Below are 57546 nucleotides of genomic sequence, written 5' to 3'. Positions count from 1 at the left end.
TCAGTGCGCTTCGCCAGGCTCCCCTGCCTTCTCGTTCTTCTCTTCGAAGAACGCCTGCACCACTTCGATCTCCCGCGTCCGCTTGAATGGCGGCAGGCTTTGCCAGATACGTCGTCCATACGGTTTGTCGACGAGTCGGGTGTCGCAGATCATCAACACGCCGCGGTCGGTTTCCGCCCGGATTAGTCGCCCCGCGCCCTGTTTGAGCGTGATCACCGCCTGCGGGAGCTGATGGACGGCGAACGGGCTAAGACCTTTCTTCGCCAGCGCATCAAGGCGCGCCGCCAGCACGGGATCGTCGGGCGGTGCGAACGGCAGCTTGTCGATGACCACGAGCGAGAGCGCATCGCCGCGCACGTCCACTCCTTCCCAGAAGCTCTGGCTGCCCACGAGGATCGCATTGCCATAGGCGCGAAAGCGCTCGAGCAGTTCCGTGCGGCTCGCGTCGCCCTGCACGAGCAGCGGCGTGTTCCAGCCGCGCGCCTCGATCGTGTCGCGCAGCTTCTGGGCAATACGGTCGACGGCACGCAACGTCGTGCATAGCATGAAGACACCGCCGCCCGACGCCTCGATCGCCGGCAACGCCGCATCGAACACCGCGTCGGTGAACTGCGGCGACGACGGCTGCGGCATGTTGCGCGGCACGTAAAGCAGCCCTTGCGTGGGATAGTCGAACGGGCTCGGCAGCGTCATAGAGCGGCGCGAACTGAGGCCCATTTGCGCCGCGTAGTGCGTAAAGTCGCCACGCACCGAAAGCGTGGCCGACGTGAAGACCCACGTGCGCGGCACACCGGCGCGCTGCTTGGCGAAGATCGGCGCTACCGAGAGCGGGGTTTCGTGCAACTGCACCGTGTGCGAGAACACCTCGACCCAGCGGACTTTCTCGTCTGCGTCGTCCGGCGCGTCAGCCTTTTCGTTCTGCCCGTCCGCGTCGGCCTCGCGCGTTTCGCGCGCCGGCGCGGCGCCCTGCGGCGCGGTCCAACCCGCGAGGATGCCCTGCAGCTCGCGCGCGCGGCGCAGGCACGCGCCAATCGATTCGGCACGCTCGGCCTGCCCCGCGAGTGCCGTGGCAAGCGCGCCCAGCTCGGTCTGCAGCGCGTCGAGTGCATCGAAGAGCGGGTGATCCTCGGGCAACTGCGTGATCGAAAGCCGCAGCGAGTCTTCCTTGAACGCGAGCCGTACGTCGCGCGCAGCGCGCTCCAGCGCCGCACCGAGCTTGACCCACTCCACCGCGTCGCGCGCGTGGCTCAGACCTTCGGCCACGCAATCGCGCGCGAGTTCGAGGAACTGTGCAGTCGAGAGCGTTTCGCCGAAAAAGAGCGTTGCCGTTTCGGGCAGCTGATGGGCTTCGTCGAAGATGATCGTATTCGCGCTCGGCAGCAGTTCGGCCATGCCGGTGTCGCGCAGCATGATGTCGGCGAAGAACAGATGGTGATTCACCACCACGATGTCGGCCTGCTGCGCCTCGCGGCGCGCCTGCATCACGAAGCAGTCCTTGTAATGCGGGCACTCCTGGCCCAGACAGTTATCGCGCGTCGATGTGACCATCGACCAGACGGCCGCCGTCTCGGGCACGCTCGCGAGCTCGGCCTTGTCGCCCGAGCGCGTGATCTTCGCGAAGCGCACGATTTCCTGCAGATACGCGGTTTCCTGGCGCGACGGCAGCCGGCCGTTGTCGGCCGTGCGCTGCAGGTAGTAGTGGCACAGATAGTTGGCGCGGCCCTTGAGCATCGCCACGCTCACGGGCACTGCCAAGGCGTCGCGCACGGTAGGAATGTCGCGCGCGAAGAGCTGGTCCTGCAAATGCTTCGTGCCCGTCGAGACGACCACCTTGCCGCCCCACAGCATGGCCGGCACGAGGTACGCATAGGTCTTGCCCGTGCCCGTGCCCGCCTCGACGATCAGCGTGTTGTCGCCGTTCCCGGCTGCGGCGCGCGCCGCTTCCTCGGCGGCGGGCTGCGCCGGCGCACCACGCTCGACCCGCCGCGCCGGGCGCGACTGGAGTTCGAACGCCGCGGGGTCGGGCAGGGATTGCGCGGCAGCTTCCATCGCGGCCGCGACCGCGCGCGCCATTTCGATCTGCGCAGCGCGTGGCCGATAGCCGTCGATCTCGCGGGCGAGCAACCCGTCGGCCGCAAAGAGCTCCTCGAGCTCGGCGGCGCGGCGTGCGCTCAACGTGGGTGCAGCGGTTGTTTGCGCCGCGCGCGCGTCGGCCTCCGGCGCGCCGCCTTCGCGCGCGGGCCGGGAACGGGAAACGGTCGTTGAATTCAAGGCAAGCGGTTCCTGCTCGGTCCGGAACGGCGCAACGCGCCGACTGCCGCGCCCCGGCGCCTGCCAGGACCCGGAATCAGGCGTGCCCGTCCGAAGTCTTCGTTGAATCGGGGTCCAGCTGCAGTTGCAGCAGGAGGATGTTGTCCTTGACCTTGAGCTTGCGCTTCTTCAGCCTCTGCAGTTCGAGATCGTCATAGTCCGGGGTGTCGGACATCCTGTCTATCAGGCGGTCCAGATCGCCATGTTCCGATTCCAGTTGCAGAATGCGGTCACGAAGGACCTCGGTCTTGACTTCACGATGCTCGCGCATGCTCGCCTCCTCGACATATGCGGCGCGCGCTTGCGAAGGACGACGCGCCTGAGGTTGCAGTCCGGCTGAAAAATCGTGCTACTGGTCCTGCTGTTCTTCCTGCTGCTGCTTTTCCTGTTGCTTCTGCTGTTCTTCTTGTTGCTGCTTTTGCTGCGCCTTCTCGGCCGCCTGTTTCTGACGCTCTGTGACATCGGCCTTGTGCTTCGCCGCGTCTTCCTGCTTCTGCTGGTAGCGCTGGGCCTTGTCGGCGCGTTCCTGAGCCTTTTGCTCGCCCTGGCGGCGCGCTTCGTCGAGCTGGTTCTGGTAGTTCGCCTGCTTCTGGTCGTACGCCGCCTGGTTCGCGTTGCGCTGCGATTGCTCGCCCTGGCGCTGTGCCTGAGCCAGCGCATGCTGCCTCTGCTTTTCCTGATACGCCTGCTCGTTCGCCGCACGCTGCGGCGCCTCGGCCTCGCGCTGCGCCTGATCGAGCGCGTGTTGCTGCTGCTTCTGTTCGAACGCCTGCGCGCTGGCCGCTTCGTTGGCAGCGCGCTGCGGCGCATTGGCTGCGTCCTGCGCGCGTTGCAATGCGGCCTGCTGGTCGCGCTGCTGTGCATGCGCGGCACGTTTTTCGTCGTCGAGCGCCAGTTGCTCGCGACGGATATCGGCCTGCACGACACGCATCTTGTCGCGCGCCTTGCCGACGCAATGATTCACGAAGAACGTGCTGTAGCAGTTGTGCTGCGCGACTGCAAACTGGTAGTCGTTCTCCGCGGTACGACGGTCCAGCACCTGCTGCCGCGCGTCGAAATCACTCTGCTGCGACTGTAGCGTGCCAGCACCCCCAGCCGCATCAGACGCCGCGAGCGGCGCGTTGCCCGAAACCGCCGGCTGCAACGGCGCGGTTGCCGCGCCTCGCTGCTGCAGCGGCCCTGACACCCCGACGGCCTGCGCGAGGGCCGGAACGCTCGCACCAAGGCTCAACGCGACGGCACAAATTGCCCCAAGAGCGGGGAACCGCCGAGTGACGCCATGAGGCGTGCGAAACCGGGCAAGGGGCAAATCAGGCGAGAAGCGGGAGGTCGTCAACGTCTTCTGTGGGCAGCGGAACATGGGGGAAATTCTAACACCCCCCGGGTTGAGCGCTCGGCCATTTATGGCAAAATGCCCCGCTCCACCGGCCGGCGGACGCGCCCGGCAAGGTGCCTTTTCAGGACACTGGGCGCCCCGGGCGCTCGAGCCCGCACCGGCCGCCGGACCGCAAACCCGGACCCGCAATCCGATCCTCGCAGGAATATCCAGACCCTATGACGGAAACCGTAGCACTCAAGATCGTCCAGCGTATCGCCACTGAACTGAGCGTGCAGCCGCGCCAGGTCGCAGCCGCCGTGCAGCTTCTCGACGAAGGCTCGACCGTTCCGTTCATCGCCCGTTACCGCAAGGAAGTCACGGGCAATCTCGACGATACGCAACTGCGTACGCTCGAAGAGCGCCTGCTCTATCTGCGCGAACTCGAGGACCGCCGCGCGGCGATCCTCGCGAGCATCGAGGAACAAGGCAAACTCACCGACGAATTGCGCAGCGCCATCGAAGCGGCCGACAGCAAGCAGGTTCTCGAAGACCTCTATCTGCCCTACAAGCCCAAGCGCCGCACGCGCGCGCAGATCGCGCGCGAAGCCGGGCTGCAGCCGCTCGCCGACGCGCTGCTTGCGAACCCCCTGCTCGACCCGCAAACGCAAGCCGCGCAGTACGTGGACGCCGAGAAGGGTGTCGCCGACGTCAAGGCGGCGCTCGACGGCGCACGCGACATCCTCTCCGAACAGTTCGGCGAAACGGCCGAGCTGCTGGGGAAGCTACGTGACTGGCTGCACAACCAGGGCGTGGTGATGTCGAGCGTGGTCGAGGGCAAGGAAAACGAGGAAGGCGAGAAGTTCCGCGACTACTACGACTATTCCGAGACCATCAAGACCGTGCCGTCGCACCGCGCGCTCGCGCTGTTCCGCGGCCGCAACGCCGGCGTGCTGATGGTCAAGCTCGGCCTTGGCGGCGAGCTGGACACGCAGGTGCCGCATCCGGGCGAAGCGATGATCGCGCGCCACTTCGGCATTGCGAACCAGAATCGCCCGGCCGACAAATGGCTCTCCGATGTCTGCCGCTGGTGCTGGCGCGTGAAGGTGCAGCCTCACATCGAAAACGAGCTGCTCACCAACCTGCGCGAGCAGGCGGAGAACGAAGCGATCCGCGTGTTCGCGCGCAATCTCAAGGATCTGCTGCTTGCCGCGCCGGCCGGCCCCAAGGCCGTAATCGGCCTCGACCCGGGCCTGCGCACGGGCGTGAAGGTCGCCGTGGTCGACCGCACGGGCAAGCTGCTCGCCACCGACACGATCTACCCACACGAGCCGCGCCGCGACTGGGACGGCTCGCTCGCGAAGCTCGCGCGCATCGCCGCGCAGACGCAAGCGGAACTCATCAGCATCGGCAACGGCACGGCCTCGCGGGAAACCGACAAGCTCGCGAGCGAGCTGATCTCGAAGCATCCCGAACTGAAGCTGCAGAAGATCGTGGTTTCCGAAGCCGGCGCGTCCGTTTATTCGGCGTCCGAACTGGCTGCGAAGGAATTTCCCGAGCTCGACGTGTCGCTGCGCGGCGCCGTTTCCATCGCGCGCCGTCTGCAGGACCCGCTCGCCGAACTCGTGAAGATCGAGCCGAAAGCGATCGGCGTGGGCCAGTACCAGCACGACGTGAACCAGCGCGAACTCGCGCGTTCGCTCGACGCCGTGGTCGAGGACTGCGTGAACGCGGTGGGCGTCGATGCGAACACGGCCTCCGTCGCCCTGCTCGCGCGCGTGTCGGGTCTGAACTCGACGCTCGCGCGCAACATCGTCGATTTCCGCGATGCGAACGGCCCGTTCCCCTCGCGCGAGCATCTGAAGAAGGTGCCGCGTCTGGGGGACAAGACCTTCGAGCAGGCCGCCGGCTTCCTGCGCATCAACGGCGGCGACAACCCGCTCGATCGCTCGTCGGTGCACCCGGAAGCGTACCCCGTCGTCGAGCGCATGCTCGCGAAGATCAAGCGTACGATCGGCGAGGTGCTCGGTAGCCGCGAAGCGCTCTCGGGCCTGGCGCCCACCGAGTTCGTGGATGAACGTTTCGGTCTGCCGACGGTGCGCGACATCCTGAGCGAACTGGAAAAGCCGGGCCGCGATCCGCGCCCCGAGTTCAAGACGGCGACGTTCCGCGATGGCGTCGAGAAAGTGTCCGACCTCGTGCCGGGCATGCTGCTCGAAGGCGTCGTGACGAACGTGGCCGCGTTCGGCGCATTCATCGACGTGGGCGTGCATCAGGACGGACTCGTGCACGTCTCGGCCATGTCGACGAAGTTCATCAAGGACCCGCACGAAGTCGTCAAGGCCGGCCAGGTCGTGAAGGTGAAGGTGCTAGACGTCGACATGAAGCGTCAGCGCATTGCGCTCACGATGCGTCTGGACGACGACCCCGCGAGCGCCGGCGCGACGCGCAGCGGCGGCGCGGGTCAGTCGGGCAACCGCGACAATCGCGACAACCGCGGCGGTGGCAATCGCGACAACCGCGGCGGCCAGCGTTCGCGCGATGCGGAACCGGGGGGCGCGATGGCGGCGGCGTTCGCGAAGCTCAAGCAACGCTGATGCCCGCATGACGCGACGCGGGCCGCAACGGCTCACGTTGCGCGTGCAACAAAAAAGGCACCCTGGAGGTGCCTTTCTTACTGGTCGAAACGACGCAATCAGATCTCGATCTTCGTCCCGAGTTCGACCACGCGGTTTGCGGGAATGCTAAAGAAGTCGGTGGGCTTCGCGGCGTTCTGATGCATCCACGCGAACACGCGTTCGCGGAAAATCGACATACCCGGAAGCTGCGTCGGCACAACCGTCTCGCGCGCGAGGAAGAACGACGTGTCCATCATCTCGAACGTCATGTTGTGGGTACGCGAAATGTCGTCGAGCACCGCCTGCACATCGGGCGTTTCGTTGAAGCCGTAATCGGCCTGCACGAGATAGAGCCCGCCGCCGACATCCTTCACCGTCACGCGCTCCGCATCCACCACATACGGAATGTCGCGAATCACGAACGTGAGGAAGATCGTGCGTTCGTGCAGGACCTTGTTGTGCTTGAGGTTGTGCAGCAGGCTAACCGGCACGAGCGATTCGCTCCCCGTGAGATAGATCGCCGTGCCCGAAACGCGGTGCGGCGGGTGCGCGAGCAGCCCCTGCAGGAAGGGCATGAGCGGAATGCCGTCGGCGGCCGTGCGCTCCTTCACGATCATGCGGCCCTTGAACCAGGTCATCAGCAGGAAGAACAGCAGCGCACCGATGCCGAGCGGCAGCCAGCCACCCTCCTCGACCTTCAGCAGGTTCGCGCCGAAGAAGCCCAGATCGACGGCCAGCAGCACAGTGATGATGCAGGTGACGAGCGCCTTGTTCCACTTCCACACCTTCGTCATCACGACGGCGACGAGCACCGTGGTGATCACCATCGTCGCGGTCACGGCGATACCGTATGCGGCGGCCAGATTGTCCGAACTCTTGAAGGCGACCACGATGCACAGAATGATGAAAAGCAGCATCCAGTTCACGACCGGCACGTAGATCTGGCCGATGGCGAGGTCCGACGTGTGCAGCACCTTCATGCGCGGGACGTAGCCAAGTAGGATAGCCTGGCTCGTGAGCGAGTACGCACCCGAGATGACGGCCTGCGAAGCGATCACGGTCGCCACCGTGGAAAGCACGACGAGCGGCAGCAACGCCCACTCTGGCGCGAGCAGGAAGAACGGATTTTCGATCGCGCGATGGTCCTGCATCAGCAGCGCGCCCTGCCCGAAGTAGTTGAGCACGAGCGAGGGCATCACGAGCACGTACCAGGCGTAGCGGATCGGCTGCGCGCCGAAGTGACCCATGTCGGCGTAGAGCGCTTCCGCGCCGGTCAGCACCAGCACGACCGAGCCGAGCACCACGTAGGCCTGCAGCATATGCGCGCCCATGAAGGCGACCGCATAGTACGGATTGAGCGCAGCGATGACACCCGGCGCCTGCACGATGCGCGAAACGCCAAGCACGCCGATGGTGATGAACCACAGCACCATGATCGGCCCGAACAGGCGCCCGACGAGCGCCGTACCGTGACGCTGGATCCAGAACAGTGCGACCAGGATCACCATGGTGAGTGGCAGCACGAGGTGCGCGAGCTTCGGCGCGGCGATCTCGAGGCCCTCCACCGCCGATATCACCGAGATGGCTGGCGTGATGACCGCGTCGCCGTAAAACATGCACGCGCCGAAGATGCCGAGCGCCGTGAGCAGCGCGGCAGCCTTGCTCTTGCGATTGAACGAGCGCATGGCGAGCGCCATGAGCGCGAGCACGCCGCCCTCGCCGTTGTTGTCGGCACGCATCACAAAAAGGACATATTTGACGCTCACGACGATCACGATCGCCCAGAACAGCAGCGAGATGACGCCGAGGATGGACGTCTCGTTGAGCGGAATGCCGTGCGCCGGACTGAACGCCTCTTTCAGCGAATACAGCGGGCTCGTGCCGATGTCGCCGAACACCACGCCGATGGCCGCTACGGCGAGAGAAGGTAGCGGCTGCTTGGCCACGTGTGTGCTAGTTGTCATATACGCGGTAATCCGTTGCGAGGCGGAAAAAACGAGCGCTATTCTAAACCGGGCTGCGGCGGAAACCGAGCGGTCGTCGCGGCACTGCGACATCCCGCTGTCCCCGCGCAGTTTAGCACTGGCCCCAGATGTCGTCTGCCTGCCTGCGCCGCCGCCGGCGAATCGGTGGGCGACTCACAAAAAAAACGGAGCCATGAAGGCTCCGTTGCTGGATCTGGCCACGGCGGGATGTGGGAACACCGGCGGCGGCACTGCCCCTTCGTTACTTCTGCGCGTCTTGCGCTCGCTGCAGACCACGTTTGATCCACGCACTGAGATTGTGCGGGCGCACCGTATCCCATTCCTCGAACGGCTGGTGGATCCACGGATTGGTCGGCAGATGCTGGACGAAATAGTCCGGCGTCACCTTCGAGCAGCCCTTGTACCAGAGCACCGCCGAGCGCACGCCGGTCACGGCCGGGTAACGCTCCTTGAGATGCTCCTGCACGCGTGCGAGCGTGACGCCCGAGTCGACGAGATCGTCGACGAGCAGCACGTTGCCTTCCAGGTGACCGCGCGTCATCGTGATGTACTGCGCGATGTCGAGCTCGCCCTGCTCCGTGCCGGCGGCTTCGCGATACGAGCTGGTTGCGAGGATCGCCAGCGGCAGGTCATAGATGCGCGAGAGCTGGTCGCCCACGCGCAGACCGCCGCGTGCGAGGCACAGGATCTGGTCGAACTTCCAGCGCGACTCGTGCACCTTGAGCGCGAGCAGTTCGATCAGCCGGTGATACTCGTCCCAGCCGACCCACAGATTCTTTTCGTCGTTGCGCGGGTCCATCATTTGAATCATTTTTGCTTCTGCCTTCTTGCTACTTAGACCTTGAACGGATGACGCAGCAGGATCGTTTCGTCGCGATCCGGGCCGGTCGAAACCATGTCGATCGGCACACCGGCGACTTCCTGCACGCGCGTGAGGTACGCCTGCGCGCTCTTGGGCAGCGCGTCGAACTGCGTGACGCCGATGGTGCTTTCGTTCCAGCCTTCGAACGTCTCGTAGACCGGTTCGCACGCGGCCACTTGCGAAGCGCCGCGCGGGAGAATGTCCACGTCCTGGCCAGCCACCTTGTAGCCGACGCAGAGCTTCACTTCGTCGAGACCGTCGAGCACGTCGAGCTTCGTAATGCACAGACCCGTCACGCCATTGATCTGGATCGAGCGGCGCAGCGCGGCGGCGTCGAGCCAGCCGGTGCGACGCGGACGGCCGGTGACCGAACCGAATTCCTTGCCGACCTTCGCGAGCGTGAGGCCCACTTCTTCCTGGCGATCGGCGTTGTCGGCGTCGTACAGCTCGCTCGGGAACGGGCCCGAACCGACGCGCGTGCAGTACGCCTTGGTGATGCCGAGCACGTAGTTGAGCTTTTGCGGACCCACGCCCGCGCCAGCCGACGCTGCGCCCGCGACGCAGTTGCTCGACGTGACGAACGGATAGGTGCCGTGGTCGATGTCGAGCAGCGTGCCTTGCGCGCCTTCGAACAGGAGGTTGCCGCCTTCGTGGTTCACGTCATACAGACGACGCGAAACGTCCGTGACCATCGGCTTCAGACGATCGGCGTACGAGAGCATCGTGTCGAGCGTTTGCTGATAGTCGACGGCCGGCGCGCCCAGGTACTGCGTAAGCACGAAGTTGTGATAGTCGAGGTTCTCGCGCAGGCGCTCGGCGAAGGTTTCCGGCTCGAACAGGTCCTGCACGCGCAGGCCGCGGCGCGCCACCTTGTCTTCGTAGGCCGGACCGATGCCGCGACCCGTCGTACCGATCTTCGCGGCGCCGCGCTTGGCTTCGCGCGCCTGGTCGATGGCGATGTGGTACGGCAGGATGAGCGTGGTGGCTTCGGAGATGAACAGACGCTTCTGGACGTCGATGCCCGCTTCTTCGAGCTCGCCGATTTCCTTGAAGAGCGCTTCGGGGGAAAGCACCACGCCGTTGCCGATGTAGCAGGCGACGCCGGCGCGCATGATGCCCGACGGGATCAGCCGGAGAATGGTCTTCTTGCCGCCGATGATGAGCGTATGGCCGGCGTTGTGACCGCCCTGGAAACGCACCACGCCTTGAGCGTGGTCCGTCAGCCAGTCGACGATCTTGCCCTTGCCCTCATCGCCCCATTGGGTGCCCACGACGACGACATTGCGCCCCGGGGTTACATTCACTGCGCTGGCAGACATGGTGTTTCGTTAGCTGGTTAAAAACGTATTCTACCTGGGTTCAGCGGCAAGGCCGCCTTTTTTTCCCGAAATTCGGGGAATTTCCTTTTGCACTCAACGGCATGCGCGATGTGAAGCGTGCTTTGGCGCCCTCGCGCGCAGGCTTGCCGGGCGGCGCGAATGGCCGCCCGAGTGCGGTATCAGGCGCGCTTTTCGACGACCCAGACGCCGTCGCGCTCGACCAGCACGCGGTCGCACGCGAACTCGTCCATGTCGTGTTCGTGGCCTGGCAGCGCCTGAATCACGACCTCGCCCGCATCGCGCAGCGCGGCGACCGCGGTGCGCAGCGCTTCGTCATGGCGCCACGGCGCGAGGATCGCGCTGCTGCGTGCTTCGACCGGCGAAATACGCGCCACTTCGCGCAAATCGAGCGAGAAGCCGGTTGCCGCGCGGGCACGCCCGTAAGCCTGACCCACCTTGTCGTAACGGCCGCCGCGGGCCACGGCGTTCGGCACGCCGTCCACGTAGGCGGAGAACATCACGCCGCTGTGATACGCGTAGCCGCCGAGATCCGCGAGGTCGATCATGAGTTCCGCACCCTCGATCTCGCGCACGAGGAACGCGAGGTCGTCGAGCGCGCGAGCAATGCCCGGTAGCGCCGGCAGACGCGTACGCGCCTCGTCGATCACGCTCGCGTCGCCGTAGAGCGACGGCAGCGCGCGCAAGGCATCGCGCGTGGCGGCTCCAAGGTTTTGCGTGAGTTCCGCGAGACGCGGCACGTCCTTGCCAGCGAGCGCTTCGTACAAAGCATCGCCAAGAGCGGCCGCAGCCGGATCTGCTTCGAAGATCGCCGCGAGCACACCTGCGTGCGACAGGTCGAGGCGCACCTTCGCGAGGCCCGCGAGGCGCAGCGCATCGAGCATCAGCTGCTGGATTTCGAGGTCCGCTTCGAGGCCCGCATGACCGTAGATTTCCGCACCGGTCTGGATCTGTTCGCGCGTGGCGTGCAGACCGCGCGGCAGCGTGTGCAGCACGTTGCCCGCGTAGCACAGGCGCGTCACGCCCTGACGGTTCAGGAGGTGCGCGTCGATGCGCGCAACCTGCGGCGTCATGTCGGCGCGCAGGCCAAGCGTGCGCCCCGAGAGCTGATCGACGAGCTTGAACGTGCGCAGGTTCAGGTCGCGCCCGCTGCCCACCAGCAGCGACTCGAGATACTCGAGCAGCGGCGGCATGACCATTTCGTAGCCATAGGTGCGGAATCGGTCCAGCAGGCGGCGGCGCAGCTCTTCGATCTTGCGCGCTTCGGACGGCAGCACGTCCGCAATATTCTCGGGGAGTAACCAGGTCGACATCGATTGAGTCCTACCACAATGAGGGCCGCGCGCGGCCGAACACCACGCGGCCCGATAATTCGGAATCCGTCAAAAACGCCAATCGCACACCGCATCTGAGGGCGACTGCGGCACGAGGCCGTCAGGTCGCCAGCATCAGCAGGACGAGGCCGAGCCCCATCACGATGAGCCCGCCGATCCTGATGTGATGCGGCGGCCGTTCCGCGATTTTACGGAATGTGTCACGCCACGCCGTCGGAAAGACGAACGGGAACATGCCCTCGATAATCAGCATTAGCGCGATCGCGAGCAAGAGGGAGCCAGCTATGTCCATGCGAAGAAATACGCCGCGCAGTGCGCGGCGCGTATGTCTCGTTTTGTCTAGTGTTTGCGCGCGGTGGCGGAAGCGGAAGCATTATCTGCGCTAGTCGCGCCGCCGTTCGGACCACGCATGAAGCGGAAGAAGTCGCTCGACGAATCGACCACGATGACGTCGCCGGGCCGGAAGCTCTCGCGGTACGCGAGCATGCTCTGATAGAACCGGTAGAAGTCCGGGTCGCGCCCGAACGCCTCGGCGGCAATCGCGGCGGCCCGGCCGTCGCCCTCGCCCTTGATCGCTTGCGTCTGGGCGTAGGCGTCAGCCAGCACGCCCTGCTGCTTGCGCTGCGCGTCGTCCTTGATCTGCTGGGCTTCGGCCGCGCCCTTTTCGCGAATCTCGGCAGCGGCCTGCTCACGCGCGGCGCTCATGCGCTTGAAGACCGTCTGCGCCAGCTCCGGCGGGTAATCGACGCGCGTGAGTTCGATGGCGATCACGTCGATGCCGAGCGGCGCCGCCGTTTGCCTCAGAGCGTCGCGCGCGCCATTGGCGATCGCTTCCTGCTGCGCGAGCGCCTCGGTGAGCGTGACCTTCGAGATCGCGTCGCCGAGCGCGTCGCGCGACAGCGAGGCGAGACGATCGGAAAGCGTCTGCGCATCGCCCTTGGTCGCCGCGAAGAGCTTAAGCGGATCGGAAATGCGATAGCGCACGACCGGGTTCACGAGCAGCTCGGTCTTGTCCGAGGTCGTATAGCGGTCGGCTTCGGGCGCATCGAACGCCTGAATGCGCGTGTCGATGAACGTGACGGTCTGGAACGGCGGCGGCAGCTTCACATGCAGCCCGGGCCCGGCGAGCGCGGCATTGGCCCCGCCCGACGAAGAAATGATGGCGACGTGGCGCGGATCGACCATGAAGACGGCCGACGACGCAACCAGCACGACAACCACGACGGCAACGACGAGCGCAATGATCTTGTTCATATCGGCGCGCCCCTTATTGCACGTCGCTTTCGCGCCCGCGCGAGCGGAACGCATCGCGCGAACGGAAGGCGTCGCTCGCGGCGGCTACCGCGTCGCTGGCCGTGGTTGCGGGAGCCGCGCCTTGCTGCTGCGAGCCCTGCTGCTGTGCGCCCGGTTGGGCCCCCGGCTGTACGCCCGACTGCGCGCCCTGCTGCGAGTCGCTGCCCGCTGCCGGCGCGGAAGCGGCGTTGGCGTCCGAAGCCGCGGCTGCCGCTGCCGCACCGGCACCCGAGGACGCAGCCGCGCCCGTTGCGCCCGCCGCTACGGCGGCGCGCTGACGCGTCGTATCGACGAGCTTGTCGAGCGGCAGATAAATCACGTTGTTGCCCGACTTGCTGTCGACGAACACCTTCGTCGCGTTCGAATAGATGTGTTGCATCGTCTCGAGATACATGCGCTCGCGAATCACAGCCGGCGCCTTCGCATATTGTTCGTAGACCTGCGTGAAGCGCTGCGCGTCGCCCTGCGCCTGCGAAACCACGCGTTCGCTGTACGCCCTGGCTTCGTCGACGAGACGCGCCGCCTCGGTCTGCGCGCGCGGCAGCAGCTGGTCGGCATAGGCCTGCGCGTCGCGCTTCGCGCGATCGCGGTCCTGGCGCGCCTTGGCTTCGTCGTCGAGTGCGGCCTGCACCTGATCGGGTGCCGAGACGCTCTGGATCGCGACGCCGGTCACGCCGAGGCCCGTCTTGTACTCGTCGAGCGAGTGCTGGATCGTGTCCGCAAGCTGGGCGCGAATCGGCTCGCGGTCCGCGTACAGCATGTCGTTCGTGCTGCGCGCGCCCACCACGGTGCGCACCGCCGCCTGGGCGGCCTGTGTCACGGTGAGGTCGGGATCGACGCTGCGGAACAGATAGTCGGTCGGCTGCTTGACCTGGTACTGCACGGTCAGGCGCACGTTGAGAATGTCGCCGTCATGCGTGATGACCGCGGCGTCCTTCACATTTGCCGGACGCACGAGGTTGCTGCGGCCGATCTCGACGGTGCGGATCTGACCGATATTGACGATTTCGTGAGTCTGGAACGGATACGGCATGCGCCAGTGCACGCCCTGGCCAACCGTGTGGCGATACTGGCCGAACTGCAGCACGACGCCGGCCTGGCCTTCCTGAACGACGAACACGCCGCTGCCCACGTAGATCGCGATGAGCACGCCAAGCACGATGCCCACGCCGATACGGGCGCCATGGCCATTGTCCGGGCGCGTTCCGAAGCCGCCCGGGCCCTTGCCCTTGCGGCCGAAGAACGCGGACACGCGGCGGTTGAAGTCGCGCCACATTTCGTCAAGGTCCGGCGGACCGTCGCCCTTGTCGCCGTTGCCACCCTTGTTGCCGTTATTGCCCGGCGGGCGGCGCCCGTCGTCAGAACGCTGACCATTGCCGTCGCCTCGCCCCCAACGCGGGTCGTTCAGCGAGAAAATGGCGCGCGCGCGCTGCCAGCCAGTCCGCTTGTTGTAATCGTTCACCTGTGTTCGTTCACCAGAGTAGACAGCGGGTCAATTGCGTGCGGATTCCATCGGAGCCGCTGGGCCGGCCTTGCGTGCAAGACACTGCCGGGCGCGCCTTTAGCGCCCGTGTTCGGGTTCCCAGCGAGGTTCTTCCTGCACCGCGCTCCAGTCTGCGGCCAGGGACTGCGGCGCATCGGCAAGCGGCTCGGCAGTCGCGATTTCGGCGATGGCGGAGCGCAGCGCATCCAGTCCGACACCTGTGCGGGCGCTCAAAAAGACGCGCGAAATATTACCATATTCATCACGCTCGACCGTTCCGCCGCGGGCCGCCAGTTCCGGCACGGCGTCGATCTTGTTGAAGACGAGCACCTGGCGGATCGTGTCCGCGCCGATATCGTGCAGCACCCCGTTCACCTGATCGATTTGATCGAGGCGCACGGCGCTCGACGCGTCCACCACGTGCAGCAGCAGGTCGGCCTGCACCGTTTCCTGCAGCGTCGCGCGAAACGCAGCGACGAGCTGGTGAGGCAGTTCGCGGATGAACCCGACCGTATCGGACAGGACGATCTGCCCCACTTCGTCGCCGAGCCAGACGCGCCGCGAGGTCGTGTCGAGCGTCGCGAACAGCTGGTCGGCGGCGTAGGCCTGCGCTTTCGTGAGCGCGTTGAAGAGCGTGGACTTGCCCGCGTTCGTATAGCCCACCAGCGACACCGACATCGTGCGGTTGCGCTCGCGCTGACGCCGCTGCGTGCCGTGCTGGCGACGCAGCTTCGCAAGCTTGCCTTGCAGCATCTTGATGCGCTCGCCGATGAGCCGGCGGTCGGTTTCGAGCTGCGTTTCACCCGGGCCGCGCAGGCCGATACCGCCCTTCTGGCGCTCGAGGTGAGTCCAGGCGCGCACGAGGCGCGTGGCGAGGTATTGGAGCTGCGCGAGTTCGACCTGCAGTTTGCCTTCGTGGCTGCGGGCACGCTGGGCGAAGATGTCGAGGATGAGGCTCGTGCGGTCGACCACGCGGCGATTGAGCGCGCGCTCCAGATTACGTTGCTGGGCGGGCGACAGCGCGTGATTGAAAATGACGATTTCGATGTCGTTCGCCTCACAGGCGAGACGCAGTTCCTCGGCCTTGCCGCTGCCGATGAACATGGCGGCGTCGGGGCTGGAGCGTCGCCCGGTGAGCGTGACAGCAGGAGTGGCGCCCGCGCTTTTGGCGAGCAGGGCGAGTTCTTCGAGACTGGCTTCGAACTCGGTCTTGCCGAAGTCGATGCCGACGAGCGCGGCGTTGATCAAATTAGAGGATGTCAAAATGAAAGCGGCCGGACCAGAGCAGCCTGCGAGGCGCCCCGGGCCGGCCGCGTCATGGGTCAGGACGCTTCCGTATCCGGGTGGAAGTTCACCGGACGGGCCGGAACCACCGTGGAGATGGCGTGCTTGTAAACCATTTGCGTAACCGTATTACGGAGCAACACGACGTACTGGTCGAACGATTCGATGTTCCCTTGAAGCTTGATGCCGTTGACCAGATAGATCGAAACAGGCACGTGCTCCTTGCGCAGCGCGTTCAGAAACGGGTCTTGTAACAATTGCCCTTTGTTGCTCATAGCAAACTCCGTATTTTTTTGCAGGTTTAACTTATATTGGGGTGAAGAAAAAGAAATCCACCACCAATCGCTACACTATAGCTGATTCTCGTTCCCCCGCGCGGTTCCTGGCGGTTCGGCCAGGAGGCCTTTGCGGGGTAGCGAACGCTATTCAGCAACAGCCTAGTTTTTCTCTGTATAGGGATTCGTCGAGGAGCGAAACTCTATGCGCAATGGAGTGCCAGTGAGCGAGAAAGTTTCCCGGAAGCGGTTCTCCAGATAGCGCTTGTAGGTCTCCGTCACGGCGTCGAGTGCGTTGCCGTGAATGACGATGATGGGCGGGTTCTGTCCCCCTTGGTGCGCGTAGCGCAGCTTCGGACGCACCGGGCCGCGGCGGCGCGGCTGCTGGAACTCCACAGCTTCGATGAGCGCGCGCGTGAGCTTCGGCGTCGGCAGCTTCGCCATGGCGGCGGCGTACGCGTCGTCCACCGAGCGCATCAGCGGACCGATGCCGAACTTTTCAGTCGCCGAGATGAAGCGCATTTCCGCGAAGTCGAGGAACTTCAGCTTGCGCTGAAGGTGGTGCTTGGTGCGCTCGCGCGCGTGGTCGTCCATGCCGTCCCACTTGTTCACGCCCACCACGAGCGCGCGGCCTTGTTCCACCACGAAGCCCGCTATATGCGCGTCCTGGTCCGAGATTTCCTGCTGCGCATCGAGCAGCAGAATCACCACGTTGGCATCGGCGATCGACTGCAGCGTCTTCACCACCGAGAACTTCTCGATCGCTTCGAATACCTTGCCGCGGCGGCGCAGACCCGCCGTGTCGATCAGCGTGTACTTCTTGCCGTTACGCTCGAAATCCACATAGATCGAATCGCGCGTCGTGCCGGGCATGTCGAACGCGATCACGCGGTCTTCGCCGATCAGCGTGTTGACGAGCGTCGACTTGCCCACGTTCGGGCGGCCGACGATTGCGATCTTGATGCCGTGCTTTGCGGCGTCCTCTTCGCTCTCCTCGGGCTGGTCGGCGTACGCCTTTTCAAGCGCCTCGTTGATCATTTCCGTCACGCCGTCGCCGTGCGCCGCGGAAATCGCGCGCGGGTCGCCGAGACCGAGTTCGTAGAAGTCGGCGGCCACGGCGCTGTACTTCATGCCTTCGGCCTTGTTGACGACGAGGAAGATCGGCCGGCCGGTCTTGCGCAGGTAGTCGGCGATGTGCTTGTCCTGCGGCGCGAGGCCATTGCGGCCGTCGCAAATGAACACGACGATATCGGCCTCTTCCACGGCCTGGCGCGTCTGGCGCGCCATCTCGTGCAGGATGCCGTCCTTGGCGACCGGCTCGAAGCCGCCGGTGTCGACCACGAGATACGGGCGATCGCCCGTGCGCCCTTCACCGTAGTGACGGTCGCGCGTGAGGCCCGGCAGGTCGGCCACCAGCGCATCGCGCGAACGCGTGAGCCGGTTGAACAGCGTGGATTTCCCCACATTGGGGCGCCCGACGAGGGCGATTACGGGTTTCATCTGATCTTTTCTACAGTAAGGCGCAGCGCCGGAGAGTCCGGCGCGCTGCGCGGCACGCCCCGCGCCTGCGGGGCTGCATCAGTTGCAAATTATCACGAAATTCACGGGCCGGGCCGCGGCCCAGAGCCGAAAGCGCGGCGCGACCGGGGCTGGACGCCGCGCAACCGCCGGGCGGCGGCAACGGTACACGGCGGGGTCGTGCACGCCGCCATCCCAAAATGCGCATGGCCGGCTTGAGCCGGCCAGCGGTCGACGCATCGGAACCTGCGGGTTCCAGCGCCTCCTGCACCTGCATCCATCAGAGCGCCGCTCGTAAGGCGGCGCCGCAAACGACGTTTAATGCGGACGCAGACCGTACAGGTCGCCGTCCTTCGTCTGTACGACCAGTGTGTTGCCAGCGAGCACCGGCGCGGCCGTGATCGGGCTGCCGTCGGTCTTCACGCGCGAGACGAAGCTGCCGTCGTCGAGCGAGAGGAAATGCACGTAGCCCTGAAAGTCGCCGAGCACGACCGCGTGGCCCAGCACGGCGGGCACGCTCACGTCGCGGCTCTTGAGCTTCTCGTTCGTCCAGGTCGGCTCGCCCGTCGAAACGCTGAAGGCCTTCACGACCGACCAGTCGTCGCCGCCCACCACCGTGGTTTCATCCTGCGCGATGCCGCTCGTGCTCGAGAACGGCTTTTGCCACATCGGACGGCCGGAATTGGCGTCGAAGCAGCCAAGCTGACCCTGGAACGTGACCGCGCAGGTCGTCGCGCCTACCAGCGTCGGCGGACCGCTCACGTCGTTGATGCGCTCGACTTCCGTCACACCCTTCGGGTACGAAACCGGCGTTTCCCAGAAAGCGTCGCCGCTTTGCAGGTTGATCGCCGCGAACGAGCCGCCCGGGAAACCGGCCAGCACGGCCTGTTCGCCCGCGAACGTCATGCCCGCCGAAACGCGCAGGTTCAGCGGCACGGCGCGGTTGCGGTAGATCCACTTCTGTTCGCCCGTCTGACCGCTGAAGGCGACGATCTGACCGTCGATCGTGCGCACGATCACGAGCCCGTTGCCGACGAGCGGCGGCGAGATGATCTCGCCCGGCGCCTTGGCCTGCCACGAGAGCTTGCCGTTCGAGTCGAGCACGTAGACGTCGCCCTTCAGGCCGCCGACCGCCGTGAGATTGCCGTCGCTGCCCACGCCTGCCGAGAGGTCGTCCTTGAGCTTGGTGCGCCAGACGTCCTTGCCCGATGCGGCGTCGATCTTCGCGATAGAGCCGTTTTCGCCGGCCGCGTAGACGGCGTCGCCCACGGCGACCGGCGCGAACAGATAGCGGCCCGACTTGCCGACACTCGACTTCCACACCTGCTGGACGTCCAGCGCCGGCTTGAATTCGGTCAGCGGCACCGGCACGCGGCGCACGTCTTTCGTCGATGAGCAGGCTGCGAGAGCCAGGACGGTCATCGCGAGAGCGACGGGCACAACGGTTCGTTTCAGCAGATTCATCGGTGAACGACGCATGAATGAAGTTGGTTTGAATGGTTTCGCAATGCTGCGCTCACGCCCGGCACGCTGCGCAATCCAGCCGGCCACTTAGCCGCCGAGCGCATCCAGCTTGAACTGGATCAGCTGACGCTCGGAAGCGTCGCTCTTCGGCAGGCTGTCGAGGGCCAGCTTGTAGGCCGCGCGCGCGTCGTCGCGCTTGCCGGCCGCGGCCAGCAGATCGCCGCGACCGTCGGCTACGATGCCCTTGAACGGACCCGAATCGGGTTGCGGAATCAGCGCGAGGCCCTGATCGTAGGCCTTTTCGTCGAGCAGGAGCGAAGCGAGACGCAGCTTCGCGATCTGGCGGAATTCGTCGTCCTTCGCGTGGTCGGCAGCCCATTGCAGCTGCGCCTTCGCGCCGGCCGTGTCGCCCGCCATATAGAGCGCCTTGGCCACGCCGAGCGCTGTCATTTGCGCGTACGCCGTGCCGCCGAAGCGATCTTCCATGTCGGACGCCACTCTCGTGAGCATGGCCTTGTCGCTGCTGTTCGCGGCCTGCTGCACCTGGTCGTACAGCACGGCGGCTTCGGCCGCCTGGCGGCGCTGCCAGAAGTTCCAGCCGTTCCACGCTGCCAGCGCGAGCAGAACGATCAGCACGACCCACGTAGCGGCGTTACCCCACTGCCCCCACCATGCCTTGAAGCTCTCGATCGATTCCTGTTCGTCGTGGTAACTCATCGCGTAGCGATTCCTCGTTTATTCTGAAGCCTGTTTTCGAATGCGCAGCGACCTGGGCAGCCCCACCGGGGCGGCCCCATTAGTCGTCGCCGTCTTCGGCGGATGCAACCATCGCATTGATCAGATATTCGGTCAAGTCCTCAAGCGCTACCGTTTGTTGCTCGCTGCGGGCCTCAGCGGCCGTGCCGCGCAGCGCCTTCACACCGGCCTCACCCCGCGCGACTTCGTCCTCGCCAAGTACCACGGCAAAGGCCGCGCCGCTGGCATCCGCGCGCTTCATCTGCGACTTGAAGCTCGCGCTCTGACCGTCGGCGCTGCAATGCAAGATAACGTCGAGGCCCGTATCGCGCAGACGCTCCGCCACGATGAACGCCTTCTCGCGCGCGGCTTCGCCCTGGTGGACAACGTAGACGTCGCAACCATCTTCTTCGGGCACGAGGTCTTCTTCCTTGAGCAGTTCGAGAATGCGCTCGATGCCCATGGCCCAGCCGCACGCTGCCGTCGGCTTGCCGCCCAGTTGCTCGATAAGCGGATCGTAACGGCCGCCGGCCGCGACGGTGCCCTGCGCGCCGAGCTTGTCGGTCACCCACTCGAACACGGTCAGATTGTAGTAATCGAGACCGCGCACGAGACGCGGGTTGATCTTGAACGGAATGTTGTTCGACTTGAGAATGCGCTGCAGCCCTTCGAAGTGCGCGAGCGAAGCCTCGCCGAGGAAGTCGATCAGCTTCGGCGCCTTGTCCGCGATCTCCTGCAGCGCGGGATTCTTCGTGTCGAGCACGCGCAGCGGATTCGTGTAGAGACGGCGCTTGCCGTCTTCGTCGAGCAGATCGACGTGCTGCTCGAGATACTTGATCAGCTCGACGCGATGCGCCGCACGCTCTTCGGCCACGCCGAGCGAGTTGATCTCGAGCTTGATGCCGGTGAGGCCGAGATCGTCCCAGAGGCGTTGGCACATCAGGATGATTTCAGCGTCCGCATCGGGGCCCGCGAAACCGAGCGCCTCGACGCCCACCTGATGGAACTGGCGATAGCGGCCGCGCTGCGGACGCTCGTGACGGAACATCGGGCCGATGTACCAAAGGCGCTTCGGACCGTCGTAGAGCATGTTGTGCTCGATCGACGCGCGCACGGCAGCCGCCGTGCCTTCCGGGCGCAGCGTGAGATTCTCGCCGTTGAGCGCGTCGGTGAAGCTGTACATCTCCTTCTCGACGATGTCGGTCACCTCGCCGATGCCGCGCGTGAACAGTTGCGTATGCTCGACGATCGGCGTGCGGATATTTTGATAGCCGTACGAACGAAGCAGCGACTTCACCGTGGTTTCGAAGAACTCCCACAGCCCTGCCTCCTGCGGCAGGATGTCGTTCATGCCCTTCACGCCCGAGAGCTTTTCGGGCTTGCGTTTTTGTTCAGTCATTGCGTTGCGAATTGGCTTTATGCGGTTGTGCGTATCGAGCTGGAAGCGAACTACAAACGGATCGACCCGCTTGCTCAGTTCGTCGCCTCGGCCTTGCCGTACTTGCGCGCGACGTAGTCGCTCACGATCTGCTGGAATTCTTCGGCGATGCGCTCGCCGCGCAGCGTCTTCACCTTCTCGCCGTCGATGAAGACCGGCGCCGCGGGGTTTTCGCCCGAGCCCGGCAGGCTGATGCCGATGTTCGCGTGCTTCGACTCGCCCGGACCGTTCACGATGCAGCCCATCACGGCGACGTTCATCGTCTCGACGCCCGGATACTCGTCGCGCCACAGCGGCATCTGCGCGCGCAAATAGCTCTGGATCTGCGAAGCCAGCTCCTGGAACAGCGTGCTGGTCGTGCGGCCGCAGCCGGGACACGCGATGACCATCGGCGTGAACGAGCGCAGGCCCATGGTCTGCAGGATTTCCTGGCCGACCACGACTTCGCCCGTGCGCGCGCCGCCCGGTTCCGGCGTGAGCGAGATGCGGATGGTGTCGCCGATCCCCTGCTGCAGCAGCACGGAAAGCGCCGCCGTCGAAGCGACGATGCCCTTCGAGCCCATGCCCGCTTCCGTGAGGCCCAGGTGCAGCGCGAAATCGCAACGCTTCGCGAGTTCCTGGTAGACGGCGATCAGGTCCTGCACGCCGCTCACCTTGCACGACAGGATGATCTTGTCGCGACCGAGACCGAGTTCGACCGCGCGTTCCGCCGAGCCGATGGCCGACTGGATGAGCGCTTCGTACATCACGCTTTGCGCTTCCCACGGCTCCTTGCGCGCGCCGTTCTCGTCCATCATGCGCGCGAGCAGGTCCTGGTCGAGGCTGCCCCAGTTCACGCCGATACGCACCGGCTTGTCGTACTTGATGGCCGCTTCGATCATCTGCGCGTACTGCGTGTCGCGCTTCGCGCCCTGGCCCACGTTGCCCGGGTTGATGCGGTACTTCGACAGCGACTCTGCGCAGGCGGGATAGTCGCGCAGCAGCAGATGGCCGTTGTAATGGAAGTCGCCCACGAGCGGCACCATGACGCCCATGCGGTCGAGCTGTTCGCGGATATGCGGCACGGCCGCCGCCGCTTCCGGCGTGTTCACCGTGATGCGCACGAGCTCCGACCCCGCCTGCGCGAGTTCCTTGATCTGAATTGCGGTGCCGATGGGGTCCGCGGTGTCGGTGTTGGTCATCGACTGCACGCGCACCGGCGCGTCGCCGCCGATCGTCACCAGCTGGCCGCCCCAGCGCACATGCACGGCATGCGACTTGCGGCGCGGCGCGTGGCCGCCGAGAACCGGCTCGTTCGAGCAGATCTGACTGTTGCTGGTCGAGGATTGCGTTTCGCTTAGCATCGAAAAACCTATTTACGCCTCACGCGCACTAGCGCCGGCTAGCCGGCGGCGGCACTGCGTGAATTGAAAAAGCGTCGCGGCCGGCAATGAGACTTGCCTGGCCGCGACGCATGCCATGTCCTGATCAGGGCAGCACGAAGCGCGCGACATTGCCTCGCGCCGACGCGTACTTCGACGTGTCGACCGGCTGGCCGTCGATGGTCATCGACTCGATGCCGGCCTTGTTGCCCACGGTGACCTTGAGCGGCTCGGTGCCGGTGATCTCACGCGCGTCGCTGCCGTGAATCATGCCCGAGAACACTTCCTTGCCATCCTTCTGGCGCACGCTGACCCAGGTGTCCTGCGTCACGCGGATCGCGAACGTCGAGGTGTCGGCGCCGTTGTCGACTGCCGCGCTCTGCGCTGCCGCTGCGGCCGGCGCGCTCGCCGCCTGGGCGCGCGCAGCGCTGGCCGCGTTGGCAACGGCCGACGCCGGCGCAGCGCTTGCAGCCGCGGGCTTCGCGGCCTGCGGTGCCGGTAGCGTCGCTTGCGGCGCGGGTTGCGCAGCTTGCGGCGCCGGTTGCGCAGCTTGCGGTGCGCTCGCCGCAGCGCCTTGATCGGGCGCCGCGTTGGCGTTGTCGCCCGCATCGTTTGCGTCACCGGCCTGCGGCGCCGCGGACTGATCCGCTCCCTGGGTGGCCGATGCATCTGCGCTGCCGGTTGCCACGCCCTGCTGGACCGTCGGCGAAGATGCGCCCGTCTGCACGCTCGCGCCGTTCGCCATCGCCTTCAGGCGTGCAAACCAGGCCGACGATTCGCCACTGTTCGTGTGCCACATGGAAATCGCGAGCACCGCGATCACGATGATCGCCACGCCCCACAACCACGACGCGCGGCGGCGCGGAGCCCGTGCGCCGCTGCCGCCGAGCGAGAGCGAAACGCGGCCGCGCGGGAGATCGGAGCCCGCCGAAGCCGGCATCGACAGATCCGGCTGCGCCATGCCGCGTTCGCGGCGCAGCGCCTGCGTGAACGGCGCGGAATCGGTACCGAGCAGCTTCGCGTAGGCGCGCACCACGCCGAGCGCGAACGTCGTGTCCGGCAGATGGCTGATATCGCCCGCTTCGAGTTCGCGCAGCTTCGACACCGATACCTTAAGCCGCGCCGAGACGTCTTCGATCGCCCAACCCTTGGCCTCGCGCAGCTGCGCAAGGCGCGCACCGGCCGCGGCCAGCGTGTCGGGCACTGCCTGCACCGGCGAAGGTGTGGCGCCCGGCGCCGAACGACCTGCGTTGCTGTCAGTTCCGTCTGTCCCGAAAGGGTGCTGCGGCTCGCTCATCCCAAAGTCCTTGCGTCGATTCTTTTCATTACTGGAACCGGTCGGGCGCGTCCCGCCCCGCCTCTAGCCGATTCGCAGACCGTTTATAACAAAATGCGCGGCCAGTGTGCCGCTTCCGATCGCTTCTGCAACGTTTCTTTTACTACTGCCTACGACCGCGCGTTTCCCCGCACGCTGCCGTGGGCCCTCCTCATGCCGGCTCAGTGCCGAACCGGCCGTACTTCGATGACCTTGCCCGTGCCCCGGCCCATGCGCTCAGCAAGGCGCGTGCGGTCCTTCACCTCGCCAGCGAGCTGGCCGCAGGCCGCGTCAATGTCATCGCCGCGCGTCTTGCGCACGGTCGTGACGACGCCCGCATCCATCAGAATCTGCGCGAAGCGCTTGATCTGGTCCGATTTCGAGCGTAGCAAGCCCGATTCGGGGAACGGATTAAATGGAATCAGATTGAACTTGCAAGGCACGTCCCGCGTCACGGCAAGCAATTCTCGCGCGTGCTTTTCGGTGTCGTTGACGCCGTCGAGCATGCAGTACTCGAACGTGATGAAGTCGCGCGGCGCGACTTCCAGGTAGCGCTGGCACGCCGCCATCAGCTCGCGCAGCGGGTACTTGCGGTTGAGCGGCACGAGTTCGTCTCGCAGCGCGTCGTTCGGTGCATGCAAGGAAACGGCGAGCGCCACGGGCAGTTCGGCCCCGAGGCGGTCCATCATCGGCACGACTCCCGACGTGGAAAGCGTGACGCGCCGACGCGACAGGCCATAGGCGTTGTCGTCGAGCATCAGGCGCATGGCGGGCACGACCGCGTCGTAGTTCAGAAGCGGCTCGCCCATCCCCATCATCACGACGTTCGTGATGACGCGTTCGCCCTTGCCGTCACCGCCGGTCGCACGGCCTCCGCGATTTTCGACTGCGTCGCCCAAAAGCGAAGCGCGCAGGGCGAACTCCGCCATGCGCAGCTGGCCGATGATTTCGGCGGTGGTGAGGTTGCGTGAAAAACCTTGCTTGCCGGTGGAGCAAAACCGGCAGTTGACCGCGCATCCCGCCTGCGAGGACACACACAGCGTGCCGCGATTGTCTTCCGGGATGAACACGGTTTCGACCGCGTTGCCGTTGCCGACGTCCACGAGCCATTTGCGCGTGCCGTCGGAGGAAACGTTGTCGCTGACGATGCCGGGCATGCCGATGATGGCGCGCCCTTTGAGCTTCTCGCGCAGCGATTTGGCGAGATCCGTCATGCCGTCGAAGTCGGCGGCGTTGTACTGATGGATCCAGCGCTGAAGCTGTTTAGCGCGAAACGGCTTCTCGCCCAGGCTTTCGCAGTAAGCGACGAGCCCTTGGGCGTCGAGATCGAGAAGGTTGACGGTGGAACTGCTCGTCATATCGAATCCTGCCATTTCAGTGCGAGAGCGCGCTCACCGCCCGCGCTGCCCGGTTGCCTGCGCACTTGCGCGGCATCGGGAACTGGACGGTGAGCGTCATCGCCGTTCGCGACCCTATGCTACTACTGCAGTCTGCTCGCGCCGTGCTTAGCGCGAGTAGACGTTGACTTGCGGGAAGAAGAACGCGACTTCCACGGCTGCCGTTTCAGCGGCGTCCGAGCCGTGCACGGCGTTCGCGTCGATGCTGTCGGCGAAGTCGGCGCGGATCGTGCCCTTCTCAGCCTTCTTCGGATCGGTTGCGCCCATCAGATCGCGGTGCTTCAGGATAGCGTTCTCGCCTTCCAGAACCTGGATCACGACCGGACCCGAGATCATGAAATCGACGAGGTCCTTGAAGAACGGGCGCGCTGCGTGAACAGCATAGAACTTCTCAGCGTCGGCGCGCGAGAGGTGAACCATGCGGGAGGCAATGATCTTCAGGCCAGCGTTTTCGAAGCGGCTGTAGATCTGGCCGATCACGTTCTTCGCCACTGCGTCCGGCTTGATAATCGACAGGGTGCGTTCGATCGCCATAAAAACTCCAGAAAATTAAGAGGTTACAGATTCAAATGAATCCGCAATTGTAGCATGTTCCCATGTATGATTGCGATTGAACCCTCATAGCCCGGCAAACTGGGGCAAATGAGCGCAAGCCGGGCACATGCACTGCGCTGCCGTACCATTCAGAGAGGTTTAAGATTGGCGGCATACGCTGTGCAAACATAACGGAAACTGTGTGGCAACCCGTTGAAACTCTGGGTCGGCGCACTTATCTTATGGGGGAGCGGACCGCGCACTTGCGCGCCCTCACCCACGCGTCTCACGCAAGGAGAAAGCATGAACGAGTATCCCTATAACTTCGGCCGCGGCGGTGCCGTCACCTCGGCGGAGACCCGCAACCGCGTGCTGCGCAACACCTATTGGCTGCTCGCGCTGTCGATGGTGCCGACGGTGCTCGGCGCGTGGGTGGGCGTCGCGACCGGCTTCTCGCTTTTCGCCGCTACCAGCCCGGCCATGAGCCTGCTCGCGTTCTTCGCGATCGCCTTCGGCTTCATGTTCGCCATCGAGCGCACCAAAAACAGCTCGGTCGGTGTGTTCGTGCTGCTCGGCTTCACGTTCTTCATGGGCCTGATGCTCTCGCGCCTGCTGTCGTTCATCCTCGGCTTTTCGAACGGCCCGCAGCTCATCATGCTCGCGTTCGGCGGCACCGGCATCATTTTCACCGCCATGGCCACCATCGCCACGGTCAGCAAGCGTGACTTCTCGGGCCTCGGCAAGTGGCTGTTCATGGGCGTGATCGTGATCCTGCTGGCCGGCGTCGCGAACATGTTCCTGCAGTTGCCCGCGCTGATGCTCACGGTCTCGGTGCTCGCCATCGCGATTTTCTCGGCCTACATGCTGTTCGACGTGCAGCGCGTCGTGAACGGCGGCGAGACGAACTACATCTCGGCCACGCTCGCGATCTATCTGGACCTGTATAACGTGTTCACGAACCTGCTGGCCATCCTCGGCATCTTCGGCGGCAACCGCAACTAAAGCGTAGCCAGATACTGACGGGCATCGACAGATTCCGGCCTTCAGGCAAAAAGCCCATGATTTCCGTCATGGGCTTTTTTTCGTCTATTCGTTTAGCTGTCGCGCCGGCGCGGGACTCAGAGCGCGATCCAGTCGAAACCCTCGGCTTGCGAAGCGACCCCGATTTGCGTCGCGGCATTGCCCAGAACTGCGGCCATCGCCGCGCGCGCGAGCTCCGGCGTGTTGTTCTGCTGGCTCAGGTGCGCAGCAATCAAATGCCGAAGCTTCGCGCGATTGAGCCCGGCGAGGATGCCGCCGGCCGCCTCGTTGTTCAGGTGGCCGTGCGAGCCGCCGATACGCGCCTTGAGTGAAGCCGGATAGCGGCTCGCCGCGAGCATCTCGAGGTCGTGGTTGCATTCGAGCACCAGTGCGTCACAACCGCTCAGCACGTTGCTGATATGCGAGGTCGAGTCGCCGACGTCGGTCAGCACGCCAAGCCGGCTCGCGCCGTCGCTGAACACGAACTGCAGCGGCTCGCGCGCGTCGTGCGGGACCGTGTAGGGCAACACGCCGAGTTCGCCGATCTCGACAGTCTCGTCGCCCCACAACACGTTGAGCTCGACGCCTGCGGCGTCGTCGGCCCCAACGGCCTGCGCCGTGCCCCAGCTCATGTAAAGCGGAATCGACCAGCGGCGCGCCAGCGTAAGCGCGCTGCCGATGTGATCGCTGTGTTCGTGGGTGATGAGAATCGCGCTTAGCGAGTCGGCGGCCAGCCCCGCGCGGGCGAGGCGCCGCTCGACTTCTTTCGCTGAGAATCCGCAGTCGAGCAACACGCGCGTGGGCGTCGTGCCGCTGCCTGCTTCTACGACCAGTGCGTTGCCCTCGCTGCCACTGCCGAGGCTCGCAAATCGCATGTCAGCGCACGTCAGTTCAGCTGCGCGTGGAGCGCGGAGACGATACGCTGGGCGTCCGACGAGGTGTCGATGCGGCCGCTCTGGTCGACCACGGCGACCTGGGTCGAATTGCCCGTCGAGCGCACCGCCACGACGTATTCCGGACCCTGATCCTTCGCGGCCTTCTTCGGATTGTAGAAAAGCTTGCCGAGCAGGCCGTCGCCCTTGAGCTCCTGCATCGAGTCCGCGTAGCGCACGAAGTAGAGACCCTTCTCGCGGTCGCGGTTGTCGACCGTGAAGTTCGTGCGGTCGAGCGCAAGACCCACGCGTAGCCACGCAGTGTCGAACGTCTCGGGCAAGTCGAGCGTCGTGCCCTCAGGACCGGCAGCGACCTTGACGCCGGCCGTCGACGGGCGCGCATCGGTCAGCAGCTGCTTGGACTGCGCATCGGTCAGGCCGAACTTCTGCATGATCTTGGCGAGGAACGCGGCCTCGAGCGCCGGGTCGCGCGGACGCTCGACCCACTTCGACCCCGTCTTGTCCTGCCCCGTCAGCACTTCTTCCATGGCGTTATGCGTGACGGAAATGTCCGTTTGACCGTCCGGGCCACGCGAAACCAGCACGCGGAAGCGGTCGCGCGTGCCCGACGAGTACGCGAAGTCGATCACGCGGCCGATTGTACGGCGGAACCAGTCGTCCGGAATGTTGGCGCGATTCTCGGCCCAGTCGGTCGTCATGATGCCCGTGGAGGGGGAATCGGTCGTCAGCGTGAAGCCATTCTCCGTCCAGAATTCCTGCAGCTGCGGCCAGACGTCGTCAGGCGAGCGGCCGTCCACCACGAGCCACCGGCGGTCGCCGTCGCGCTCCACGTGCATGCCGAACGGATCCTGCGCATCCGGCACCCCGAGTGTGGCGTTGCCAGCCGGCGTGACCGTGCGCTGAGCGGAGCCGCCAAGCGTAACCGTCGGCGGCGGCGCGACGTACTTCTGGTCGTTCGGCGCCGACGACAGATCCTGCGGCACATTCAGCGGCGGCGCGGTCGGCGTGTCCTTGTAGTTGACGCGATCGGACGCGAACATGTCGTTCAGCGACTCGCAGCCTGCGAGCGAGCCGAGGGCAAACGCCAGCACCGCCATGCGGGTTGCGTGGAGGGAAAAAGCGGAACGTTTCATGTGGGCCTTCGTGATACGGGAACGCTAAGCCTTGCTCTGCGAGACGGTGGGTCCGGGGTCGGTCCGAGGTCTTTCAGTGATTGGGCGGCTGGGCCGCGGCGGCGTCGGTTGATAAATCGGCGGCTGGCTGATCGGATCAGCCAGCCAGACCGGCTTCGCGCAGCGCGGTGCGCACCACGTCGTGGTAGCGCGCGTCGAGCGGCGTGAGCGGCAGTCGGATGCCGCCTTCGATGCGGCCGAGTTCCTGCAGCGCCCACTTCACCGGAATCGGATTCGATTCGATGAACAGGTTCTTGTGCAGCGACAACAGCTTCATATGGATCTCACGCGCCGTTTTCGCGTCGCCGGCGAGCGCAGCCTTGCACAGGTCGCTCATCTGCCGCGGCGCAACGTTCGCGGTTACAGAAATATTGCCGTGGCCGCCAAGCAGCATCAGCGCGATCGCCGTCGGATCGTCGCCGCTGAAAATCTTGAAGCCCTTCGGCGCATGCTTGATGAGGTGCGCGGCGCGGTCGATATTACCCGTCGCTTCTTTCACCGCGATGATGCCCGGCACTTCGGCCAGACGCAGGATGGTCTCGTTCGCCATGTCCGCGACCGTACGGCCCGGCACGTTGTAGAGGATGACCGGCAGGTTCACGTCCTCCGCGATTTTCGCGAAGTGGCGGTACATGCCTTCCTGGGTCGGCTTGTTGTAATAGGGCACAACCTGGAGCGACGCCTGGGCGCCCACTGCCTTCGCGTGCTTCGTCAGTTCGATAGCCTCGGCGGTGGAATTACCGCCTGCGCCCGCGATGATCGGCATACGGCCAGCGGCGTGCTCGACCGCTGTCTTGATCATCAGGATGTGTTCTTCGACGTCCAGCGTGGCGGACTCCCCGCTCGTACCGACGACGACGAGGGCATCCGTCCCCTCTTGCACGTGCCAGTCGATCAGTTTGCGGAATGCCGGCAGGTCGAGACTGCCGTCCCCGTGCATGGGGGTGACGATCGCGGGAATGCTGCCTTGCAGCTTAATGCCGTCCTGAGTGCCGTTAGCCATGAAACGCCAGAAAAATGAGTCAGTTAAACCGCGATTGTAGCGGATTAGCCGGTCAGATCGTAACGCGTTACGGGAAGGACCTGGTGCTCAGGTACATTACCGGCTCTTTCGGGGGGCACTGAGGTCGTTTTTTCCCGTACCGCGCAGATGCGCTGAATATACGCCTCACGCGGTTGCGAAAGAAATCCGTCCTGATATGCGATTACCCGCAGCGCGGGCGTACACACGGCCAGCAACTCGCCGGGAGCGAGCAGGAAAGCGGGGTTCGATGGCTTCCCCACCGTTTCGTTGCCTTGGGCAAAAGTTTCGTAGATCAGGACGCCGCCCGGCGCCAACGCCTCGATGAGACGGGGCATGAGCGGGCGATGCAGGTAGTTCGTGACGACCACGGCGGCAAAGTGGGCGTCCGGCGCGAGCGGCCAAGGCGCGCCTTCGAGGTCGCACTTTAACGTCGCGACGCCCGCTACATCATGCAGCGTGGCGAGCGCGGCGGCGTCGCGATCCAGCGCCGTCACCGGATGACCCTGACCGGCCAGCCAGCGCGTGTGCCGGCCCGCGCCGGAGGCCACGTCGAGAACCGTCCCGCCGGGCGCGATGAGGTGGGCCCAACGGCGCACCCAGCGCGACGGCTCGGAAAGCCCGTGGGCCAGCGATCCAGCGGCAGGCGTCGACGTCATCGGCTCGATCAGCTGTACGAGAGGCCCATGGCCTCACGCACGTCGCGCATCGTCTCGTTGGCGAACTTGCGTGCCTTGTCGCAGCCGTCCGCGACGATTGCACGCAGCAGCGACGGGTCGTCCATGTACTTCTGTGCGCGTTCGAGCATGGGCTGCTGCTCGCGCAGAATGCCCTCGATCACAGGCTGCTTGCACTCCAGACAACCGATGCCCGCCGAACGGCAACCCTTCTGCACCCAGTCGTGCGTCTGCTCGTCGGTGTAGACCTGGTGGAGTTGCCACACCGGGCACTTGTCCGGATCGCCCGGATCGGTGCGGCGCACGCGCGCGGGGTCGGTCGGCATGGTGCGGACCTTCTTCGTGATCGACTCGGCGTCTTCGCGCAGGCCAATGGTGTTGCCGTACGACTTCGACATCTTCTGGCCGTCGAGACCCGGCATGCGCGAGGCTTCCGTGAGGAGCACCTGCGGCTCCGGCAGGATGATCTTGCGCGAGCCTTCGAGGTAGCCAAAAAGACGCTCGCGATCGCTCATCGAGAGGCTTTGCGACTCCGAGAGCATCGCGCGGGCTTGTTCGAGCGCCTCGTCATTGCCCTCCTGCTGATAAGCGTTGCGCAGCTCGTGGTAGAGCTTCGAGCGCTTGCCGCCCAGCTTCTTCGCCGCGTCGTTGGCCTTCTCTTCGAAGCCCGGCTCGCGGCCGTACATGTAGTTGAAGCGGCGCGCCATTTCGCGCGCCATCTCAACGTGCGGCACCTGGTCCTCGCCCACCGGCACGAGCGACGCACGGTACAGCAGGATGTCGGCGGCCATCAGCACCGGGTAGCCGAGGAAGCCGTAGGTACCGAGGTCCTTGTCGCGCAGCTTTTCGATCTGTTCCTTGTAGGTCGGCACGCGTTCGAGCCACGACAGCGGCGTGCTCATGCCGAGCAGCAGCGCGAGTTCGGCGTGCTCGGGCACGCGGCTCTGGATGAAGAGCGTGGCCTGGTTCGGGTCGATGCCCGAGGCGAGCCAGTCGATCAGCACGTCCCAGACGTTCTTCTCGATCACATCCGGCGTTTCATAGTGCGTGGTGAGCGCATGCCAGTCGACCACGCAGAAGAAGCACGGATACTCGGACTGCAGGCGCACCCAGTTTTTCAGCACGCCGTGATAGTGGCCGAGGTGCAGCGAGCCGGTGGGCCGCATGCCGGAGAAGATACGGTCTGGGAACATGATGTTATGAAAAGAGCGACACAAGAGGGGTAAGGATGGCCGTGACCGCGTCGTAACCTAAACTGACGAGCGGGCGCAGCCAGAATCGCGTGAAGATGCCACTCACGAGCAACCCCATCACGATGATGAAACCATAGGGTTCGATACGGGCGAGCGCAATGCTCGCGCGCGTGGGCAGGAGCGCCCCGAGCACGCGGCCGCCGTCGAGCGGCGGCAGCGGAAAGAGGTTCAGCACGCCGAGCACTAGATTCACGCCCACGCCGGCGGCGGCCATGCGCGTGAAGAACGGCTCGTCCACGCCGAGCACCGCGAGTCCCACGCCGAACACGCCCCATATGATGGCCTGCACGAAGTTGCACAGCGGCCCGGCCGCAGCGACCCACAGCGTGCCCCAGCGCGGATTGCGCAGATTGCTGAAGGCGATCGGCACCGGCTTCGCGTAGCCGAACACGAACGCGCCGTTCGTCAGGAAATACAGCACGAGCGGCATGGCGATCGTGCCGATCGGGTCGATGTGGCGCATCGGGTTGAACGAAACGCGGCCGAGCACATAAGCGGTGTTGTCGCCGAGCATGCGCGCGACGTAACCGTGCGCGGCCTCGTGCAGCGTGATCGCGAAGATCACCGGCAAGGCGTAGACGACGATCGTCTGAATCAGATTGGCTTCCATGGCGGGCTATTGTATCAATGCGTCAAGGTGCTCTGTCCGGGTTCACGCCGCGCAAGTGTCATCACGCCTCTTCTTCTTCGATGCCGAACGGCGCCAACGACCCCCGCCCCGGGCGCACGAGCACCGGTTCCTCGCCCGTGAGATCGATCACGGTGGACGGCTCGCACGGGCACGCCCCGCCGTCGATCACGAGATCGAGCTGTTTCTCGAGGCGCTCGCGGATCTCCTCGGGGTCGTTGAGCGGCTCGGTGTCGGGCGGCAGGATCAGCGTGGTGGCAAGCAGCGGCTCGCCCAGTTCTTCGAGGATCGCCAGCGGAATCGGATGCCCGGGCACGCGCAAGCCGATCGTCTTGCGCGACGGATGCGAGAGGCGCCGCGGCACTTCCTTCGTCGCCACCAGCACGAACACATACGGCCCCGGCGTCACCGACTTGATGAGCCGGTATTGGCGATTGTCCACCATGGCGAAGTTCGCGAGTTCGGACAGGTCCCGCACCATCAGCGAAAGCAGCGCCTTTTCGTCGAGCCCGCGGATGCGGCGCAGGCGCTCGGCGGCGTGCTTGTCGTCGATGCGGGCGGCGAGCGCGTAGCTCGAATCGGTCGGCAATGCGATCACACCGCCGTCACGGATGATCTCCACCGCCTGCTTGACGAGACGCGGCTGCGGGTTTTCTGGGTGAAGCCGAAAGAACTGGGACATGGCAGTAATCAGCTGACGAATGGCGATGGGAACAGCGGGCGATGGGGACAGCGGGCGATGAAAACAGCGGGACGGTGCGCGAACACGGCAGGCGACTGCACGTAGTTACCACAAAGCGACGACAAAGCTGGTTTGACCGGCGCAGAACGCCTTGCAGCAAACAGGCGGGATCAGTGGGCCGCGCGCCGTGCGCGGCCTACAGCCATCGCTCCCAGACAGGCTTGAGATCGGAAGGCAAAGGCGGCAGCGTGCCCGGCTTGATCACGTCGGGCCCGGGCGCATGGAAGTCCGAACCGCGCGACGCCTCGAAGCCGAAGCGCCTCGCCACGGCTGCATACTCGGCGTACTGGTCGGGCGTATGGCTGCCGGTGACGACTTCGATGGCCTTGCCGCCCAGATCGATGAATTCGCCGAAAAGCGTGTCGAATTCGAGTTGGGTGTAAGCGTAGCGGCCCGGATGCGCGATGATCGCCTCGCCGCCCGCCGCCTTGATCCACGCCACGGCGTCGGCGAGCCTGGCCCAGCGGTGCGCGATGTAACCGGGCTTGCCTTCGCCGAGCCAGCGCGAAAACGCGTCCTGGGTGTTCTGCGCACGGCCGCTTTCCACGAGAAAGCGCGCGAAGTGGGTCCGCGAGACCAGGTCGGGATTCGAGACGTACTGGAACGCGCCTTCGTACGCGTCGGGAATACCGAGTTCGCCGAGCCGCTCGCCAATGGCTTCGGCGCGCGCCGCGCGGCCGTCACGCGTCCGCGCGAGTCCGTCGACTAGCGCGGCGCACTCCGGGTCCACATGCAAACCGACGATGTGCACCGTGCGCGACGCCCAGGTGACCGAAATCTCGACGCCGCTCAAATAGCGCATGCCGAGCGCCTCGGCCGCCTCGCGCGCTTCGCGCTGGCCCCCGAGCACGTCATGATCGGTGAGCGCCCACAAGCCCACGCCACCCGCTTTCGCCAGCTGCGCGACCGCAGCGGGGGCCAGTTGCCCGTCGGAGACAGTGGAGTGACAGTGGAGATCGGCGTTCATTGGATGCGGGAAAAGGATGAACGTCCATTTTACTGCAACGCGGTGAAGTCGTCGGGGGGCGCCCCAAGCGTAGCCGCCTCCCGAATCCGCGCTTCCTGTGCCTTTGCGCTCAGGCGCAGAACGCCTCGATCAGGCGCGCGACCTCTTCCGGCTGATCGTGGTGCACCATGTGCCCCGCCCCGTCGACGATCCGTTCGCGCCAGTCGGGAAACGCCTCAAAACGCTTCTTGAATTCGTCGATGGGAACCGCTCCCGCGAGCCGCGCGAGCGTTTCGGAGCCGGCCGCTTCGACGTGCAGGACCCTCGCGCTCACCTGCGACCAGATCGCCATGACCTCGTCGAGCTGGTACAGCAGCGGACCGCGCATTTTGTGCGCCGGATCGCCGAGCAGCACATAGGCGCCCTCGCCGTCCGGTTTCGACCAGTGTTGCGCGAGAAAACGCGCGCGCGGCGCGATCAGACGCGGATTGGTCTTCACGAGCCGCGCGGCCACCTCGTCGAGGGACGCATACGTGCGCAGTTGCGGCGGCGTGCGCACTTCGTCCAGCCACTCGCGCATGCGGCGCGGCGCCTGTCCCGGTGACGGCGCCGGCAGGCCGAAACCCTCCAGGTCGACCACGCGGCGCACACGCTCGGGCCGCACGCCCGCATAGAGACACACGATGTTCGCGCCCAGACTGTGCCCCACGAGGTCCACCTGCCCCTCGGGCGCGTAATGGGCGAGCAGCGCGTCGAGATCGGCGAGGTAGTCGGGGAACCAGTAGTTGCTGCCCTGTCCTTGCGCAACGGGCCAGTCGGAGAGGCCGAAGCCGCGCAGGTCGGGAGCGATGACCTGCCAGTCACCGCCGCGTGCATCGAGCGCATCGACGACGAACTGGAACGACGCCGCCACGTCCATCCAGCCGTGCAGCATGAACAGCACGGGCGCGCTCTCGGCGCCCCAGCGGCGCACGTGCAGCCGGATGCCATTGACGTTGACGAATTCGGACCGGGATTGATTCATCTGCGCTGCCGCAAAAAAGAATGGTCGTTCGATTATATAGCCGCCGGGCGTTTGCCGTTCGTCATTCGTGGGACTGACGCCCTGTTGACTGCTTCGAGGCGGTCTGTTCCGCGGCGTCCTGGGCCGCCAGCGTGTCCAGTTCGGCTTCGTCAAAACCCGCCGAGCGGCGCGCTTCGAAGTTGAACGGTCCGCGCATGCGCGGCGCGTGATACTGCTGCGCGAGCGCGAGCCATGCCGCGTGCGGGTCGAGAGCGCGGGCCTCGCACAAGCGGCGGAACCAGTGGTTGCCGATGCGCACGTGCCCCACTTCGTCGCGCAGGATGATGTCGAGGATCGCGGCCGATTCGTCGTCGCCAGCCTGCTTCAGGCGCGCGCGAATAGGCGGCGAGGCGTCGAGTCCGCGCGCCTCCAGCACGCGCGGCACCAGCGCCATGCGCGCGAGCACGTCGGTGCCGGTACGCTCGCACATCTCCCACAGGCCGTTGTGCGCGGGGAAGTCGCCGTATGCGTGACCATAGTCGGCGAGCCGCGCGCGCAGCAGCGAGAAGTGATACGCCTCTTCTGCTGCGACCTTCAGCCAGTCGGCATAGAACGCCTCGGGCATGGCGGGGAAGCGCCAGACCGCGTCGAGCGCGAGATTGATCGCATTGAATTCGATGTGGGCCAGCGCGTGCAGCAGCACGACGCGGCCCTGAGGCGTGCTCATGCTGCGGCGCTGCAGTTCGCGCGGCTCGACGAGCGGCGGCTCGGCGGGGCGGCCAGGCAAGCCGGTCGGCGTCGAGATGACGCGCTGCGGCTCCCAGCGCGGCGCAGCGGCCTGAGCCTGGCTCTGTGCGTGCAGCGCTCGCACCGCATCGGCCTTGGCGACGGGGTCGCGTTCGCGCAGCGCGGCGAGCGCGGCGAGGCGCCAGCTGGCCGGCTCGCCTTCTGTGGATGCCGGGACGTCAGCGCTTGCGCTGGCGGCGGACAAAGCGGAATTCATCGGCAAAAGAAACAGGACCTAAAAAACGGAAGAAGAAACTGTGGCGCAGGCGCGCCCGTAAAGCCACCAAGCGGACCGCGCACGCAACCGTTTACAATACGCGATTCACCTGCCTCGCGTCGTGCGCAGCCGTTGCGCCGCCCGCAGACCGGCAGCAGCCCCGAAAGACATTGGAGACTCAACACCGTGGCCATCTACAAGCTAGGCGTTGCCGCACCGACCATTCACGAAAGCGTGTTCGTCGCGGACAACGCGACTGTCATCGGCAAGGTCGAACTGGCCGAAGACTCGAGCGTCTGGTTCGGCGCGACGCTGCGCGGCGACAACGAGCCGATCACCGTCGGCGCGCGCAGCAACGTTCAGGAAGGCGCGGTGCTCCACACGGACCCCGGCTACCCGCTCACGCTCGAAGCGAACGTGACCGTGGGCCATCAGGCCATGCTGCACGGCTGTACCGTGAAGGAAGGCGCGCTGATCGGCATTCAGGCCGTGGTCTTGAATGGCGCGGTAATCGGCCGCAACTGTCTGGTTGGCGCGGGTGCGGTGGTCACTGAAGGCAAGGTGTTCCCGGACAACTCGCTGATCCTCGGCGCGCCGGCCAAAGTCGTGCGCGAACTGACCGAGGCCGACATCGCCGGCCTCAAGCGCAACGCGGATGTCTACGCGCAGCGCCGCGAATATTTCAAGGCGCAGCTCGTGCGCATCGGCTGAGAGCGACACGCTCTTGCCGTGTGCGGCGCGGGCCGCGCCGCCCCGATTGAAACGAAGGAAAAGATTGTGAACGACCAGTTGCAAAAATTCATGTTCAGCGCCGCGCCGGTGCGCGGCGAGATCGTCTCGCTGAACAACACGTGGCAGGAAGTGCTCAAGCGCCGCCAGTATCCGACGCCCGTGCGCACCGTGCTCGGCGAGATGATGGCAGCGTGCGCGCTGCTCTCGGCGAATCTCAAGTTCGACGGCACGCTGATCATGCAGATCTTCGGCGACGGCCCCGTGAAGATGCTGGTCGTGCAGTGCGGCTCGGATCTGACGATGCGTGCGACCGCGCGCCTCGGAGAAGACTTCACGGGCGAAAACGCCCTGCCGCTCGGCGAAGAACTCACGTTCGCCGACCTCGTGAATCCGGACGGCCAGGGCCGCTGCGTGATCACGCTCGACCCCGCGAAAAAGCAGCCGGGCCAGCAGCCCTATCAGGGCATCGTGCCGCTGAACGGCGAGGACGGCCCGCTCAAGTCGATCGCCGCCGTGCTCGAGCATTACATGCATCACTCGGAACAGCTCGACTCGCGCCTGTGGCTCGCCGCCAACGACGACCGCGCGGTCGGCATGCTGCTCCAGAAGCTGCCGGGCGACGGCGGGATCGTGCCGCACCAGGGCGAGCACGACCTCGATACGTGGGAGCGCGTCTGCACGCTCGGCGGTACGCTCACGCGCGACGAAATGCTCAAGGAAGATGGCGAGACGTTGTTCCGCCGCCTCTTCTGGCAGGAGAACGTGCGTCACTTCGAGCCGCTGGCGCCGCGCTTCCAGTGTTCGTGCTCGCGCGAGAAGGTGGGCGCGATGCTCAAGATGCTGGGCCGCGAGGAAGTCGACGGCGTGATCGAGGAACGCGGTCATGTCGAAATACATTGCGATTACTGCAATCAGCGCTATGAGTTCGACCCTGTGGATGTCGCGCAACTTTTTGCCGTGACTGGGCTCTCAGAAAGCGTGAGCCCCGCTGCGGAGCGTCGCCACTGAGGCAAACAGAAGTAAACCGGGCGCACGAAGGCACATTGAGGCGATAACACCGATGCGGCGCAACGCGGGTTGCGTCGCCGCGCTGCGCAGCGGCACGTAGGCAGGACCGGGAACCGTTGAATTGCGGGGTTGCCTTCATCGCAAATTGCTTAGGCGTCCGACAGATGGAGAGAAGCATGATCAAGAACAAACGCTTCGTACTTCCCTTCGCACATCCATTACGCGAGCGCATGCCGCGCGTGAGCGCGTTGCTCTTACTCACGACGCTCGGCGCGACCGTTGCGTCGACGAGCGGCTGCATGATGGACCCGCCGGGCCCGTCGCCGATCTACAGCCGGCTGCCCCCGGCGCAGTCGGGCATCCCGGCCGCCGCGCCCGTGCTCACGCCCGACGAGAAAGCGCGCTACGACGCGATCGACCGTCAGGCGCTCGCTGAACAGGACAACGCCATGGCCGCGGAAGCTGCCGCACAAGCCTGGTCGCGCGCGTATGCGCCGCCGGTCACCGTCTACGGCAGCTATTACAGCGGCGGTTGGGGGCACGGCTGGGGTACGGGGATCGGCTACGGCTATCCAGGCTGGGGCTGGTGACCGCGCGGCTTCGCGATCTGAACGCTCAGAACGAAAAAAGGCGCGGCTCACAATGCCGCGCCTTTTGTTTGCCTGCCTGCTCAGCGCAAGCGGCGCACTTAACCCGCCTTCTTCGCTTCCTTCCCATGCCCGTGCTTCTTCTCGGGCACACGCGAAACGGGGTTCGGCACCACCCTGACCGGCGCCGCCGACATCTCGCCGCGCGTCGAGGTGTTCGACGAACCGCTCGGCGTGACCGGCGGCGTCTGGTTCGGCGAGACGAACTGCACGAACACCTCGCTGTCCTTCACCATGCCCATCTCATACCGAGCACGCTCCTCGACGGCAGCCGTGCCGTTCTGCAGATCCTGCACTTCGCCCGCTATGCGTTCGTTGCGCAGTTTCTCGTCGTCGTTCTGCTTTTGCTGCTGCGCGAGTTGCTGCTGCAGTTCGTGGACACGCAGCCAACCACCATGGCCCCACCAGAGCGGATACTGGATCAGCACGAGCAGGATGATCAGAACGACAGTGACAAGCCGCATGTAAGGTGCCGGATAAACACACGCCGCCCTGCGCTATACGCAGGGCGGCGGAGAGAGATGACGAAGGGTGACAGCAAGGCTGCTGCCGGCGCTGGGTCCGCTTAGCGGAGGTTATAGAACGCCGACTTGCCCGGGTAGCTGGCGATATCACCGAGATCTTCCTCGATGCGCAGCAGCTGGTTGTACTTCGAGATGCGGTCGCTGCGCGAGAGCGAACCGGTCTTGATCTGACCCGCGTTCAGGCCCACTGCGATGTCGGCAATCGTCGAGTCTTCGGTTTCGCCCGAGCGGTGCGAGATCACGGCCGTGTAACCCGCGCGCTTGGCCATTTCGATTGCCGCGAAGGTTTCCGTCAGCGTGCCGATCTGGTTGATCTTGATGAGGATCGAGTTGGCGATGCCCTTATCGATGCCTTCCTTCAGGATGCGCGTGTTGGTGACGAACAGGTCGTCGCCCACGAGCTGAACCTTCTTGCCGAGCTTGTCGGTCAGGAGTTTCCAGCCGGCCCAGTCGGACTCGTGCATGCCGTCTTCGATCGAAACGATCGGGAACTTGTCGGCGAGCGTTGCGAGGTAGTCGGCGAATTCGGCCGACGACAGTTGCAGGCCTTCGCCCGCGAGCTGGTACTTGCCGTCGTGATAGAACTCGCTCGCTGCGCAGTCGAGCGCGAGCAGGACGTCTTCACCGGCGCGGTAGCCGGCCTTCTCGATGGCTTGCAGGATGGTCGAGAGGCACTCGTCGTTGCTGCCGAAGTTCGGTGCGAAGCCGCCTTCGTCGCCCACTGCCGTGCTCATGCCGCGATCCGAGAGGATCTTCTTGAGCGCGTGGAACACTTCCGCGCCGCAACGCAGCGCTTCGCGGAAGGTCGGCTGGCTCACCGGCACGATCATGAATTCCTGAATGTCGAGGCTGTTGTTCGCGTGCGCGCCGCCGTTGACGATGTTCATCATCGGAACCGGCAGCTGCATCGCGCCCGAGCCGCCGAAGTAGCGGTACAGCGGCAGGCCGGCTTCTTCAGCGGCGGCCTTCGCGACGGCCATCGAAACGGCCAGCATGGCGTTTGCGCCGAGGCGCGACTTGTTGTCGGTGCCGTCGAGCTCGAGCAGGGTCTTGTCGAGGAAGGCTTGTTCCGACGCGTCGAGGCCCATGATCGCCTCGGAGATTTCGGTGTTGATGTGCTCGACGGCCTTCAGCACGCCCTTGCCGTTGTAACGGCCGGCTTCGCCGTCGCGCAGTTCGATCGCTTCGCGCGAGCCCGTGGATGCGCCCGACGGCACTGCCGCGCGGCCCATCGTGCCCGATTCGAGCAGCACGTCGCATTCGACGGTGGGATTGCCGCGCGAATCCAGGATCTCGCGACCGATGATATCTACGATTGCACTCATGGTTTCCTCAGGAAATGACAGTAATTCTTGCGCGAGCTGCGCCGCCTGCTGCATCGCCCGCGAGGCACAGTTTCTATGCTCGTTCGGGGCACACCGTCACATGGGACAGGCTGCGCGCTCGCCAGGTTCAACTTGCCGCAGCGCAACGCCCACGTTCCCGTGACCGATGCGCTGCCACGCTGCCTTGTACATCGAGCGCGGTGCGGTGCGCCGCGCTGCTCCTCCATCGCGCCGCTCATGCAATCGAAGCGGCGCGCCGTACTGCGTAATTCCTGGCTCAGCTGAAGTCGTTCTCGAGGAACGGCGTGCGCTTGACCGCCTGGTCGAGCGTCACGAGGGTTTCGAGCAGGTCGGCCATGCGGTTCAGCGGCACGGCGTTCGGGCCGTCGGACTTCGCCTGCGCCGGGTTCGGGTGCGTCTCCATGAAGAGACCCGCCACGCCCGTGGCCACGGCCGCGCGTGCCAGCACCGGCACGAATTCGCGCTGACCGCCCGAGCTCGTGCCCTGCCCGCCCGGCAGCTGCACCGAGTGGGTCACGTCCATCACGACCGGCGCCCCGGTCTCGCGCATGATAGCGAGCGAGCGCATGTCCGAGACGAGGTTGTTGTAACCGAACGAAACACCGCGTTCGCAGGCGAAGAAGCGGTCTTCGGAAAGACCCGCCTCACGCGCGGCTTCGCGGGCCTTGTCGATCACGTTCTTCATGTCGTGCGGCGCGAGGAACTGGCCTTTCTTGATGTTGACAGGCTTGCCCGAGCGCGCGCACGCGTGGATGAAGTCGGTCTGGCGGCACAGGAACGCGGGCGTTTGCAGCACGTCCACGACCGAAGCCACGGGCCCGATCTCTTCTTCCGTGTGCACGTCGGTCAGCACGGGCAAGCCGAGCTGACGCTTCACTTCGGAGAGGATGCGCAGGCCCTCGTCCATCCCGAGGCCGCGAAACGACTTGCCGCTCGAACGATTGGCCTTGTCGTAAGACGACTTGTAGATGAACGGAATGCCGAGCTTCGACGTAATTTCCTTAAGCCGGCCCGCCGTGTCGATCGTCATCTGTTCGGATTCGACGACACAGGTGCCTGCGATCAGGAAGAACGGCTTGTCGAGGCCTACCTCGAAACCGCACAGATTCATGCTTTCTCCTCGGCGCGCGCCTCGTGGTGCGCGACTGCCGCTTCGACATACGCCTTGAAGAGCGGATGGCCGTCACGCGGCGTGGACGTGAATTCCGGGTGGAACTGGACGCCGACGAACCACGGGTGCATGTCGCGCGGCAGTTCCATCATTTCCGGCAGATCTTCAGTCGGCGTACGGGCGCTGATGATAAGGCCGCCGGCTTCGAGCTTGGGCACGTAGCCGTTATTGACTTCATAACGGTGACGGTGACGCTCGTTCACGTCCTTGCCATAAATTTCTGCCGCGAGCGTGCCGGGCTTGATCGGGCAACGCTGCGAACCGAGGCGCATCGTGCCGCCGAGGTCCGAGTCTTCGGTGCGCTTCTCGACCTTGCCTTCGCGATCGGCCCATTCGGTGATGAGCGCCACGACGCGGTCGGGCGTGTCCGGATCGAATTCCGTGCTGTTCGCGTGCTTCAGGCCCACCACGTCGCGCGCGAATTCGATGACGGCGAGCTGCATGCCGAGGCAGATGCCGAGGTACGGCACCTTCGCTTCGCGGGCGTACTGGATGGCCTTGATCTTGCCTTCGGTGCCGCGGCGGCCGAAGCCGCCCGGCACGAGGATCGCGTCGAGATGCTTGAGGCTCTCGACACCTTCTTCGTCGATCTGCTCGGAGTCGATGTACTCGATGTTCACCTTCGCCGAGGTCTTGATCGACGCGTGGCGCAGCGCTTCGATGAGCGACTTGTACGACTCGGTCAGGTCGACGTACTTGCCGACCATGCCGATCGTGACTTCGTGCTTCGGATGTTCGAGCTTCTCGACCATTTCCGCCCAGATCGACAGATCGGCGGGCTTGGCGGAGAGCTTCAGTTCGTCGCAGACGATCGAGTCGAGGCCTTGGTCGTGCAGCATCTGCGGGATCTTGTAGATGCTGTCGGCGTCCCACACCGAGATCACGGCGTCTTCGGGCACGTTCGAGAACATCGAGATCTTCGAGCGCTCGTCGTCGGGAATGCGGCGGTCGGCGCGGCACAGCAGCACGTTCGGATAGATACCGATTTCGCGCAGCTTCTGCACGCTGTGCTGCGTGGGCTTGGTCTTGAGCTCACCCGCCGTGGCGATGAACGGCACCAGCGTGAGGTGCACGAAGCACGCGCTGTTGCGGCCAAGGCGCAGGCTCATCTGACGCGCGGCCTCGAGGAACGGCAGCGACTCGATGTCGCCCACCGTGCCGCCCACTTCGACGATCGCGACATCCGGCTCACCGCACGTCGCCGATGCGGCGCCGCGCTCGATGAATGCCTGGATTTCGTTCGTGATGTGCGGAATGACCTGCACGGTCTTGCCCAGGTAGTCGCCGCGGCGCTCCTTGCGGATCACCGATTCGTAGATCTGGCCCGTGGTGAAGTTGTTGGCCTTGCGCATCTTCGTCGAGATGAAGCGCTCATAGTGGCCAAGGTCGAGGTCGGTTTCCGCTCCGTCTTCCGTCACGAACACTTCGCCGTGCTGAAACGGGCTCATCGTGCCGGGGTCGACGTTGATGTAGGGATCGAGCTTGAGGAGGGTGACTTTTAGACCGCGCGATTCGAGGATCGCGGCGAGGGAGGCGGCGGCAATACCCTTGCCAAGGGAGGAAACTACGCCGCCGGTGACGAAAACATATTTGGTCATCGCTGGATGCTCGCGGGAAAAACGGATTATACCTGAAAGCAAGGGCTAACCCTGAATTTTGAGCGAGCAGAAACGATGCGCGGCGCGTTGCCCCGCGCTCTACCCTGCCGTGCAAGCAAGCGCGCCGGGAAGCGGCCGCTCAGGCTCCGTTTTCCATGGCGTAAAGCATGCGCTGAACCGCGCGCGCGGTCTCGATCGGTCGCTCCATCGGATACAGATGACTGCCCTCGATCCACTCGAAGCGCTCGCCGGCGATGCGTCGCGTTGCCGCCAGCCCGACCTGGCGGACTTCACGCGACTGCGTGCCCGCGAGGAAGCTCACCGGCACGGGCGAGCCGTGCACAAGTCGCGCGCCGAGCGTGTGCGGCAACGTGCGGTAAATCATGTATTCGGTCTGTCGATCGAAGGCGAGCGCGCGGCCGCCGTCCACCGAAGTCTGAGGAATGCCGAAGTCGACGTAGTCGGAAAGCACGCGCTCGTCCCAGCGTGCGAACGCCGCCTTCGAATGAAAATGCCGCCAGGCCTCGTCGCGGCTCGCCCAGTTCGTGCGGCGCGTGCGCGTGGCGGCGGCAGGCGACAGCCGCTCGTCGAGGCCGGTCCACTGCGAGACCCGTAACATGCTGCTGCGCCAGCCCGCGATTACCGGCGAATCGAGCATCACGACGCCCTTGACCCACTGCGGCTTTTTCAGCGCGGCCATCAGCGACAGATAGCCGCCGAGCGAGTGTCCGACGAGCCACACGGGCTCCTCGTAGGTGCGACCGATGTCGTCGAGCAGCTGCTCGACGAGATGCGGCCAGTCGCGGGTGACGGGAAAGCGCGCGTCGTGCCCGATGCGCTCGATGTAGCGCAACTCGTAGTTGTCGCCCAGTTCGGCGAAGAACGTGCGATACGTCGAGGCCGGAAAGCCGTTCGCGTGTGAGAAATGGATGACGTTTTTCAAAGGCGGCGTGTCTCTCTATTTTGTTGATCTCTTTCGTCATTCGCGCTTTCGTTCACCCTCCTATCGGCCGGCGCGTCAGTCCTGCGTCGGCGGGTCCATCCAGTAGCGCCGCTGCGTATCGAGAAAGCGTTCGACTGCGAGTGCGCCGGGTCGCGCCTCGACGCGCGCCGCGCCATCCGCGTCGCTGCGCGCGAGTACGATGTCGCGGGCCGCGTAGCGCACGTAGACGCCCGGATGCGGGTGATGAAAGCGGTTCAGATAGCCTACCTGAAATATCGCGACGAGCGGCCAGACAGAATCGAGGAACGGTTCAGTCGACGAACTGCGGCTGCCGTGGTGCGGCACGACGAGCACCTGCGCGCGCAGCCGCCCGGGGTCGCGCGCGACCAGCGCGCGCTCGACGCCCGCTTCGATGTCGGCGGCGATCAGCGCGGAAACTGGCCCGTCTTGCGCGTCGGGCGCGGCGCTGGCCGCCGTCGTCACCCGCAGGACGCAGCAATGCGCGTTGGGTTTTCCCGCGAGCGGCCCGGGGTCCGGCCACAGCACCTCGAAGTCGACGCCGTCCCACCGCCAGCGCTGGCCGGCGGCGCACTGCACGGTCTGCGCGCCCTTCGCGCGCGCGCTTGACCACAGCGGATGCGCGGGCAGGATGCCTGCCACGAGTGTTCCTATATCGACGGCATCGAGCACGGCTTGCGCGCCGCCCGAATGATCGGAGTCGTCGTGGCTGATCATCAGCGCGTCGAGGCGCCCGATGCCGTGCGCCTGCAGATACGGCACGACGATGCGCTCGCCCGCCTGCGTCGATTCGGGGCCCGGGCCCGCGTCGAACAGCAGGCGATGCCGAGCCGTTTCGACCAGCACCGACGTGCCCTGCCCGATGTCGAGCGCCGTGAGCCGAAAAGCGCCCGGCGGCGGCCCCGTGGGCGCAGGCACCAGCAACGGCAGCCACGTGAACGGCGCGATCCAGCGCAGCGGCCAGCCGCGCGGCGCGAGCCACCAGGCGACGCCCACGGCAGCGCTGGCGAGCGGCCACGCCGCGGGTTGCGGCAGCCGTAAAACCGCCCACGGCAAGCCCTCCAGCGCGCTCAGCGCCACAACTAGCCAGTCGAGGCAGGTATGCGCCGCGCGCAGCGCGAGGGCGTCGATCGGCGCAGGCATCGCCGCGCTCGCGATCACCAGCGGCGCGACGAGCATGCTCACCCAGGGAATCGCAAACGCATTGGCGATCGGACCGATGAGCGGTATTTGCGCGAACCAGTAGACCGTGAGCGGCGCGAGCGCGAGCGTCACGGCCCATTGCACGCGAGCGCCATCGCCAAGGCGTGACGCAAGACGTCGCATCGCCCCTCGCCGGCCGTCGGACGGCAAAGCCATGGCGACGAGGCGTCGAAGCCAGGCGTCGCGCGCGGTTGCCCCCGCTAGTGGCTCAGTTCGGTCACGCATCGGATCGGCGGCGTCCGCGCTGGCATCCTGCGGCGCGTCCCTGTGCAAGCGTGGCACGCCGCTCGCCGCAAAGAGGATCGCCGCGACCGCGCAAAACGAAAGCCAGAAGCCTGCGGCCGTCACCGCCCACGGATCGCGCAGCAGCACGAGCCCGAGCGCCCACGCCAGCACGTGCGAGCGCGCGAGCTCGCGCCCGGCGAACAGCGCGAGCGCAACGACAGCCAGCATCCAGAGCGCGCGCTGCACCGGCACATTGAAGCCGGCGAGCGCGGCGTAGACTCCCGCCGCGAGCAGCGCTCCCGCCACCGCAACCTTCTGCGCGGGCACGATGAGCGGCGCCTCGACGCCGCGCCAGCGCGCGCGCCGCCACACTGCGCCCGCGAGCCACCCCGCGAGCCCCGCGACGAACGCGAGATGCAGCCCGGAGATCGCCACGAGATGGCTCGTGCCCGTATTGCGCATGAGACGCCTGTCCGCGTCGCTGACCGCGTCCTGAGCGCCGGTGGCGAGCGCGATGACGACGCCGCGATGCGGCGCATCGCCGAGCACCGCGTCGATGCGCGCCCGCAGCGCGGCGCGCGCCCGCTCGATGCGCACGCCGATGCCGTCGGCGTCAACGCGCAGACGCGCGGCATGCTCGGGATCGCTCACATAGCCGATGGCGCGCACGCCGCGCGCGAGCAGCGCGGCTTCCGTGTCGCGCAGGCCGAAGTTGCCGTTGCCGTGCGGACGTTTGAGCCGTACGGCAAGACGCCAGCGCGCACCAGGCATGAGCGGCGGCGGCGGCGCTTCGCGCGCCACCCATGACAGTTGAATCAGATGCGGAAGAGGCGCGGCGGCTTCGTGCGTTCCCCAGGATTCGACACGAAAGAGGAAGCTTGCGCCGTTGGCGCCATAGGAGGGCAAGCCGGAGATATAGCCGGTGATGTCGATGTTGCGCGCCTGCCAGGCTGCGGGAAGCGCTTCAGCAAGCCGTGTTTCGGCGCGCCAAGCCGCGTAGCCAAAGCCCGCGCATCCGGCCGCAAACCACACGGCCGCCCAACCGCTCGCCACGCGCCAGCGTCGCGCGCAAGCCAAGCGGAACACGCGGCGAGCCGCTTCGCGGGATTCGCTCGCCGGCGCCGCGGCGCCCAACGCCCAAGCCGCCCACGCGGCCGCAAACACGTTCGCCAGAATGAGCGCGAGCCACGCGCCCCACCCCGGCAACGCCGCCTGTCGCTGCAACACAATCACGCCCAGCGCAAACCCGCACCAAATCGCCCGCATCCCTCCTCCTCGCACCGAGGGGGCTGAATGCACGAACCGCGTCAGTCGCGCCGCGCCGAACGCACGCTGTGCCCGCCACCCTGGAAACGATTATGCAGACGAAAGTGCGAGCCGCGGCAGTGCAGCCGCCGCGTTAGCCGTCGTGCCAAGTGCGAGTTCGTCGGGACTCAAGCCCCGCAAGCCTGCGAGCACGGCGCCGATGCGAGGCACCTGGTCAGGCGTGTTGCGCGCGCGGTAAAGCCAGGCGGGCGAGATATCCGGCGCATCGGTTTCCATGACGATGGCCTCGAGCGGCAATTGCTCCGCGAGCCTGCGGATCTGCAGCGCGCGCTCGAACGTCACGTTGCCGCCGAAGCCCAGATGCATCCCTTGGTCGATGAATGCTCGCGCCTGCTGGAAGCTGCCGTTGAACGCATGCGCGATGCCGCTCTTTACGCCGTTGCGGCGCAGCCCCTTGAGCACCTGGTCCTGCGACTTGCGCACATGGCAGATCGCCGGCAAGCCGAACTCGCGCGCAAGGCGCAGCTGGGCATCGTAGAAGTGCTGTTGCCGCGCCTCGTCGAGGCCCGTCACGAAGTAATCGAGCCCGATCTCGCCGATGCCGACGAAGCGCGGATCATCGAGACTCGCCTCGATCTCGCGGCGCAACACTTCAAGGTCGTCGTCACGCGCCTGCGGCGTGAAGAGCGGATGGATGCCGAGCGCATACACCGCGCCCTGGGTGCGGTGCGCGAGCGCGCGCACCACCTGGAAGTTCTCGCGCGCCACCGCCGGGATCACGATGCGCGACACGCCCGCCGCGCGCGCCGCCGACGAGACCGCGTCGCGGTCAGCGTCGAATTCGGCGGCATCGAGATGGCAGTGCGTATCGATCCACATGGTGCTCGCTCGCGATAAGGCTCAGACCGGTACGACCGGTTCCTCGTGCAGCATACCGTCGCGCAGGCGCACGATGCGGTCGCAGCGCGCCGCGAGGTCGGGATCGTGCGTGACGATCACGAAGCTCGTATCGAACTGGTCGGAGAGTTCGAGCATCAGATTGAAGACGTTATCCGCTGTCGCGCCGTCGAGGTTGCCCGTGGGCTCGTCGGCGAGCACGCATGCGGGTTTCGTCACGAGCGCACGCGCGATGGCCACGCGCTGGCGCTCGCCGCCCGACAGCTCGCCCGGCCGGTTGCGCGCCCGATGCGAGAGACCCACACGATCGAGGATCTGCATCGCTTCGGCGCGCGCATCTTCCTGCGTCATGCGGCGAATGCGCAGCGGCATCGCCACGTTGTCGAGCGCCGAAAACTCCGGCAGCAGATGGTGGAACTGATAGACGAAGCCCAGCGCGCGATTGCGCAGTTCGTTGCGCTCACGCTCGGAAAGCTCGGTGAACGGCTTGCCGAGCACCGAGACCTTGCCCGCGCCCGGCTCGTCGAGTCCGCCGAGCACGTGCAGCAGCGTGCTTTTGCCCGAGCCCGACGCACCTACCACAGCGAGCTTCTCGCCGCGCTTCACTTTCAGATCGGTATCGTGCAGCACCTGCACGGCAAGCGGACCCTGGCCAAACACCTTCGAGACGCCGTGCGCTTCGAGCACGTACGGGTAGTCGCCAGCGGCGGCGATCAGCGATTGACGGTCATTCATAGCGCAGCGCCTCCGCAGGACGAACCTTGGCCGCGCGCCAGCTCGGATAGAGCGTGGCGAGCGCGGACAGCACGAAAGCGATTACTCCGATGCGGATCACGTCGGAAGCCACGAGTTCCGAAGGCAGCTCGCTGATGAAATAGACCGAAGGCGGCAGGAACTGAATGCCGAGCAGATGCTCGATCGCCGGCACGCTCCATGGAATGCTCCACGCGATAAGGCAGCCGAGCGCAATGCCGATGGCCGTGCCCACGAAGCCGATCGTCACGCCCTGCACGACGAAGATCTTCATGATCGAGCCAGGCTGCGCGCCGAGCGTGCGCAGGATCGCGATATCGGCCTGCTTGTTGGTGACGGTCATGACGAGAGACGAAACGAGGTTGAACGCCGCGACCGCGATGATGAGCGTGAGAATGATGAACATCATGCGTTTTTCGATCTGCACGGCCGAGAACCAGGTCTTGTTCTGCTGCGTCCAGTCGCGGATATAGAGGTCGCCCGAAAGCGTATGCACGAGCTGGCGCGCCACCGCCGGCGCGCGCTGCATGTCCTTCAGGCGCAGGCGCACGCCGCTTGGCGCGCCTAAGCGATAAAGCACTTCGGCGTCGCGGATGTTGGTGAGCGCGAGCGTGCTGTCGTACTCGTAGTGGCCCGACTCGAACACGCCCATCACCGTGAACTGCTTTAAGCGCGGCAGCATGCCGGCCGGCGTGATCGAACCCTCGGGCGCGACGAGCGTGACCTTGTCGCCCACGGTCACGCCCAGGTTCACGGCGAGATCCGCGCCGAGCACGATGCCGAAGCTGCCGGGCGTGAGGTCGTTCAGGCTGCCCGCCTTCATTTCCTTGCCGATGTCCGAAACCTGCGGCTCCTCGGAAGGCTCGATGCCGCGCAGCGCGACGCCGTTGACGCTGTCGCCGCGCGTGAGCAGCGCCTGGGCGTCCACATATGGCGCCGCGCCGATGACTTCGGGGTTGGTCTTCGCTTCCTTCGCGGTGAGCTGCCAGTCGGGCATCGTGCCCGTGGGCGAAAAGATCTCGATGTGCGCGAGCACGGAGAGCATGCGGTCGCGCACGTCGCGCTGGAAGCCGTTCATCACCGAGAGCACGACGATCAGCGCCGCGACGCCGAGCGCGATGCCCGACATCGAAATGAGCGCGATGAACGAGATGAACCCGTTGCCGGTCGTGCGTTTGCCGGCGCGGGTGTAGCGCCAGCCTATCTGCCATTCGTAGGGAAGTTTCAAGCGAATCCTTTTGCGTCTTCGTTGCGCTCCGGCGCCGTATTGACCCTGGGGCCAGTGCGCCGGACGGCCGGAGAATATCGTGCCGGGTCGGGCGGCGATCAACCGCGAAGTTTGCCACACTGGCGGCAAGTCACGGATATTCGACGGAGTTCCCACGAACTTTTCACGCGTGAGAACCGCAGCGCCCGCAGGCGTTTGCCCGCCCTCTGCTTCGAGCCGCAATTCGCCCACAAGTGCCGCAGCGCCAGCATAACGGGTCAATGCGATGCCGTTGCGGCACGCCCGAGGGCCGCCCGGCACACGGAGTGCCGAAGTACAATGCGCACCATCATGCCCGCCGACCGACTCCATCTCCTCGTCCCCTTTGCCTTGCCGTCCGCGGCGGCCGCCTCCACCGCCCTCGCGGGCCTCGAATATCCGGCGCTCGCGAAACTGGTTGCGCGCGCGACACTCGGGGAGCAGGTGATCGGCGAGGACTTCCAGCGCACGCTGCCGCACGAGCGCTGGGTCGCGCGCCAGTTCGGCGCGCTGGGTCCTGCGAGCGCGAACAATGCACAACCCGCGCCGGCCGCAGACGAAGAAGCGCCGCTTGCGCCCTACATGCTGCTCGCCGATGGCGGCACGCCTGGCGACGCCACCTGGGCGTGCGTGCAGCCCGTGCACGTGCGCATCGCGCACGATCATCTGGTGCTGATCGACCCCGCCTCGCTCGAACTCGCCGACGCCGACGCCGCCACGCTCTACACTGTCGCCCGCCCGCTGATCGAAGAACTGGGCGTGCGCATCGAGGCGCCGACGCCGCAGCGCTGGTATCTCTCGTCGGAAGCGTTCGGCACGCTCGCGGGCGCGTCGCCCTTGCGCGCGAGCGGCCGCAACATCGAGATCTGGCTGCCGCACGAGGCCCATTCGGGCCAGCGTTCGCGCGCCTGGATGAAGGTGCAGAACGAAGTGCAGATGGCATGGTTCGAGCATCCCGTGAACGAGGCCCGCGAAGCGCGCGGTCTGCCCGCCGTCAATTCGATCTGGTTCCACGCTCAGGGCGCGCTGCGCACCGTCACGAGCCCCTATGCGCGTGTGCGCTCCGATGCGGCCGCCACGCGCGGCCTGGCGCTCGCCGCGAAGGCGCAAGTCGATGTCGCGCCCGCGACCTTTGCCGCGCTCGCAGCCGCGCTCAACAACGGTTCGGGCACGGGAGCGACGCTCGTCGAGCTCGATCCGTTCTCGGCGGCCTTCATCCAGCAGGACTGGGGCCGCTGGAACGCCGCGTTCGCTCAACTTGAGCGCGACTGGTTCGCGCCGGCGCTCACGGCGCTGCAAACGGGCGCGCTCGCCGCGCTCGATCTCACGCTATGCGGCGACACGGGCTCGGTCACGCTGTCCATCACGCGCGGCGATTTGCGCAAGTTCTGGCGACGCCGCCTGTTCGCGTCGCTCTTTATCGAATGATTTCCCGAATGACTTCCCTTTTCTGCGCTCACGCATGACCCGAATCGTCACCCGCGCCTGCTCGCCCGCCGACACCGAAGCGCTTGTGCGCCACGGGCTGCATCCGGTGCTCGCGCGCCTCTACGCCTCACGCGGCGTTTGCCAGCCCGACGAGATCGAAACCGGCCTCGCGCGCCTCATTCCGCCCACGGGCATGAAGGGCCTCGACGAGGCCGCCGAACTGCTCGCCGACGCGCTCGAAGCTCAGTGCCGCATGCTCGTGGTCGCCGACTATGACTGCGACGGCGCGACGGCCTGCGCCGTGGCCGTGCGCGGCCTGCGCATGTTCGGCGCGCAAATCGACTATCTGGTACCGAACCGTTTCGAGTATGGCTACGGCCTCACGCCCGAGATCGTCGCACTCGCCGCACAACGCAAGGGCGGACCGCCCGATGTCCTGATCACGGTGGACAACGGCATCGCCAGCGTGGAAGGCGTCGAAGCTGCCAACGCGCTCGGCATCGAGGTGCTCGTGACCGACCACCACCTGCCCGGCGACACGCTCCCCGACGCGCGCGCCATCGTCAACCCGAACCAGCCGGGCTGCGAATTTCCGAGCAAGTGCATCGCGGGCGTGGGCGTGATGTTCTACACGCTGCTCGCGCTGCGTGCGGAGCTGCGCAGGCGCGGCGCGTTCAGCGACGGCAAGCCCGAGCCGCGCCTCGACGGCCTGCTCGATCTCGTCGCGCTCGGCACTGTCGCGGACGTCGTGAAGCTCGACTGCAACAACCGTGTGCTCGTCGCGCAGGGCTTGCAACGCGTGCGCAACGGCCGCATGCAGCCGGGCATCGCGGCGCTCTTTCGCGCGGCCGCCCGCGACGCGAAAAACGCGTCGGGCTTCGACTTCGGCTTCGCGCTCGGCCCGCGCCTGAATGCGGCCGGCCGGCTCTCGGACATGTCGCTCGGCATCGAATGCCTGACCACCGACGATGTGGGCCGCGCCTGGGAACTCGCGCAACAGCTCGACGGCATGAACCGCGAGCGCCGCGAGATCGAGGCCGGCATGCAGCAGCAGGCGCTAGCCGATCTCGCCGACGTCGATCCGCAGGGCAAAGCCACGCTCACGCTGTTCAACGAAGGCTGGCATCAGGGCGTGATCGGCATCGTGGCGGGACGGCTCAAGGAGCGCTTCCACCGCCCCTCGTTCACTTTCGCGCCGGCCGACGACGACGGCGAACTCGTGAAGGGCTCGGGCCGTTCGATCCCCGGTTTCCATCTGCGCGACGCCGTCGATCTCATCAGCAAGCGCGAGCCCGGTCTGATCCAGAAGTTCGGCGGCCACGCGATGGCCGCGGGCATGACGATCGCGGCCGCGGACGTGCCGCGCTTTGCGGCCGCCTTCGAGCGCGTGGGCCGCGAGTGGCTCACCGAAGAGGCACTCGCGCGCACAGTCGAAACCGACGGCGATCTCGAAGACGCCTACTTCACGCCCGATTTCGTGGAGATGCTCGACGCCGCCGTGTGGGGCCAGGGCTTCCCGGCGCCCGTCTTTTCGGGCGAATTCGAGGTGGCCTCGCAGGCGCTCGTGAAGGACAAGCACCTCAAGCTGCAGCTGCTGCGCGGGCGCCAGCGCTTCAACGCGATCTGGTTCAACCACACCGAATCGCTGCCGCAACACACCACGGTCGCCTACCGGCTCGTGCGCGACACCTGGAATGGCGTATCGCGCGTGCAGCTCGTGGTGGAGCACGCCGCGCTCTGAGCCCGCTTTGAACTGCGCGTTGCGCTGAGAAGCGCGGGCCGCCCGAAGCGCCCGCGCCGCCCTTGATCCGGGTCCAATCGGCTATAATTCAATGTTTTACACGCCGGATCACGATACAAATGGAAGCGGAACGTCTCAACGCGATCGAAGCCCTTTTGGCGGACCTGCGCACGCGCGCGGGCGAGCTACGGGGGTATCTTTGACTACGACGTAAAAGCCCGACGGCTCGTCGAAGTCAACAGCGAACTCGAAGACCCCAACGTCTGGAACGACTCCAAACACGCCCAGGGTCTCGGCAAGGAAAAGAAGCTGCTCGAGGGCGTGGTGCACGTGCTCGACGGCATCGAGAACGACACGCGCGACACGCAGGATCTCTTCGAAATGGCCCGCGAAGAAGGCGATGAGGACACGCTCGTCGCCATCGAAACCGACGCTCAGGCGATCGAAACGCGCGTAGCCGACGTCGAGTTCCGTCGCATGTTCGCGAATCCGGCCGATCCGAACAACGCGTTCATCGACATCCAGGCCGGCGCCGGCGGCACCGAGGCCTGCGACTGGGCGTCCATGCTGCTGCGCCAGTACGTGCGCTACTGCGAGCGCAAGGGCTTCAAGACCGAAGTGCTCGAAGAGTCCGAAGGCGACGTGGCCGGCATCAAGAGCGCGACGATCAAGGTCGAAGGCGAATACGCCTACGGCTTCCTGCGTACCGAAACCGGCATTCACCGCCTCGTGCGCAAGTCGCCGTTCGACTCGTCGGGCGGCCGTCATACGTCGTTCTCGTCGGTGTTCGTGTATCCGGAGATCGACGACTCGTTCGAGATCGAAGTCAATCCGGCCGATCTGCGCATCGACACGTACCGCGCTTCGGGCGCGGGCGGTCAGCACATCAACAAGACCGACTCCGCCGTGCGTATCACGCACGTCCCGTCGGGCATCGTCGTGCAGTGCCAGAACGACCGCTCGCAGCACCGCAACCGCGCCGAAGCCATGGCCATGCTGAAGTCGCGCCTGTACGAAGCCGAAATGCGCAAGCGCCAGTCGGAACAGGACAAGCTCGAAGCGGGCAAGTCGGACGTGGGCTGGGGTCACCAGATCCGCTCCTACGTGCTCGACAACAGCCGGATCAAGGATCTGCGCACCAACGTCGAAATCAGCAACACCAAGGCCGTGCTCGACGGCGATCTCGACGCCTTCATCAGCGCGAGCCTGAAACAGGGCGTGTAAGCTTGCCGCACGCCACGGGCGCAGCAGTTCACCGCATGCCGCCCTCTCCTGCTGCGCCGCCCGCTTCGAGCGCGAGGTGCGCGACGCGCAGCAGGAACCGAAGTCCGCTTATCTGCGCGCGATGCGCGCCGTGTCCCGCGAAGGGCCATGCCGGGGCCGCGGCCCCGAAACTCGCCGAAACCCCTGCGAATCAAAGAACTCCGAGCCATCATGACCGAACCGACCCAGCAGAACGCGCCCAGCGCCGCGCCCGAACTCGACGACAACCAGATCATCGCCGAGCGCCGCGAGAAACTGCGCGCGCTGCGCGAGGCAGGCGTCGCCTATCCGAACGACTTCCGCCCGACCCATCACGCCGCCGACCTCGCACGCGATTACGCCGACACCGACAAGGACACGCTCGAAGCGAACCCTCTCGAAGTGGCCATCGCCGGCCGCATGATGCTCAAGCGCGTGATGGGCAAGGCGAGCTTTGCCACGGTGCGCGACGGCTCGGGGCAGATCCAGTTCTTCATCACGCCCGCCGACGTGGGCGAGGCAACCTACGACGCGTTCAAGAAGTGGGACCTCGGCGACATCGTCGCGGCCAAGGGTGTGCTGTTCCGCACCAACAAGGGCGAGCTTTCGGTGCGCTGCACGCAACTGCGTCTGCTCTCGAAGGCGCTGCGTCCGCTGCCGGACAAGTTCCACGGCCTCTCTGACCAGGAAATGCGCTATCGCCAGCGCTATGTCGACCTGATCGTTACGCCGGAAGCGCGTCAGACCTTCCAGGCGCGCACCAAGGCGATTTCCTCCGTGCGCCGCTTCATGGCCGACTCGGGCTTCATGGAAGTCGAAACGCCGATGCTGCACCCGATCCCGGGCGGCGCGGCGGCCAAGCCGTTCGTCACGCACCACAACGCGCTCGACATGCAGATGTTCATGCGCATCGCGCCCGAACTGTATCTGAAGCGCCTGGTCGTGGGCGGCTTCGAACGCGTGTTCGAGATAAACCGGAATTTCCGTAACGAAGGCGTTTCGCCGCGACACAATCCGGAATTCACGATGATGGAGTTCTACGCCGCGTACACCGACTACGCGTGGCTCATGGACTTCACCGAGCAGCTGATCCGCCAGGCCGCCATCGACGCGAGCGGCACCGCCGTGCTGACGTATCAGGGCCGTGAACTCGACCTCTCGAAGCCGTTCCATCGCTTGACGATCGTGCAGGCGATCCAGAAGTACGCGCCGCAATACACGAACGAGCAACTTGCCGACGCCGCCTTCCTCCGCGCGGAACTCAAGAAGTTTGGCGTGGATGCGAATCAGCCCGCATTCCTGAACGCGGGTGTGGGCTCGCTCCAGCTAGCGCTCTTCGAAGAGACGGCCGAGTCGCAACTGTGGGAGCCGACTTACATCATCGACTATCCCGTCGAAGTCTCGCCGCTCGCGCGCGCCTCGGACACGCTGCCGGGCATCACCGAGCGCTTCGAGCTGTTCATCACGGGTCGCGAGATCGCCAACGGCTTCTCGGAACTGAACGATCCGGAAGACCAGGCCGCGCGCTTCAAGAAGCAGGTCGAGCAAAAGGACGCCGGCGACGAAGAAGCGATGTTCTACGACGCCGACTACATCCGCGCGCTCGAATACGGCATGCCTCCGACGGGCGGCTGCGGCATCGGCATCGACCGTCTGATCATGCTGCTCACGGACAGCGCAAGCATCCGCGACGTGATCCTGTTCCCGCATCTGCGCCGCGAAGACTAAGCAGACCCCTGCCTGACATGACGGGGCGCATGCGGTTGACACCGTATGCGCCCCGTTTCTTTGTGCCTTCCCCGGGCACATGTTTGTAACCATCGGTAAATTCTGCCGGAGAGCGATGCGGCTGAGACGGGTACGTCGATTGCGTCTCTCTCGAAGACCGCGTTGTGCAACGCTGCGCGACGACCGCACCCAGAGCGTATGCCCGCACTCATCGCGCAGGGTTACAAATTGAAACGCTCACAGACCTGGATTGGCTCAAACTGGGTCTCACAAGAGAGCCAACTCTGCCAAAGACGGAGCCTGTCATGAACACAACCGATCCGACCACACCGAAACGCCGCCTCCATCCGCTGATCGCAACGGCGGCGGCAGCCGTCATCGTCGCGAGCCTCGCGGCCACAGCGGCTATCACCGGCGTTTTCCCCAGAGCTTCCAGCACCGCCGAACAGAGCGCCCAGGTTCAGACGGGCCAGACGGCCATGACGGCTTCACAGCCGCAGGTGGTCGACTCGACAAAGCCGGTGCAGCCCTCGCAATATGCGCAGAACGGCCAGAATGCGCCGGCCGAGCCGCAACCGGCGCCGGCAGAGCCTCAACAGCCGGCGGCCGTGCCCGTCGCCCCGGCGCAGCAGCAGTATGGTCAACAGCCTGCCCAGCCGGCGCAACCTGCGCAGCAGCAATACGCCCAGGAGGCACCCCCCGCCCAGCCCGCATGCTCGACGTGCGGCACGGTCGTCGCGATTTCCGAGGTCAAGCATGAAGGCCACGGCACCGGTATCGGCGCAGTCGGCGGCGCGGTGGCGGGCGGCGTGGTCGGCAACCAGTTCGGCGCGGGTAACGGCCGCACGGCCATGACGCTGCTCGGCGCACTGGGTGGCGGCTTCGCGGGCAACTCGGTCGAAAAGCACCTGCGCAGCACGACGAGTTACTCGGTGCGCGTACGCATGGAGAACGGCAAGACGCGCTATTTCACCTATCACGAAGCGCCGCCGTTCCAGCAAGGCGAGCGCGTGCGTGTCGAGAACGGCACGTTGGTCGCGGGCTGATTGCCCTGACGCTGAACGAGCAATAAAAAAGGCGATTTGCCGTGCTGGCAAATCGCCTTTTTCTCGTCTGCTCACTGGGCATGCCGGAAGTCAGTAGTCCGCGTCTTCGATCCACGCGGCCTGAATCGCTTCGAGAATCTTCTCGTTCGAGCGCTCGGGGTCGTCGTCGAAACCGTCGAGCTGGGTGATCCAGCGATGCAGATCGGTGAAGCGCACGTACTGCGGATCTACTTCGGGATGGGTGTCCGTCAAGGCCATCGCGATGTCCTGCGTATCGGTCCATTTCATGGCTGCGCGCTCCTCCTGGTGTTCAGTGGCTCAGTGGTTTTCTTTCGCGTGGTTGATAGAGTAACGCGGAATCTCGACCACCAGGTCGTCGTTCTCCGGCACGATGGCCTGACACGACAGCCGCGACGTCGGCTCGAGGCCCCATGCCTTGTCGAGGAGATCGTCTTCGTCCTCCTCGGAAGGCACGAGCGCATCGAAACCTTCGCGCACGATCACGTGACAGGTCGTGCAGGCGCACGACTTCTCGCATGCGTGCTCGATTTCGATGCCGTGTTCGAGC

General features: G+C 65.6%; 51 protein-coding genes (1 of these 51 cut by a window edge). 10 read left to right on the top strand and 41 right to left on the bottom strand.

What is annotated here, in order from left to right; genetic code table 11:
- The 3 genes from M3I53_RS06765 to M3I53_RS06755 form a co-directional block, all read right to left on the bottom strand.
- Positions 1-2271, bottom strand: coding sequence for an ATP-dependent DNA helicase (locus M3I53_RS06765; RefSeq protein WP_254315195.1), 2271 nt, complete (start codon positions 2269-2271; stop codon positions 1-3).
- A 76-nt stretch (positions 2272-2347) separates the two neighbouring features.
- A complete protein-coding gene (locus M3I53_RS06760) occupies positions 2348-2581 on the bottom strand; it encodes a DUF465 domain-containing protein (RefSeq protein ID WP_028204122.1) in 234 nt (77 codons plus the stop codon).
- Positions 2582-2659: 78 nt separating this feature from the next.
- Complete coding sequence (locus M3I53_RS06755; RefSeq protein ID WP_302057590.1) at positions 2660-3670, bottom strand: colicin transporter; 1011 nt, start codon at positions 3668-3670, stop codon at positions 2660-2662.
- Between the two features lie 194 nt (positions 3671-3864).
- On the opposite strand from M3I53_RS06755, the gene M3I53_RS06750 reads away from it, so the two are divergent.
- Positions 3865-6222: a Tex family protein gene (locus tag M3I53_RS06750; RefSeq protein WP_254315193.1), complete on the top strand. Its 2358-nt coding sequence runs from the start codon at positions 3865-3867 to the stop codon at positions 6220-6222.
- A gap of 98 nt (positions 6223-6320) precedes the next feature.
- On the opposite strand, the gene M3I53_RS06745 is transcribed toward M3I53_RS06750, so the two are convergent.
- From M3I53_RS06745 to ndk, 17 genes are all read right to left on the bottom strand, one after another.
- Positions 6321-8207, bottom strand: a complete 1887-nt coding sequence (locus M3I53_RS06745; RefSeq protein ID WP_254315192.1) for a potassium transporter Kup — start codon at positions 8205-8207, stop codon at positions 6321-6323.
- Positions 8208-8469: 262 nt separating this feature from the next.
- On the bottom strand, positions 8470-9039 hold the full coding sequence (locus M3I53_RS06740; RefSeq protein WP_028204126.1) for a phosphoribosyltransferase: 570 nt from the start codon (positions 9037-9039) through the stop codon (positions 8470-8472).
- A gap of 23 nt (positions 9040-9062) precedes the next feature.
- Positions 9063-10409, bottom strand: a complete 1347-nt coding sequence (locus M3I53_RS06735; protein WP_254315191.1) for an adenylosuccinate synthase — start codon at positions 10407-10409, stop codon at positions 9063-9065.
- Between the two features lie 179 nt (positions 10410-10588).
- Positions 10589-11740 carry an ATP phosphoribosyltransferase regulatory subunit gene (locus M3I53_RS06730; RefSeq protein ID WP_254315190.1) on the bottom strand — a complete coding sequence of 384 codons (1152 nt, stop codon included), beginning with the start codon at positions 11738-11740 and terminating at the stop codon, positions 10589-10591.
- Positions 11741-11861: 121 nt separating this feature from the next.
- Positions 11862-12053 (bottom strand): DUF2065 domain-containing protein, encoded by a 192-nt coding sequence (locus M3I53_RS06725; RefSeq protein WP_028210024.1) that lies wholly within the window; start codon positions 12051-12053, stop codon positions 11862-11864.
- 47 nt (positions 12054-12100) lie between these two features.
- A complete protein-coding gene (hflC, locus tag M3I53_RS06720) occupies positions 12101-13015 on the bottom strand; it encodes a protease modulator HflC (RefSeq protein WP_254315189.1) in 915 nt (304 codons plus the stop codon).
- Between the two features lie 13 nt (positions 13016-13028).
- Positions 13029-14516 (bottom strand): FtsH protease activity modulator HflK, encoded by a 1488-nt coding sequence (hflK, locus tag M3I53_RS06715; protein ID WP_254315188.1) that lies wholly within the window; start codon positions 14514-14516, stop codon positions 13029-13031.
- Positions 14517-14615: 99 nt separating this feature from the next.
- The gene (hflX, locus tag M3I53_RS06710; protein WP_254315392.1) at positions 14616-15785 is read right to left on the bottom strand and encodes a GTPase HflX; all 1170 of its coding nucleotides are present in this window, start codon (positions 15783-15785) and stop codon (positions 14616-14618) included.
- Between the two features lie 74 nt (positions 15786-15859).
- Complete coding sequence (gene hfq, locus M3I53_RS06705) at positions 15860-16096, bottom strand: RNA chaperone Hfq (RefSeq protein ID WP_027793540.1); 237 nt, start codon at positions 16094-16096, stop codon at positions 15860-15862.
- A gap of 162 nt (positions 16097-16258) precedes the next feature.
- The gene (der, locus tag M3I53_RS06700; protein WP_028204132.1) at positions 16259-17596 is read right to left on the bottom strand and encodes a ribosome biogenesis GTPase Der; all 1338 of its coding nucleotides are present in this window, start codon (positions 17594-17596) and stop codon (positions 16259-16261) included.
- Positions 17597-17932: 336 nt separating this feature from the next.
- The gene (gene bamB, locus M3I53_RS06695) at positions 17933-19078 is read right to left on the bottom strand and encodes an outer membrane protein assembly factor BamB (RefSeq protein WP_254315187.1); all 1146 of its coding nucleotides are present in this window, start codon (positions 19076-19078) and stop codon (positions 17933-17935) included.
- A gap of 87 nt (positions 19079-19165) precedes the next feature.
- Positions 19166-19795, bottom strand: a complete 630-nt coding sequence (locus M3I53_RS06690; protein ID WP_028204134.1) for a tetratricopeptide repeat protein — start codon at positions 19793-19795, stop codon at positions 19166-19168.
- A 79-nt stretch (positions 19796-19874) separates the two neighbouring features.
- The gene (gene hisS / locus M3I53_RS06685; RefSeq protein ID WP_254315186.1) at positions 19875-21212 is read right to left on the bottom strand and encodes a histidine--tRNA ligase; all 1338 of its coding nucleotides are present in this window, start codon (positions 21210-21212) and stop codon (positions 19875-19877) included.
- Between the two features lie 74 nt (positions 21213-21286).
- A complete protein-coding gene (gene ispG / locus M3I53_RS06680) occupies positions 21287-22594 on the bottom strand; it encodes a flavodoxin-dependent (E)-4-hydroxy-3-methylbut-2-enyl-diphosphate synthase (RefSeq protein WP_254315185.1) in 1308 nt (435 codons plus the stop codon).
- Positions 22595-22718: 124 nt separating this feature from the next.
- Positions 22719-23909, bottom strand: coding sequence for a helix-turn-helix domain-containing protein (locus M3I53_RS06675; RefSeq protein ID WP_254315184.1), 1191 nt, complete (start codon positions 23907-23909; stop codon positions 22719-22721).
- A 200-nt stretch (positions 23910-24109) separates the two neighbouring features.
- Complete coding sequence (rlmN, locus tag M3I53_RS06670) at positions 24110-25285, bottom strand: 23S rRNA (adenine(2503)-C(2))-methyltransferase RlmN (RefSeq protein ID WP_254315183.1); 1176 nt, start codon at positions 25283-25285, stop codon at positions 24110-24112.
- A 147-nt stretch (positions 25286-25432) separates the two neighbouring features.
- Positions 25433-25858, bottom strand: coding sequence for a nucleoside-diphosphate kinase (gene ndk / locus M3I53_RS06665; RefSeq protein WP_133181406.1), 426 nt, complete (start codon positions 25856-25858; stop codon positions 25433-25435).
- Positions 25859-26161: 303 nt separating this feature from the next.
- On the opposite strand from ndk, the gene M3I53_RS06660 reads away from it, so the two are divergent.
- Entirely contained in the window at positions 26162-26860 is a 699-nt protein-coding gene (locus M3I53_RS06660) for a Bax inhibitor-1/YccA family protein (RefSeq protein WP_254315182.1), read from the top strand.
- A 116-nt stretch (positions 26861-26976) separates the two neighbouring features.
- Here M3I53_RS06660 and M3I53_RS06655 read toward each other — a convergent pair whose 3' ends face one another.
- The 10 genes from M3I53_RS06655 to M3I53_RS06610 all read right to left on the bottom strand — a co-directional run bounded on the left by M3I53_RS06655 (position 26977) and on the right by M3I53_RS06610 (position 36216).
- Entirely contained in the window at positions 26977-27753 is a 777-nt protein-coding gene (locus tag M3I53_RS06655) for an MBL fold metallo-hydrolase (protein ID WP_254315181.1), read from the bottom strand.
- An 11-nt stretch (positions 27754-27764) separates the two neighbouring features.
- Entirely contained in the window at positions 27765-28904 is a 1140-nt protein-coding gene (gene bamC, locus M3I53_RS06650) for an outer membrane protein assembly factor BamC (protein WP_254315180.1), read from the bottom strand.
- 136 nt (positions 28905-29040) lie between these two features.
- Positions 29041-29946: a 4-hydroxy-tetrahydrodipicolinate synthase gene (gene dapA / locus M3I53_RS06645; RefSeq protein WP_254315179.1), complete on the bottom strand. Its 906-nt coding sequence runs from the start codon at positions 29944-29946 to the stop codon at positions 29041-29043.
- Between the two features lie 44 nt (positions 29947-29990).
- The gene (locus M3I53_RS06640; protein WP_254315178.1) at positions 29991-30623 is read right to left on the bottom strand and encodes a bifunctional 2-polyprenyl-6-hydroxyphenol methylase/3-demethylubiquinol 3-O-methyltransferase UbiG; all 633 of its coding nucleotides are present in this window, start codon (positions 30621-30623) and stop codon (positions 29991-29993) included.
- A gap of 8 nt (positions 30624-30631) precedes the next feature.
- Positions 30632-31834: a tryptophan--tRNA ligase gene (locus tag M3I53_RS06635; protein WP_254315177.1), complete on the bottom strand. Its 1203-nt coding sequence runs from the start codon at positions 31832-31834 to the stop codon at positions 30632-30634.
- Between the two features lie 4 nt (positions 31835-31838).
- Entirely contained in the window at positions 31839-32504 is a 666-nt protein-coding gene (locus M3I53_RS06630) for a site-2 protease family protein (RefSeq protein ID WP_028204146.1), read from the bottom strand.
- Positions 32505-32565: 61 nt separating this feature from the next.
- Positions 32566-33204, bottom strand: a complete 639-nt coding sequence (locus M3I53_RS06625; protein ID WP_254315176.1) for an L-threonylcarbamoyladenylate synthase — start codon at positions 33202-33204, stop codon at positions 32566-32568.
- Positions 33205-33400: 196 nt separating this feature from the next.
- Positions 33401-34231 carry a 3',5'-nucleoside bisphosphate phosphatase gene (locus tag M3I53_RS06620; RefSeq protein WP_254315175.1) on the bottom strand — a complete coding sequence of 277 codons (831 nt, stop codon included), beginning with the start codon at positions 34229-34231 and terminating at the stop codon, positions 33401-33403.
- A 109-nt stretch (positions 34232-34340) separates the two neighbouring features.
- The gene (locus M3I53_RS06615) at positions 34341-35234 is read right to left on the bottom strand and encodes an alpha/beta fold hydrolase (RefSeq protein WP_254315174.1); all 894 of its coding nucleotides are present in this window, start codon (positions 35232-35234) and stop codon (positions 34341-34343) included.
- A gap of 61 nt (positions 35235-35295) precedes the next feature.
- On the bottom strand, positions 35296-36216 hold the full coding sequence (locus M3I53_RS06610) for a ferritin-like domain-containing protein (protein WP_254315173.1): 921 nt from the start codon (positions 36214-36216) through the stop codon (positions 35296-35298).
- 186 nt (positions 36217-36402) lie between these two features.
- On the opposite strand from M3I53_RS06610, the gene M3I53_RS06605 reads away from it, so the two are divergent.
- From M3I53_RS06605 to M3I53_RS06595, 3 genes are all read left to right on the top strand, one after another.
- Entirely contained in the window at positions 36403-36927 is a 525-nt protein-coding gene (locus tag M3I53_RS06605) for a gamma carbonic anhydrase family protein (protein WP_254315172.1), read from the top strand.
- A 66-nt stretch (positions 36928-36993) separates the two neighbouring features.
- Positions 36994-37956 carry an Hsp33 family molecular chaperone HslO gene (gene hslO, locus M3I53_RS06600; RefSeq protein WP_069265731.1) on the top strand — a complete coding sequence of 321 codons (963 nt, stop codon included), beginning with the start codon at positions 36994-36996 and terminating at the stop codon, positions 37954-37956.
- 230 nt (positions 37957-38186) lie between these two features.
- A complete protein-coding gene (locus M3I53_RS06595) occupies positions 38187-38546 on the top strand; it encodes a hypothetical protein (protein WP_254315391.1) in 360 nt (119 codons plus the stop codon).
- Between the two features lie 98 nt (positions 38547-38644).
- Here the strand turns inward: M3I53_RS06595 and ftsB are convergent, their stop codons facing one another.
- The 9 genes from ftsB to M3I53_RS06550 form a co-directional block, all read right to left on the bottom strand.
- The gene (gene ftsB / locus M3I53_RS06590) at positions 38645-39067 is read right to left on the bottom strand and encodes a cell division protein FtsB (protein ID WP_110383976.1); all 423 of its coding nucleotides are present in this window, start codon (positions 39065-39067) and stop codon (positions 38645-38647) included.
- A gap of 101 nt (positions 39068-39168) precedes the next feature.
- Complete coding sequence (gene eno, locus M3I53_RS06585) at positions 39169-40452, bottom strand: phosphopyruvate hydratase (protein ID WP_103703989.1); 1284 nt, start codon at positions 40450-40452, stop codon at positions 39169-39171.
- A 277-nt stretch (positions 40453-40729) separates the two neighbouring features.
- A complete protein-coding gene (kdsA, locus tag M3I53_RS06580) occupies positions 40730-41584 on the bottom strand; it encodes a 3-deoxy-8-phosphooctulonate synthase (protein ID WP_069265539.1) in 855 nt (284 codons plus the stop codon).
- A complete protein-coding gene (locus tag M3I53_RS06575) occupies positions 41581-43242 on the bottom strand; it encodes a CTP synthase (RefSeq protein ID WP_254315171.1) in 1662 nt (553 codons plus the stop codon). The genes kdsA and M3I53_RS06575 overlap by 4 nt, the downstream gene beginning before the upstream one ends.
- A 139-nt stretch (positions 43243-43381) precedes the next feature.
- On the bottom strand, positions 43382-44185 hold the full coding sequence (locus M3I53_RS06570) for an alpha/beta fold hydrolase (RefSeq protein ID WP_254315170.1): 804 nt from the start codon (positions 44183-44185) through the stop codon (positions 43382-43384).
- Between the two features lie 75 nt (positions 44186-44260).
- On the bottom strand, positions 44261-46897 hold the full coding sequence (locus M3I53_RS06565) for a ComEC/Rec2 family competence protein (RefSeq protein WP_254315169.1): 2637 nt from the start codon (positions 46895-46897) through the stop codon (positions 44261-44263).
- Positions 46898-46987: 90 nt separating this feature from the next.
- On the bottom strand, positions 46988-47776 hold the full coding sequence (locus tag M3I53_RS06560) for a TatD family hydrolase (RefSeq protein ID WP_254315168.1): 789 nt from the start codon (positions 47774-47776) through the stop codon (positions 46988-46990).
- A gap of 21 nt (positions 47777-47797) precedes the next feature.
- Complete coding sequence (gene lolD / locus M3I53_RS06555) at positions 47798-48529, bottom strand: lipoprotein-releasing ABC transporter ATP-binding protein LolD (protein ID WP_254315167.1); 732 nt, start codon at positions 48527-48529, stop codon at positions 47798-47800.
- Entirely contained in the window at positions 48522-49775 is a 1254-nt protein-coding gene (locus M3I53_RS06550; protein ID WP_254315166.1) for a lipoprotein-releasing ABC transporter permease subunit, read from the bottom strand. Before M3I53_RS06550 ends, lolD begins: the two co-directional genes overlap by 8 nt.
- Before the next feature lie 318 nt (positions 49776-50093).
- Here M3I53_RS06550 and M3I53_RS06545 point away from each other — a divergent pair, with 318 nt between their 5' ends.
- The 5 genes from M3I53_RS06545 to M3I53_RS06525 all read left to right on the top strand — a co-directional run bounded on the left by M3I53_RS06545 (position 50094) and on the right by M3I53_RS06525 (position 56978).
- Positions 50094-51221, top strand: coding sequence for a regulator (locus tag M3I53_RS06545; RefSeq protein ID WP_254315165.1), 1128 nt, complete (start codon positions 50094-50096; stop codon positions 51219-51221).
- Positions 51222-51255: 34 nt separating this feature from the next.
- Complete coding sequence (gene recJ, locus M3I53_RS06540; RefSeq protein WP_254315164.1) at positions 51256-52962, top strand: single-stranded-DNA-specific exonuclease RecJ; 1707 nt, start codon at positions 51256-51258, stop codon at positions 52960-52962.
- 119 nt (positions 52963-53081) lie between these two features.
- Positions 53082-54186, top strand: a protein-coding gene (gene prfB / locus M3I53_RS06535) for a peptide chain release factor 2 (RefSeq protein WP_254315163.1) whose coding sequence is annotated in 2 segments (ribosomal slippage) — positions 53082-53162 and positions 53164-54186 — 1104 coding nt in all. Because the reading frame shifts where the segments join, the coding sequence is not laid out codon by codon here.
- A 210-nt stretch (positions 54187-54396) separates the two neighbouring features.
- The gene (gene lysS / locus M3I53_RS06530) at positions 54397-55932 is read left to right on the top strand and encodes a lysine--tRNA ligase (RefSeq protein WP_254315162.1); all 1536 of its coding nucleotides are present in this window, start codon (positions 54397-54399) and stop codon (positions 55930-55932) included.
- A 305-nt stretch (positions 55933-56237) separates the two neighbouring features.
- Positions 56238-56978 (top strand): glycine zipper 2TM domain-containing protein, encoded by a 741-nt coding sequence (locus M3I53_RS06525; RefSeq protein WP_254315161.1) that lies wholly within the window; start codon positions 56238-56240, stop codon positions 56976-56978.
- Between the two features lie 90 nt (positions 56979-57068).
- On the opposite strand, the gene iscX is transcribed toward M3I53_RS06525, so the two are convergent.
- Together iscX and fdx are read right to left on the bottom strand one after the other, a co-directional pair.
- Positions 57069-57266, bottom strand: a complete 198-nt coding sequence (gene iscX / locus M3I53_RS06520) for a Fe-S cluster assembly protein IscX (protein ID WP_028204168.1) — start codon at positions 57264-57266, stop codon at positions 57069-57071.
- Between the two features lie 30 nt (positions 57267-57296).
- Positions 57297-57546, bottom strand: the 3' portion of a protein-coding gene (gene fdx, locus M3I53_RS06515) for an ISC system 2Fe-2S type ferredoxin (protein ID WP_069265529.1). The gene runs 92 nt beyond the window's last position; only the last 250 of its 342 coding nucleotides appear in the window; the start codon falls outside the window, past its right edge — the gene reads right to left on this strand; it ends in the stop codon at positions 57297-57299.

This window comes from Paraburkholderia sp. CNPSo 3272, from assembly GCF_024206495.1.
In the GTDB taxonomy this organism is placed as follows: domain Bacteria; phylum Pseudomonadota; class Gammaproteobacteria; order Burkholderiales; family Burkholderiaceae; genus Paraburkholderia.
This window is presented reverse-complemented; position numbering and strand designations above follow the sequence as displayed.

What these genes read in the sequence shown, in the direction of transcription:
- M3I53_RS06760 (WP_028204122.1), bottom strand. Translation starts at nt 2,581, where the DNA reads ATGCGCGAGCATCGTGAAGTCAAGACCGAGGTCCTTCGTGACCGCATT.
- M3I53_RS06755 (WP_302057590.1), bottom strand. Translation starts at nt 3,670, where the DNA reads ATGTTCCGCTGCCCACAGAAGACGTTGACGACCTCCCGCTTCTCGCCT.
- M3I53_RS06750 (WP_254315193.1), top strand. Translation starts at nt 3,865, where the DNA reads ATGACGGAAACCGTAGCACTCAAGATCGTCCAGCGTATCGCCACTGAA.
- M3I53_RS06745 (WP_254315192.1), bottom strand. Translation starts at nt 8,207, where the DNA reads ATGACAACTAGCACACACGTGGCCAAGCAGCCGCTACCTTCTCTCGCC.
- M3I53_RS06740 (WP_028204126.1), bottom strand. Translation starts at nt 9,039, where the DNA reads ATGATTCAAATGATGGACCCGCGCAACGACGAAAAGAATCTGTGGGTC.
- M3I53_RS06735 (WP_254315191.1), bottom strand. Translation starts at nt 10,409, where the DNA reads ATGTCTGCCAGCGCAGTGAATGTAACCCCGGGGCGCAATGTCGTCGTC.
- M3I53_RS06730 (WP_254315190.1), bottom strand. Translation starts at nt 11,740, where the DNA reads ATGTCGACCTGGTTACTCCCCGAGAATATTGCGGACGTGCTGCCGTCC.
- M3I53_RS06725 (WP_028210024.1), bottom strand. Translation starts at nt 12,053, where the DNA reads ATGGACATAGCTGGCTCCCTCTTGCTCGCGATCGCGCTAATGCTGATT.
- hflC (WP_254315189.1), bottom strand. Translation starts at nt 13,015, where the DNA reads ATGAACAAGATCATTGCGCTCGTCGTTGCCGTCGTGGTTGTCGTGCTG.
- hfq (WP_027793540.1), bottom strand. Translation starts at nt 16,096, where the DNA reads ATGAGCAACAAAGGGCAATTGTTACAAGACCCGTTTCTGAACGCGCTG.
- der (WP_028204132.1), bottom strand. Translation starts at nt 17,596, where the DNA reads ATGAAACCCGTAATCGCCCTCGTCGGGCGCCCCAATGTGGGGAAATCC.
- bamB (WP_254315187.1), bottom strand. Translation starts at nt 19,078, where the DNA reads ATGAATCTGCTGAAACGAACCGTTGTGCCCGTCGCTCTCGCGATGACC.
- M3I53_RS06690 (WP_028204134.1), bottom strand. Translation starts at nt 19,795, where the DNA reads ATGAGTTACCACGACGAACAGGAATCGATCGAGAGCTTCAAGGCATGG.
- hisS (WP_254315186.1), bottom strand. Translation starts at nt 21,212, where the DNA reads ATGACTGAACAAAAACGCAAGCCCGAAAAGCTCTCGGGCGTGAAGGGC.
- ispG (WP_254315185.1), bottom strand. Translation starts at nt 22,594, where the DNA reads ATGCTAAGCGAAACGCAATCCTCGACCAGCAACAGTCAGATCTGCTCG.
- M3I53_RS06675 (WP_254315184.1), bottom strand. Translation starts at nt 23,909, where the DNA reads ATGAGCGAGCCGCAGCACCCTTTCGGGACAGACGGAACTGACAGCAAC.
- rlmN (WP_254315183.1), bottom strand. Translation starts at nt 25,285, where the DNA reads ATGACGAGCAGTTCCACCGTCAACCTTCTCGATCTCGACGCCCAAGGG.
- ndk (WP_133181406.1), bottom strand. Translation starts at nt 25,858, where the DNA reads ATGGCGATCGAACGCACCCTGTCGATTATCAAGCCGGACGCAGTGGCG.
- M3I53_RS06660 (WP_254315182.1), top strand. Translation starts at nt 26,162, where the DNA reads ATGAACGAGTATCCCTATAACTTCGGCCGCGGCGGTGCCGTCACCTCG.
- M3I53_RS06655 (WP_254315181.1), bottom strand. Translation starts at nt 27,753, where the DNA reads ATGCGATTTGCGAGCCTCGGCAGTGGCAGCGAGGGCAACGCACTGGTC.
- bamC (WP_254315180.1), bottom strand. Translation starts at nt 28,904, where the DNA reads ATGAAACGTTCCGCTTTTTCCCTCCACGCAACCCGCATGGCGGTGCTG.
- dapA (WP_254315179.1), bottom strand. Translation starts at nt 29,946, where the DNA reads ATGGCTAACGGCACTCAGGACGGCATTAAGCTGCAAGGCAGCATTCCC.
- M3I53_RS06640 (WP_254315178.1), bottom strand. Translation starts at nt 30,623, where the DNA reads ATGACGTCGACGCCTGCCGCTGGATCGCTGGCCCACGGGCTTTCCGAG.
- M3I53_RS06635 (WP_254315177.1), bottom strand. Translation starts at nt 31,834, where the DNA reads ATGTTCCCAGACCGTATCTTCTCCGGCATGCGGCCCACCGGCTCGCTG.
- M3I53_RS06630 (WP_028204146.1), bottom strand. Translation starts at nt 32,504, where the DNA reads ATGGAAGCCAATCTGATTCAGACGATCGTCGTCTACGCCTTGCCGGTG.
- M3I53_RS06625 (WP_254315176.1), bottom strand. Translation starts at nt 33,204, where the DNA reads ATGTCCCAGTTCTTTCGGCTTCACCCAGAAAACCCGCAGCCGCGTCTC.
- M3I53_RS06620 (WP_254315175.1), bottom strand. Translation starts at nt 34,231, where the DNA reads ATGAACGCCGATCTCCACTGTCACTCCACTGTCTCCGACGGGCAACTG.
- M3I53_RS06615 (WP_254315174.1), bottom strand. Translation starts at nt 35,234, where the DNA reads ATGAATCAATCCCGGTCCGAATTCGTCAACGTCAATGGCATCCGGCTG.
- M3I53_RS06610 (WP_254315173.1), bottom strand. Translation starts at nt 36,216, where the DNA reads ATGAATTCCGCTTTGTCCGCCGCCAGCGCAAGCGCTGACGTCCCGGCA.
- M3I53_RS06595 (WP_254315391.1), top strand. Translation starts at nt 38,187, where the DNA reads ATGCCGCGCGTGAGCGCGTTGCTCTTACTCACGACGCTCGGCGCGACC.
- ftsB (WP_110383976.1), bottom strand. Translation starts at nt 39,067, where the DNA reads ATGCGGCTTGTCACTGTCGTTCTGATCATCCTGCTCGTGCTGATCCAG.
- eno (WP_103703989.1), bottom strand. Translation starts at nt 40,452, where the DNA reads ATGAGTGCAATCGTAGATATCATCGGTCGCGAGATCCTGGATTCGCGC.
- kdsA (WP_069265539.1), bottom strand. Translation starts at nt 41,584, where the DNA reads ATGAATCTGTGCGGTTTCGAGGTAGGCCTCGACAAGCCGTTCTTCCTG.
- M3I53_RS06575 (WP_254315171.1), bottom strand. Translation starts at nt 43,242, where the DNA reads ATGACCAAATATGTTTTCGTCACCGGCGGCGTAGTTTCCTCCCTTGGC.
- M3I53_RS06565 (WP_254315169.1), bottom strand. Translation starts at nt 46,897, where the DNA reads ATGCGGGCGATTTGGTGCGGGTTTGCGCTGGGCGTGATTGTGTTGCAG.
- M3I53_RS06560 (WP_254315168.1), bottom strand. Translation starts at nt 47,776, where the DNA reads ATGTGGATCGATACGCACTGCCATCTCGATGCCGCCGAATTCGACGCT.
- lolD (WP_254315167.1), bottom strand. Translation starts at nt 48,529, where the DNA reads ATGAATGACCGTCAATCGCTGATCGCCGCCGCTGGCGACTACCCGTAC.
- M3I53_RS06545 (WP_254315165.1), top strand. Translation starts at nt 50,094, where the DNA reads ATGCGCACCATCATGCCCGCCGACCGACTCCATCTCCTCGTCCCCTTT.
- recJ (WP_254315164.1), top strand. Translation starts at nt 51,256, where the DNA reads ATGACCCGAATCGTCACCCGCGCCTGCTCGCCCGCCGACACCGAAGCG.
- lysS (WP_254315162.1), top strand. Translation starts at nt 54,397, where the DNA reads ATGACCGAACCGACCCAGCAGAACGCGCCCAGCGCCGCGCCCGAACTC.
- M3I53_RS06525 (WP_254315161.1), top strand. Translation starts at nt 56,238, where the DNA reads ATGAACACAACCGATCCGACCACACCGAAACGCCGCCTCCATCCGCTG.
- iscX (WP_028204168.1), bottom strand. Translation starts at nt 57,266, where the DNA reads ATGAAATGGACCGATACGCAGGACATCGCGATGGCCTTGACGGACACC.